Below are 56,053 nucleotides of genomic sequence, written 5' to 3'. Positions count from 1 at the left end.
GTACCTTTAGACTATAGGATTGGTCTAGCGGTTTTTGAAGCAGGCATGAAAAAGCCGCGCAATGCGCGGCTTTGAGTATGGTGGGCCCACACGGACTTGAACCGTGGACCAAAGGATTATGAGTCCTCTGCTCTAACCAACTGAGCTATAGGCCCTCAGTAGGCCGCGCATTATAGCGATGCTTACTCGGCTGTGCCATCCGAAAACTCCGAAAGCGCCAGGCTGAGAAAGGTCGCGGCAAACTCGTCGGCAGGTAAGGGCAAGCTGACAATGTAGCCCTGGATTTGCTCGCAGCCTTCGGCCCGCAGAAACGCCTGTTGGGCGCTGTTTTCGACTCCTTCGGCAATCACGGTGAACTGCATGCTGCGGCCCAGCGCGATGATGGCCCGTACGATTGCCGCGTCGTGTGGGTCGTTGGGCAGGCCGCGGACAAAGGATTGATCGATTTTCAGGATGTCCAGGGGCAGGCGCTTCAGGTAGCTGAGTGACGAATAGCCGGTACCGAAGTCGTCAATGGCCAGTTGCACGCCCAGGTGCTTGAGTTGGTGCAGCACGCTGAGGGCTTCTTCGGTCTGGCTCATGATGAAGTTTTCAGTGATTTCCAGCTGCAGGCAGCCGGGTTCGAGATGGTGTTGGCGTAGCAACTGCTCGATTCGCGCCAGCAGGTTGGGCTGGCGCAGTTGGGCTCCGGCCAGGTTGACTGACAGCGGCCCGAAGTCGCCGTACAGCAGGTTCCAGTCGTGCAATTGCCGGCAAGCCTGTTCGAGTACCCAGTCGCCCAGTTGCAGGATCATGCCGTTCTCTTCGGCCAGGGGGATAAAGCGTTCCGGGGGCACATCGCCAAAGGTGGGGTGATGCCAGCGGATCAGGGCTTCGGCGCCGACCAGTGCCAGGCTGCCCAGGCTGATTTTTGGCTGGTAGTAGAGCACCAGTTCATCGCGTTCCATCGCACGGCGCAGTTCCTGCTCCAGGGCAATCCGCTCGCTGGCCTGGGCCGTCAGGTCGCGGGTATAGCGTTCCACGCGGTTGCGCCCCTTGGCTTTGGAGCGATACATCGCCGCATCGGCATTTTTGATCAGGCTGGCGACATCACAGCCATCCTTGGGATAGAAGCTGCTGCCGATACTGGCGCTGATAAAGAATTCGTGTTCGCCGGCCTGGAATGCCGCACTGAAGCAGTCCAGCAGTTTACTGGCGATATGGTCGGCATCGCTGGGCTGCTGCAGGCCCGGCAGCAGGATAATGAATTCATCGCCGCCCAGCCGGGCGACCGTATCGATATCGCGCAATTGCTCCTTGAGGCGCGTGGCGATGCTTTTGAGCAGCAAGTCACCGACCGGATGGCCGAGGCTGTCATTGATATGCTTGAAGCGATCCAAGTCCAGGAACAGCACTGCGCCCTGGCTGCCGCTGTCCTGCTGGTCGATCAGGGCGCTATGGAGGCGGCTCTCGAAGAGTGTGCGATTCGGCAGACCGGTCAAGGGATCGTGATGAGCCTGGTAGTCGAGGCGTGCCTGGGCATGTTTCAGGCTGGAGATATCGGCAAACACGGCCACGAAATGGGTGATGAAGCCGTCGCTGTTGCGCACGGCATTGATGGTCAGCCAGCTGGGATAGAGCTCGTCATTTTTGCGTCGGTTGTAGATCTCACCCTGCCAGTGACCTTCTGCGGTCAATTGGTGCCACATCGCGACAAAGAACGCGCTGTCGTGCTGCCCGGACGCCATAAGGCGAGGTGTATTGCCCAGGGCTTCGATCTCGCTATAGCCGGTAATTTCACTGAATGCTCGGTTTACGGCGGTAATGCGCTGGCGGGTATCGGTGATCAGGACGCCCTCGGCGGTACTTTCAAAGACCGTCGCGGCCTGTTGCAGTTTTTCCTGCATCAGGTGGCGTTCGGTGATGTCCCGGGCGATGGTCAGCATGCAGTCTTCGTCGCCAATCGGCAGGGGGCGACTGGAGAGTTCGCACAGGCGAATCTGGCCATCGGCGCGACGCACATGGCAGAGAAAGTCACGGACGTAGCCATTGCGCTGGATCATGGCCAGCATCTGCCGGCGTTCGTCGAGATTGACCCACAGGCCCAGATCGACGGTCGATCGATCGAGCGAGCTGGCACTGGCATAGCCGGTCAGGCGGCTGAAGCCCTCGTTGACCTCGATCAGCAGGCCATCGCTTTGCCGGCTCAGCAGCAGCCCGTCGGGCGATGCATGAAATGCCTTGGCGAACTTCTCTTCGGAGGTTTGCAGTTTTTGCTGGGTCTCTTTCAACTCGCTGATATCGCGTACCACCAGCAGGACGGCAGGGGTTGTGTCCAACTCAAAGGGCTCGGCGGAGATCAGGCTGGTAAAGCACTCGCCATTGCTGCGCCGCAGGGGCATCTCCAGATTGCGTACGCTACCGGCTTGCAGACGCACCAGCAGGCTCGGGCCAATTCCGGCGATTCCCCAAATATTCAGTTCGGTGGCGGTCTGGCCGACCACCTGTTCGGCGCTCAGGCCGATTTGCTCCTCGAATGCCTGGTTGACTTCCAGCAGGCAGCCGTCGGTTATCCGGGCAATCACCAGAATGTCGGGGCACTGCTGGAACACCGAGGCGAATTTTTGCTCGGACAGGCGCAAGGCTTCTTCGGTGTGCTTGGTTTCGCTGATGTCGATCATCAGTCCGCGCATCACCACCCCGTTGCCATGTTCGGTCAGGCTGACGATATCGCGCACCCACAGGCTGCGGCCATCAGCGGTGATAACCCGATAATCGAGGCTATGGTCGCGGCCGGCTTTGAGCTCGTGTTCACAGAACAGCTGTGCACGGCTCAGGTCGGCAGGGTGGGTAATGCTGCGCCAGAACCCCGGCATCAGCCAGTGCGACTGGGGGTAGCCGAGCAGCGCCTCGGCATGGGGCGACACGTAGCTGTAGGTGAAATCACTGGAACCCGCCTCCCAGGCAATGGCCGAGAGGTTCTCGACCAGGCCTCGATAATGGTATTCGCTGCGGCGCAATTCCTGCTCCAAGGCCACCCGTCTGCCAATCTCCGAGCTCAGGCGACGGTTGATGCCGATCACGACGGCCAGGATCGCCACGAGCAGCAAAATGGCTGGCAGCCCATAGAGCAGCAGGTCGTACCAGAAGGTGCGATCGTCCAGCACATTACCGATCCAGCGTTGTTGTATAGCTTCGGCTTCCTGGGGAGTGATATCGGCCAATGCCTTGTCCAGAATGCCAACCAGGATCGTTTCCTGTATTGGCACGCCCATGGCCAGTTGATAGCGATAAGGCGTCTGGCCGCTGACATACAAGCCCGCGAGCTTGAGCTGGCGCAGGTTCCAGACGCTGGAGGCGAGATCACCCACCACTGCATCGACCTGATCGGTGGCCAGTGCTTGCAGCGCTGAACTGACATTGGGCAGCGCCACCAGATTCAGGTCGGGGTAGTGGCTGCGCAGCAGTTCGTGGGGGGCGTAGTCCTGGACCACGGCAACCTTGAGGCCGTAGAGGTCCTTCATATTGCGCGGTTTGGCGCCGCCTTCATGGGCCAGGATGACAATCGGAAAATCCAGGTAGGGGCGGGTAAAGGCCAGGTAGTTTTGCCGCTCGGGGGTCGACATGATCCCCGGCAGCAGGTCGACCTTGCCCTCCTTGGCCAGTTGCAGCACCGCGCTCCAACTCATTGGCTCGATGGGTTGTAGGCTGATTTTCAGGCGCTTTTCGACCAGCCTGATGTAGTCGGCGGCCAGCCCTTCGTAATGGTTGTCCTCATCCCGAAGCTCGAACGGTGGCCACGAAGCATCTACGCCCAGGAGCACACGTGGGTGGGCGTCGAGCCAGTGTTGCTCTTCATCGGTCAGTGTCAGTGCGTTAGCCGTCGCGGTCCAGGTAAGTAGCGACAGCCACAGCAGGGCCGGCAGTCTGGGCATAACGGTCTCGTTATGGCACGGGAGAATGCTTCGAGTGTAGACGGGCAAATGGCCAGATAGGGGGGAACATCAATGGCTAGAAAGCAAAACCCCCGGCAAGCCGGGGGTTTTGTCATTACTCGTCGAGGAAGGAGCGTAGATGCTCGCTTCTCGTCGGGTGGCGCAGCTTGCGCAGCGCCTTGGCTTCGATCTGACGAATCCGCTCACGGGTCACATCGAACTGCTTACCGACTTCCTCAAGGGTGTGGTCGGTATTCATGTCGATGCCGAAGCGCATGCGCAGTACCTTGGCTTCACGCGCGGTGAGGCCGGAGAGTACTTCGCGGGTCGCTTCCTTAAGGCTCTCAACAGTGGCGACATCGATCGGCGACTGCATGGTCGAGTCTTCGATGAAGTCACCCAGATGGGAGTCTTCGTCATCACCGATCGGGGTTTCCATGGAGATCGGTTCTTTAGCGATCTTCAATACCTTGCGGATCTTGTCCTCAGGCATTTCCATGCGCTCGCCAAGCTCCTCCGGAGTTGGCTCACGACCCATTTCCTGGAGCATCTGCCGGGAAATACGGTTGAGCTTGTTGATCGTCTCGATCATGTGCACCGGGATACGAATGGTGCGGGCCTGGTCGGCAATCGAGCGAGTGATCGCCTGACGGATCCACCAGGTGGCATAAGTCGAGAACTTGTAGCCGCGACGGTATTCAAACTTGTCCACGGCCTTCATCAGGCCGATGTTGCCTTCCTGGATCAGGTCGAGGAACTGCAGGCCGCGGTTGGTGTACTTCTTGGCGATGGAGATCACCAGACGCAAGTTCGCTTCAACCATCTCTTTCTTCGCGCGACGGGCCTTGGCCTCGCCGATCGACATGCGACGGTTGATGTCCTTGATCTCGGCGATCGTCAGGCCGGTCTCGGCCTCCAGCGCGCTCAGTTTCTGCTGGCAACGAATGATATCCGGCTGCAGACGGGCAATGGCTTCGGCGTACTTGCTTTTGCCTTTGGCCAGGGCGTCGGTCCAGCTTTCGTCAACTTCGTTGCCCGGGAACTGGCGCAGGAAATCGGCGCGCGGCATACGTGCATCACGTACGCACAGCTGCATGATCGCCCGCTCTTGAGCGCGAAGACGCTCCAGGGCACTGCGAACACGCTCGACCAGGCCTTCGAACTGCTTGGGAACCAGCTTGATCGGCATGAACAGCTCGGCCAGCGCCAACAGCTCGGCAATCGCCTGCTTGTTGTTGCGACCATGCTTTTTCAGGGCCTTGCGGGTGATTTCCATCTGCTCGGCCACAGCGCCAAAACGCTGGGCTGCGATGACTGGATCCGGACCGCTTTCGGCTTCTTCTTCGTCGTCGCTGCTTTCGGCTTCTTCGTCTTCGCTGTCGTCATCGGCCTTGGCGGCTTTGGCGTCGACAGGCGGAGGTACTTCGGCGGCTGGCGGCGCAATGCCGTCATCCGGGTCGATGTAACCGCTCAGAACGTCGGAGAGGCGACCACCTTCGCTGGTAACGCGAGTGTATTCGCTGAGGATATGGTCAACCGTGCCAGGGAAGTGCGCGATAGCGCCCATCACTTCACGGATACCCTCCTCGATACGCTTGGCGATTTCGATTTCGCCTTCACGTGTGAGCAGCTCTACCGTACCCATTTCGCGCATGTACATGCGCACCGGGTCAGTAGTGCGACCGATGTCGGTTTCCACAGCCGCCAACGCTGCCGCAGCTTCTTCAGCGGCAGCTTCGTCGGTGTCGGCTTCGGCCAACAAAAGGGCATCCGCATCCGGAGCACTCTCGAATACGTTGATCCCCATGTCATTGATCATGCGGATGATGTCTTCCACCTGTTCCGGATCTGAAATATCCTCCGGCAGGTGGTCGTTGACCTCCGCGTAAGTCAGGTAACCCTGCTCACGACCGCGGCTGATCAACTCTTTGAGGCGAGACTGCTGTTGCGCTTTTCCGGACATAACACCCTATCCACTGAAGGTCTTGGCGGGCAAAAAAACAAGCCGAGGATTATACCCGAGCTGTGACCTCACGCGCCAGTTGAGGTCGGGTTTGATGCAGGAACATTGCGTTTCAACAGCTCGAGCAACTGATTTTTCTCTTCAGTGCTCAATTCGCTTTGACGCGATTTCCTGAGAAGTTGCTCCAGCGCGCGTTCGCGCTGACGAGCTGACAAGCTAGTTATGGTGTCGAAAAACTGTTGTTCAAGGTTATCTCCTTCAATCAGCCACTCCTTTTCCAGCAATCGTTGCAGCAGGCGGCCCTGTTCGGTGCCATGCCAGCGCGAAAGAAGCTGAATAGAGCTTAGCTTAGGATTTTTCTGTAAGGCTTCAATCAGGGCCACGAGAAGCTGTGCGTTGGTCTGATCTTCGGCGGCAAAATGCTCTGCTTCTTCAACCTTGGCCGCTAACTGCGGGTGATGGAGCAGGGTGCGCAGCGCTGCGAGCGTCGGCGGCTCGACGGCCGCCGGAATGCGCGGGCCACGGGGTTGATCACGATCCCCCTGGCGCTTGCCATTTTTGTCCCAGGGTTTCTTGTCCCACTTCTTGCCGTCGGCACCGGGCTTCTTCGGCGTCCACTCCTGTTGCGGTGTATAGGCGTCGCCAGGATTGTAGTCTGAGTAGTCCGGCATGGCGCCGTAATCGATGCCAGGATCGTAGGCTGGTGGCGCGTCCGGTGGCGCGCTTTGAACCAGCTGGCTCATCGCGTCGTTGCTCAGCCCGGTAATCTCGCTGAGGCGCTGACGCATCAGGGTTTTCAGGTTGGCGCCGGGCACCTTGTCGATCAGCGGTGCGGCGAGGGTGGCCATATGCGCCTTGCCCTCCAGAGAACGCGGATCGGCTTCTTCGGTCAGTTGCTGGAAGAAATAGTCAGCCAGGGGCTGTGCGTGCTGATTGATTCGGGCGCGAAAGGCGTCGGTGCCTTCGGCGCGAATCAGTGTGTCCGGGTCTTCGCCCTCGGGCAGGAACAGGAAGCGTGCGCGCCGGCCGTCCTGCAGGCTGGGCAGGGTGGCTTCGAGGGCTCGCCAGGCAGCATTACGCCCGGCCTGGTCGCCATCGAAGCAGAACAGCACGCTGGGCACCACGCGAAACAGGCGCTTCATATGCTCTTCGCTGGTTGCTGTGCCCAACGTTGCCACGGCATTGCGCAGCCCTTGCTGAGCCAGGGCGATCACGTCCATATAGCCTTCGACGACGATGATTTCGTCGAGGTTGCGATTGTGCTTGCGTGCCTCGAACAGCCCGTAGAGTTCCTGGCCTTTATGAAAGACCGGGGTTTCCGGCGAGTTCAGGTACTTGGGCTTGTCATCGCCCAGCACGCGCCCGCCAAAGGCGATAATGCGGCCGCGACTGTCGCGGATCGGGAACATGACGCGATCGCGAAAACGGTCGTAGCGTTTGCCGGTCTCGGCGTTTTCGATCAGCAGGCCGGCGTCGATCATGGCGCGTTGCTGCAGGCTGTCGCTGCTCAGGTGCTTGTACAGGTTGTCCCAGCCCGGCGGGGCGAAGCCGAGGCCAAAGTCTCGGGCTATTTCGCCCGTCAGGCCGCGCCCCTTGAGGTAGTCCACGGCGGCTTTGCGGGCCGGGTGGTTCTTGAGGGCCTGGCGATAGAAGTCAGCGGCGGCATTGAGCAGCGGGTAGAGCGGCGAGTCGGTGGGCTGGCGCGGCTTGTGCGCGCGACCACCTTCTTCGCGGGGGATCTCCATCCCGGCGGCCTTGGCCAGTTCCTCGACGGCCTGGGGGAAGTCCAGGTTGTCGTGGTCCATGATAAAGCCAAGGGCGTTGCCGCCGGCGCCGCAGCCAAAGCAGTAGTAGAACTGCTTGTCCGGGCTGACGCTGAAGGATGGGGTCTTTTCCTTGTGGAACGGGCAGCAGGCGGTGTAGTTCTTGCCGGCTTTCTTCATTTGCACGCGTGAGCTGACCACGTCGACGATGTCGGTGCGGTTCAGTAGGTCGTCAATGAAGCTCTGGGGGATTAGCCCGGCCATGGCGTTCTCATCGCAGCAGTAGAGACGGAGCTAGCGCAACGCTATTCGATACAGCGTGCAGGGCAAGTCGCTGCTCGATGATCGGTCGTTGGCCCGTGCACGGTCGGAAAGTGTATCTGCCAAAAATCTTCTGACGTTAGCTTCAATCAGGCTTTTTGGTTTGGTTTTTTTAAAGCGGCTATCGAGTCCGGCGGGGACCTGGGTGGTCGCGCAATGCTCGAGAGCGTACGGAAAGGGTGTGCTCGTCAATAGCCTTGGAAGGCTCGTCAGTAAGACGTGCACCGCTGGCAGGAGCCAGGTCTGACGGGGTGAAGCAGGGTTGTCGCGGTCGCATGGGCGGCGTTGACGTAAAGCATCAAGCGATATCCGCAAATGCCATAAGCCCGGCTGAGGGCCGGGCTTGGCAGAAGCTTGCGACAAACGTCTGTGTATTAGTACAGACGAACGGCGCGGCGCTGCTCGCGCTGAACTTTCTTGGCGTGACGCTTAACAGCGGCTGCTGCTTTGCGCTTACGCTCAGAAGTCGGCTTCTCGTAAAATTCGCGGCTACGAACTTCAGCCAGAACACCGGCTTTTTCGCAGGAGCGCTTGAAACGACGCAGAGCTACGTCGAAGGGTTCGTTCTCTTTAACTTTGACGGCTGGCATCCAGAGCTACCTTCATTCATTACCGGGGTCAACGTCTCTAGGCAAAACGCGCAGGAGATCGTCGGTTTTTAAGGGTTGCGGATGTTAACCCCTCACAGCCGGGAATGCAAAGCCTCTGATCGAAAAGCGCTGGCCGGGGCAGGGAGTGACGACTATTATGCGCGCCTTCGAATTCAGCCTCTACAAGGCGCAAACCCATGCTAGTACTGGGATTAGAAACTTCTTGCGATGAAACCGGTGTCGCATTGTATGACAGTGAGCGCGGGCTCTTGGCCGATGCGCTGTTCAGTCAGATCGATTTGCATCGGGCCTATGGTGGCGTTGTGCCCGAGCTTGCGTCGCGCGATCACGTCAAGCGCATGCTGCCGTTGATCCGCCAGGTCTTGGCCGAAGCCGACTGCGTGCCGACCGAAATCGACGCCATTGCCTACACTGCCGGGCCGGGCCTGGTCGGCGCGTTGCTGGTGGGGGCCTCGTGCGCCCAGTCCCTGGCTTTTGCCTGGGGTATTCCGGCCCTGGGCGTGCACCATATGGAAGGCCACTTACTGGCGCCGATGCTGGAAGAGCAACCGCCGGAGTTTCCGTTTGTCGCCTTGTTGGTGTCCGGCGGGCACACCCAGTTGGTTCGGGTCGACGGTATCGGTCAATACGAGTTGCTGGGCGAAACCCTGGACGATGCGGCGGGTGAAGCGTTCGACAAGACCGCGAAAATGATGGGGCTCAACTACCCTGGCGGGCCGGAAATCGCCCGGATGGCGACTCAGGGGCAAGCCGGGCGTTTTGTGTTTCCGCGGCCGATGACCGATCGTCCGGGGCTGGATTTCAGTTTTAGCGGCTTGAAGACCTTTGCGCTGAATACCTGGCAACAGTGCCAGAGTGCCGGGGACGACAGTGAGCAAACCCGTTGCGACATCGCCCTGGCCTTTCAGCAGGCGGTGGTGGAGACTTTGACCATCAAGTGCAAGCGGGCCCTCAAGCACGCGGGCATGAAGCGTTTGGTGATCGCTGGCGGCGTCAGCGCCAACAAGGCCCTGCGCGTTTCGCTGGAGACCATGCTGGGTGCCATGCAAGGCAATGTGTACTACGCGCGCCCCGAGTTCTGCACGGACAATGGTGCGATGATTGCCTTTGCCGGTTGCCAGCGTTTGCAGGCCGGTCAGCACGAAAGCCTGGCAATCACTGTGCAGGCGCGCTGGCCGATGGAGCAGCTGTCGCCGTTGTAAGTGGGCTGCGAGCGGGCTGAACGATTTTCATGGTGGGTATTCAGAAATGCCGTTCGCGTCCCGCAAACAGGTCACGTAGATTGCCGCGGTGTCGCCAGACGATCAGCCCTGTAAGGGCTGACATGGGCACCAGCGCGGCGGGCTCCTGCCAGGCCAGCAATGGCAGGGTCAGGGGCGTGGCAATCAGTGCGGCCAGGGAGCTGGTACGGGTCAGGTAGAAGGTCAGCAGCCATGCGCCAATGGCCAGTAATGCGGCGGGAGGATAAAGCCCCAGCAGCATGCCGGCGGCGGTCGCGACGCCTTTGCCGCCTTTAAAGCGGAAGTACACCGGATAAAGATGGCCGAGTACGGCGCAGACCCCGATCCAGGCCTGCTGTTGCAGGGAGAGGCCGATCAGGCTGGCGATCAGCACCGGCAACAGGCCTTTGCACAGGTCGCCGAGCAAGGTCAGCACGGCCAGTTTTTTACCGGCCAGGCGCAGCATGTTGGTCGCGCCAGCATTGCCGGAGCCGCTCATGCGTGGGTCGGGGTTGCCCGTCAGGCGGCTGAGTAGGATGGCGAAGGACAGGGAGCCAAGCAGGTAGGCGAGGATTGCCAGTAACCAAAACATGCTAACCATTCCGGGCGGGGACGCCCTGATTCTAACGGCGCATTGCGCCCTTGTCGTGCTGCGGAGAAGAGTGCTTGGACAGAGTGTTTATCGAGGGCCTGGAAGTCGACACCGTGATCGGTGCCTATGACTGGGAGCGTGGCATCCGTCAGTGCCTGCGTCTTGATCTCAGTTTTGCCTGGGATAACCGCCCGGCGGCAGCTGGCGATGACCTGACCCTGGCGCTCGATTACGCCAGCGTCAGTGCGCGTATCCAGGCTTTCGCCGAGCAGGCGCAGTTCCAATTGGTGGAAACCTTTGCCGAGCGCCTGGCGCAAGTGTTGATGAGTGAATTCCAGATTCCCTGGCTGCACTTGAAACTGACCAAGCCGGGTGCCGTTGCGGCGGCCCGTGGCGTGGGCGTGGAGATCGAGCGCGGATGTCGCTAACTCAGGTTTATCTTGGGCTCGGCAGCAATATCGAGCGCGAAACCCATCTGTGTGCGGGGCTCGACGCGCTGGCCGGATTTCTGCTCGACCTACGCTGTTCGGCGGTGTTCGAGAGTCAGCCGGTCGGGATCAAGAGTGGTCCCTTCTTCAATCTGGTCGTGTCGGCGTTTACCGACCTACCATTGATGGAGCTGGACCGGCGGCTCAAGTTCATCGAGGCCGACAATGGCCGCTACGCCCCCGAACGCAAGGGCCTGCCGCTGGATATCGACGTGCTGTTGTATGGCGAACAGGTGGGCAATTTCGACGGATTGATTCTGCCGCGAGCGGAAATTCTGCGAAATGCCTTCGTCCTGTGGCCATTGTCGTTGATCGCGGCGCAAAAACTGCACCCGGAAGTTGGCCGCAGTTTTGCCGAGTTATGGGCCGAGGCGCAGATCGACCAAGTGCTCGCGCCGGTGCCGTTTGAATGGCGTGGGGTTCAATTGACGCCGGCGGCATTGCTCTCAGTTCGCTGAAACGGCCTGCGCCTTGTAGGCAGTCAGTGCCTTCAGGCGTTCGTGCTTGAGGGCCTCGCCCAGATCCGGGCCCTTGAAACCCTGTTCCAGCAGGGGTTGCACCGCGACAGCCTGGGCAGCGGTGGCCGCGCCACGCAGGTAATCGGCCTGTGAATACGGCCGATCCTCCAGGCCGAGACGACCGCGTGCGTCCATCTCGCAAGCCATGATGAATTCCTCGAAGCGCTGCGGCCTGCGGTAGATATCAAACCGTTGCAATAGCTCGAGCAGCGTCGAGGGCTTGAGCTCGAGCGCGCGGTGGCCATGGGTGTGGAACTCTCCCACCAGCAAGGCCAGCTCCTGGCAATCGCGGGGGGCCTTGAAACGCTCGTTGACCGCTTTGATCAGGCGCAGGCCCTTAAACTCATGGGCGATATGCCGTGGCCATTGCTCTGGCGGGGTCAGACCTTTGCCCAGGTCGTGCAGCAGGCAGGCCCAGCGTACGGTCAGCGGCTGGGCATGCCGTGCAGCCTGTTGCAGAACGCTCAGGGTGTGTACGCCGCTGTCGATCTCCGGATGATGGATGGGGGGCTGCGGTACCCCAAACAGCGCGTCGACTTCAGGCATCAGCACCTGCAATGCGCCGCAGTCACGCAGCACCTGGATAAAGACCTGGGGTTGATCTTCCATCAGGGCGCGGGAAATTTCCTTCCAGGTACGCTCTGCCGTCAACGCCTGTAGCTCGCCGCTGGCGCTGAGCTGGCGCATCAGTTCCAGGGTCGGCGCGGCGACGGTGAAACCCAGGTCGGCATAGCGCGCGGCAAAGCGGGCAACACGCAAAACCCTCAAGGGGTCTTCTGCAAATGCAGGGGAAACGTGGCGGAGCAGGCGATTCTTTAAATCGTCCTGGCCGTGATAGGGGTCGGTCAACTGGCCGTGTTCGTCCTCGGCCATGGCATTGATGGTCAGGTCGCGTCGGATCAGGTCTTCTTCCAGGGTCACTTCGGGGCTGGCGTGGAAGATGAAGCCACCGTAGCCGCGACCGCTTTTACGCTCGGTGCGGGCCAGAGCATATTCCTCACCGCTTTGAGGGTGGAGAAATACCGGGAAATCGCTGCCGACAGGGCGAAATCCTCGGGCCAGCATGTCCTCGGCCGTGGCGCCGACTACGACCCAGTCGATATCGGTGACAGGTCTGCCCAACAGGCGGTCACGGACCGCGCCGCCGACTTTGTATATCTGCATGATGAATCTCCGTTAGCGCCACAGGATAACCCTTGCATGGCGCCAACGCAGGTCCGGCTTGCGGCTAAAGGTGAATGACGGCCAGGTCCAGGCGTCCGTACTCGCCTTCGGCATGTTCGCCCTTGGGGGGGACATGGTGGGTCTTCATGACCTGGTCGCCCTGCAAGGTTTCCAGGTGGATATCGAAGCCCCAAAGACGATGCAGGTGCTTGAGCACTTCTTCAGTGGAGTCGCCCAGTGGTTTGCGGTCATGTTGCTGGTGGCGCAGGGTGAGCGAGCGATCGCCCCGTACATCGATGCTCCAGATCTGTACGTTGGGCTCGCGGTTGCCGAGGTTGTACTGCGCGGCCAGGGTTTCGCGGATCGTCCGGTAGCCACTTTCATCATGGATGGCCGGCACCAGCAGGTCGTCTTTCTGGTCATCATCAAGGATGCTGAACAGCTTCAGGTCGCGGATAACCTGCGGTGAAAGGTACTGCAGGATAAAACTCTCGTCCTTGAAGCTGCTCATGGCGAACTTGAGCGTGGAGAGCCAGTCGGTCCCGGCGATATCCGGGAACCAGCGGCGGTCTTCTTCGGTGGGGTGTTCGCACATACGGCGAATGTCACGGTACATGGCAAACCCCAGCGCATAGGGGTTGATGCCGCTGTAATAGGGGCTATCGAAACCAGGCTGGAAGACCACGGCGGTGTGGGAGGTCAGGAACTCCATCATGAAGCCTTCGGTCACCAGGCCTTCGTCATACAGGTCGTTCATCAGCGTGTAATGCCAGAACGTCGCCCAGCCTTCGTTCATGACCTGGGTCTGGCGCTGTGGATAGAAGTACTGGGCGATCTTGCGCACGATCCGCACGATCTCGCGTTGCCAGGGTTCCAGCAGTGGGGCGTGCTTCTCGATGAAGTACAGGATGTTTTCCTGGGGCTCGGCGGGGAAGCGCGCGTTGTCCTTGTCGCTGAGCTTGCCGGCGCCCTTGGGAATAGTGCGCCAGAGGTCGTTGATCTGCTTTTGCAGGTGCTCTTCGCGGTCTTTCTGGCGCCGTCGTTCTTCTTCGGCGGAGATCGGGTAAGGGCGTTTGTAGCGGTCGACCCCGTAGTTCATCAGGGCGTGGCAGGAGTCGAGCAGGTCCTCGACCGCGTCGATACCGTGGCGTTCTTCGCACTGCATGATGTACTGCTTGGCGAAGACCAGGTAGTCGATGATCGAGCTGGCATCGGTCCAGGTGCGGAACAGATAGTTGCCCTTGAAGAAGCTGTTGTGCCCGTAGCAGGCATGGGCAACCACCAGCGCCTGCATGCAGATGGTGTTTTCTTCCATCAGGTAGGCGATGCAGGGGTCGGAGTTGATCACGATCTCGTAGGCGAGCCCCATCTGCCCGCGACTATAGGATTTTTCGGTGCTGAGGAAGTGTTTGCCATAGGACCAGTGGTGGTAGCCCAGGGGCATGCCGACCGAGGCGTAGGCATCCATCATCTGCTCGGCGGTGATGACCTCGATCTGGTTGGGATAGGTGTCCAGGGCGTAGCCCGCCGCGATACGACTGATTTCCCGGTCATAGGCCTGGATCAGCTCGAACGTCCATTCCGAGCCGGTGGAGATGGGTTGGCGTTTCTGCTCTTTGGCGGTCATGTCACTAACCTGCGCTGGAAGAGTTCACGGAAGACCGGGTAGATATCGCCGGCCGAGACCAGTTGCTGCTGGGCGAAGGTATCGGCGAAGGCATCACCGATACGCTCGTATTCGTACCACAGGGCCTGGTGTTCGCGGGGGGTGATCTCAACGTAAGTGTAGTACTGCACAAACGGCATGATCTGGTTGATCAGGATGTCGCGGCAGATCGGCGAGTCATCGTTCCAGTTGTCGCCATCGGAAGCCTGGGCGGCATAGATGTTCCACTCATTGGTGGGATAGCGCTCGGCCATGATTTCCTGCATCAGCTTCAGGGCGCTGGAGACGATGGTGCCGCCGGTTTCCCGGGAGTAGAAGAACTCCTCCTCGTCGACTTCGCGGGCGCTGGTGTGGTGGCGGATAAAGACCACCTCGATCTTGTCGTAGTTACGCTTGAGGAACAGGTACAGCAGGATGAAGAAGCGCTTGGCGATATCCTTGGTCGCCTGGGTCATGGAGCCGGACACGTCCATCAGGCAGAACATCACGGCCTTGGAGCTGGGGTTGGGCTGCTTGACCAGCAGGTTGTACTTGAGGTCGAAGGTGTCGAGAAACGGTACGCGATGAATACGTGCGCTCAGGCGCTCGATTTCCGCCTCCATGAGCTGGATATCGCCGAAATTGTCCGGTTCTTCCCGTTTCAGTCGTTCCAGTTCGGCCTTGGCTTCACGCAGTTTGGCCCGGCTGCTGCCGGACAGGGCGATTCGCCGCGCATGGGCTGAGCGCAGGGTGCGGATGATATTGATGCGTGACGGGTTGCCCTCGTTGCTGATCCCCGCGCGCACGGTTTTGAAGGTGTCGGTGCCGGTCAGGTTGCGCTTGACCAGGTTTGGCAGCTCCAGGTCCTCGAACATGAACTCGAGGAATTCCTCCTGAGTGATCTGGAAGACGAATTCGTCCATTCCTTCGCCGGAATTGCCCGCTTTGCCCGGGCCCTTGCCGCCTGCGCCGCCGGATGGGCGGGGGATATGCTCGCCGCTGGTGAACTCCTTGTTTCCAGGGTGAACCACGGTCTGCTTGCCGCCACGGCCATGGTGAAGCACCGGCTCATCGATATCGCGACCGGGAATGCTGATCTGCTCGCCGTGTTCCATATCGGTGATGGAGCGGCGGCTGACGGCTTCTTCGACTGCTTTTTTGATGTGGTCACGGTAGCGCCGCAGGAAGCGCTGGCGGTTCACCGTACTCTTGTTCTTGCCATTGAGACGTCGGTCGATCACATAGCTCATGGGCCCCTCCGGAGAGCTTCAAGTCGTAAGCTGCCCGCTGCAGGCCGCTCGAACGACCCTCTGGGGCGTCCGGCGGCTTGAAGCTTGGCGCTAAAGGCTTGCCGCTGCTTCACTGCGATTTTCTGACCCGTAGGTACCACTCGGAGAGCAGACGTACCTGTTTGTCGGTGTAGCCGCGTTCGACCATTCGAGTGACAAAGTCGTTGTGTTTTTTCTGGTCCTCTTTGCTCGCCTTGGCGTTGAAGCTGATGACCGGCAGCAGGTCCTCGGTGTTGGAGAACATTTTTTTCTCGATCACCACGCGCAGCTTTTCATAGCTGAGCCAGGTCGGGTTCTTGCCATTGTTGTTGGCCCGGGCCCGCAGGACGAAATTGACGATTTCGTTGCGGAAGTCTTTCGGATTGCTGATGCCGGCCGGCTTCTCGATTTTCTCCAATTCTTCGTTGAGGGCCACGCGGTTGAGGATTTCCCCGGTTTCCGGGTCGCGGTATTCCTGGTCCTGGATCCAGAAATCGGCGTAGAGCACATAGCGGTCGAAGATGTTTTGCCCGTACTCGCTGTAGGACTCGAGGTAGGCGGTCTGGATCTCCTTGCCAATGAATTCGATATAGCGCGGGGCGAGGTATTCCTTGAGGAAACGCAGATAGCGTTCGCGCGTCTCCGCCTGGAATTGCTCCTGCTCAATCTGCTGTTCCAGCACATAGAGCAGGTGCACCGGGTTGGCGGCAATCTCGTGCGGGTCGAAGTTGAAGACTTTCGAGAGGATCTTGAAGGCGAAGCGGGTCGAGAGACCGTTCATGCCCTCGTCGACGCCCGCGCTGTCGCGATATTCCTGGATCGACTTGGCCTTGGGATCGGTGTCCTTGAGGTTTTCGCCGTCGTAGACACGCATCTTGGAGTAGATATTGGAGTTCTCCGGCTCCTTGAGGCGCGACAGGACGGTGAACTGGGCCAGCATCTTCAGGGTGTCGGGCGCGCAATGGGCCTTGGCCAGGGAACTGTTGAACAGCAGTTTGTCGTAGATCTTCACCTCGTCGCTGACCCGTAGGCAGTACGGCACCTTGACGATGTAAATTCGGTCAATGAAGGCTTCGTTGTTCTTGTTGTTGCGAAAGGTATGCCACTCCGATTCGTTGGAGTGGGCCAGCAGGATCCCGGTGAAGGGGATCGCGCCCAAGCCTTCGGTGCTGTTGTAGTTGCCTTCCTGGGTGGCGGTGAGCAAGGGGTGCAGCACCTTGATCGGCGCCTTGAACATTTCGACAAATTCCATCAAGCCCTGGTTCGCGCGGCAGAGTGCGCCGGAGTAGCTGTAGGCGTCTGCGTCGTTCTGCGGGAATTCTTCCAGCTTGCGGATATCGACCTTGCCCACCAGCGCCGAGATATCCTGGTTGTTTTCGTCGCCTGGCTCGGTCTTGGCCACGGCAATCTGGTTGAGGATCGAGGGGTAGAGCTTGACCACGCGGAACTGGCTGATATCGCCACCGAACTCGGCGAGGCGCTTGGTCGCCCAGGGCGACATGATGGTGTTGACGTAGCGGCGCGGGATGCCGAAGTCCTCTTCGAGAATGGCGCCATCCTCGGCGGCATTGAACAGGCCCAAGGGCGACTCGAAGACGGGCGAACCCTTGATGGCATAGAAAGGGACTTTTTCTATGAGTTGCTTGAGCTTTTCAGCCAGGGAAGATTTACCGCCACCCACCGGGCCGAGGAGATAGAGGATCTGCTTCTTCTCTTCCAGGCCCTGGGCGGCATGACGGAAGTAGGAAACGATCTGGTCGATGCATTCTTCCATGCCATGGAAGTCTTCGAAGGCCGGGTAACGGCGGATCACCTTGTTCGAGAAAATCCGCGACAGGCGGGAGTTGGTCGAGGTGTCGAGCAGCTCCGGCTCGCCAATGGCCAGCAGCAAGCGCTCTGCCGCCGAGGCATAGGCGCTGCGATCCTTTTTGCAGAGTTCCAGGTACTCCTGGAGCGTGAGCTCTTCCTGGCGTGTGGATTCAAAGCGTTGTTGGAAGTGGCTAAAAATACTCATGACGTCACCTCGCTCGATACGTGGAGCCGACGTCAGATCATTCAGTCGCGTGCTGGCAAGCAACCGAAGATCAGTTGCCGTGTACCCCCCAGAACGCCGTCAAGGCAATGGCGACCTTGAGGCTACTACCGATGACCCGCACGCCGGTGTACCGGCTCTCCCCTGATTTGGATGGCCTGGGCTTAAGGATAGTTCGGAATCGGGGAGGTCAAGGCGCAATGCACAATTAGTTCGCCCTGACCGTTCGTCAGGTGAGGCGCAACCCCGCGCAGAACGCGGGGTGGAGGGCAGAAAAAATTATTCTGCCGGGCTTTGGGCGGTCTCGGCGGGGAAGGTGCCGCGCCACAGTTCAAAACCACCATCCAGGCTGTAGACATCGCTGAAGCCTTGGCTAACCAGGTAGGCCGCCGCGCTCTGGCTGGAGTTGCCGTGATAGCAGACCACGACCAGCGGTGCGTCGAGGTCGGCGCCCCGGATGAAGTCCTGGATGTTCTGGTTGTCCAGGCGTACCGCGCCATTGATATGGCCTGATGCGTAGGCTTGCGGATCACGGATATCGACCACCACCGCGCCTTTTTCGCGCAGGGCCTGGGCCTGTTCCGGGGGGATGCGTTTGAACTCGGTCATGGGGGCTCCTGGGCCTAGCGCTCGGCCGGCTTGGCTGATGATTCGGATAAAGGGGCTGGGGTGTGTGGTTTGATGCCATCGGGGGCCTTGCATTCGCAGCGCAGGCGCACGCCGGTATCGACATTGAGCAAGGTCATGGCGCCGCCCCAGACGCAGCCGGTATCGAGGGCGAAGATGCCCGGCTCGTTGCAGCGCCCTTCGAGCGCCGCCCAGTGGCCGAAGATGATCTTGTGGTCCTTGGTCTTGCGGTCTTTGTAGCTGAACCAGGGGGCATAGCCACGCGGGGCGGTATCGATGCCTTCCTTGCTCTTGAGGTCGAGCTTGCCGTCGCTGGTGCAAAAACGCATGCGCGTGAAGTAGTTGGTGATCACGCGCAAGCGCGTAACGCCCTTGAGTTCCGCGTCCCATTTATTCGGCTCATTGCCGTACATGCCATCGAGAAAGGGCGCAAAGAGGTTGTCGTCACGCAGTGCGTCCTCGACTTCGGCCGCGCACTTGAGGGCCTTCTTCAGGGACCACTGGGGTGGAATGCCGGCATGGACCAGGGCGATATCGCGCTCGGCGTCGTAGTGCATCAGCTTTTGCCGGCGCAGCCAGTCGAGCAGGTCGTCACGATCCGGTGCGGCGAGGATCTCGCTCAAGGTGTCGCTTTTTTTCAGACGCTCAATATTGTGCCCGGCAGCCAGCAGATGGAGGTCGTGATTGCCAAGGACGCAGACCAGTGAGTCGCGCATTGCATAAAGGTAGCGCAGGGTTTCCAGGGACTGCGGTCCGCGGTTGACCAGATCGCCGACCAGCCACAGGCGGTCTTTGGCTGGATCGAACGCGACCTGTTCCAGTAGGCACTTGAGTGGCTCCAGGCAGCCTTGCAGGTCGCCGACCGCGTAGACCGCCATCAGTGCAGCGCTCCGGGAACCGCCAGGCGGAACGGCGCGATCACGGCGTCGAAATGCTGGCCATCGTCCGCGAGCATCTGGTAACTGCCCTGCATATTGCCCACGCGGGTCGGCATGACCGTCCCGCTGCTGTAGGTATGGCTCTGCCCGGCAGGGATCAGCGGTTGCTCGCCGACAACGCCGGCGCCGCGCACCTGCTCGACATGGCCGTCGCCATCGGTAATCACCCAGTGGCGCGACAGCAACCTGGCTGGCAGCAGGCCGTTGTTGCGCACGGTAATGGTGTAGGCGAAGGCGAAGCGGTTGTGCTCGGGTTGCGACTGTTCTGCCAGAAAGCGAGTGACGACGCTGACGTCGACCTGATAGCGGGGATCGGACATGCGAGAGGCCTTGGAAGCAAAAGCGGAAGACACTGACTGAGACGCTCAGTCTAGGCCAACTACCGGGCAGTAGACCAGACGGCTGTCTGCTCTCCTGCCCCGGCAGGGAAGACGCGATCAGTTGGCGGGAGCGGGCTGCTCGCTGAGTTTGTCGGCCAGGCGGACAAACGCTGCCAGGTCGAGCTGCTCGGGGCGCAAGCCACCATCCACACCCGCGGCCTCGATCTCGGCGCTGCTCAGCAGGGCCTTGAGGGTATTGCGCAGGGTCTTGCGGCGCTGGTTGAACGCTTCGCGCACGACGCGCTCAAGCAGGCGGTGGTCTTTGGCCGGGTGGGGCAGGGTGGCGTGCGGCACCAGGCGGACAATCGCCGAATCGACCTTGGGCGGCGGGTTGAACGCGCCAGGGCCAACGTTGAACAGGTGTTCGACCCGGCAGTGGTACTGCACCATGATCGACAGGCGACCCCAGTCGCCACCGCCTGGGCCCGCGGCCAGGCGTTCGACCACTTCCTTTTGCAGCATGAAGTGCATGTCGCGAATCAGGCTGGCGTTCTGCAGCAGGTGGAAAATCAGCGGCGTCGAGATGTTGTAGGGCAGGTTGCCGACCACGCGCAGGGTGCCTGGAGCGGCATTCAGGCTGTTGAAGTCGAACTTCAGTGCATCGCCCTGATGCAGGTTGAAGTTGTCCTTGCCGGCAAATTGCTGATTGAGGATTGGGATCAGGTCCTTGTCTAGCTCCACGACGTCGAGCTGGGCGCCGCTGTTGAGCAGGCCTTCGGTCAATGCGCCCTGGCCCGGGCCGATTTCCAGCAGGCGGTCATCGGCCTTGGCGTGGATGGAGCGCAGGATGCGGTCGATGACGCCGGCATCGTGCAGGAAATTCTGACCGAAGCGCTTGCGCGCCCGGTGTTGGTATTGCTCGCTCATATACGGGTCTCGGCCATCTGGTAGGCGGTTTCCAGGGCGACCTGCAGGCTGCCGGTATCGATCTTGCCGCTGCCGGCCAGATCCAGGGCAGTGCCATGGTCGACGGAGGTGCGGATGATCGGCAGGCCAAGGGTGATGTTGACCGCGGCGCCGAAGCCTTTGTACTTCAGCACGGGCAGGCCCTGGTCATGGTACATCGCCAGCACTGCATCGCAGTGCTCCAGATATTTGGGGGTAAACAGAGTGTCGGCTGGCAGCGGGCCACGTAGATCCATGCCCTCGCGGCGCAGACGCTCCAGTGTCGGTTCGATGATGTCGATTTCTTCATGGCCCAGATGCCCGCCTTCGCCGGCATGGGGGTTGAGCCCGCAAACCAGGATGCGTGGCTGGGCAATGCCGAACTTCTGTTGCAGGTCGCTGTGCAGGATGCGTGTGACCCGCTCCAGGCGTTCGGGGGTGATTGCATCAGCGATCTGGCGCAACGGCAGGTGAGTGGTGACCAGCGCCACGCGTAAGCCGCGGGTTGCCAGCATCATCACCACCTGGGCGGTGTGCGTCAGGTCGGCAAGAAATTCGGTATGGCCGGAGAAAGCGATGCCGGCTTCGTTGATCACGCCCTTGTGCACGGGGGCGGTAATCATCCCCGCAAAGTGTCCGTCCAGGCAGCCCTGGGCCGCGCGAGTCAGGGTCTGCAGCACGAAGGCAGCATTGCGTTGGTCCAGTTGCCCGGCCGTTACCTGGGTCTGTAGTGGGGTATCCCAGACATACAGGCTATGGGCGGGGGCTGGTCGGTCGGGCCAGTTGCCTGGGCCGGCGTCGAGCAGGTCGACGGCCACGCCCAGTTGCGCGGCCCGCTCTAGGAGCAGGGCGCGGCTGGTAATGGCAATCAGGGGGTAGGGCTGGGGTTGCGAGGCGAGTAGCAGGCACAGGTCTGGACCTATGCCCGCCGGTTCGCCGGGAGTCAGTGCGAAACGCTGGGGTTTCACAGCTTGATTTCCACGTAGGCCTCGTCACGGATCTGACGGAGCCAGGTTTGCAGTTCTTCGTCGTATTTGCGGTTACGCAGTACGGTCATGGCTTGCTGTTCGCGGGCCTGGCTGGTGCTGTCAGTGGCGCGACGGCCAAGGACTTCCAGTACATGCCAGCCGTATTGGGTCTGGAACGGCTTGGACAGCTTGCCTTGTGGGGTCTTGGCCATGACTTCGCGGAATTCCGGCACCAGTGCGTTCGGGTCGACCCAGTTGAGATCGCCGCCGTTGAGCGCCGAGCCCGGATCTTCCGAGAAGCTTTTTGCCAGATCGGCGAAGTCTTCGCCGGACTCGATGCGCTCGTAGATCTTTTGCGCGAGTTTGCGGGTTTCGGCTTCGCTGCGAATTTCGCTCGGTTTGATCAGGATATGACGAACATGGACTTCGTCACGCACCACGTTCTCGCCGCCACGCTTTTCCAGGATCTTGAGGATGATAAAGCCACCTGGAGTACGCATTGGCTCGGTGACATCACCCACGGACATCGAGCTGAGCAGGCGATCGAATGGCGGTGGCAACTGAGCGGCTTTACGCCAGCCCATGTCGCCGCCTTCCAGTGCGGTTTCGCTGGCCGAGCGAGCAATAGCCAGTTGGCCGAAGTCGGCGCCTTGCTTGAGCTGCTGGTAAACCTCGCCAGCTTGACGCGCGGCGGCCTGGATCGCTTCCGAGTTGGCGCTTTCCGGGGTCGGGATCAGGATATTGGCCAGGTGGAACTCTTCGGAGAGCTGCATCTTGCCCAGGTCCGAGGCGAGGAAGTTCTTCACTTCCTGTTCCGTGACCTGCACGCGCTCGGCCACCCGGCGCTGGCGCACGCGGCTGATGATCATCTCGCGGCGTACCTGGTCGCGAGCATCCTCGTAGGACAGGCCGTCGTGGGCCAGGGCCGCACGGAACTGCTCCACGCTCATGCCGTTGCGCTGGGCAATGGTGGCAATCGCCTGGTTCAGTTCTTCGTCGGTGATCCGGATGCCGGAACGCTCGCCGATCTGCAGTTGCAGGTTTTCGACGATCAGGCGTTCCAGCACCTGCTGGTTCAGCACATCGGCCGGCGGTGCGCCGGCACCGCGCTTGGCGATGGTTTGCTGAACCTCGTGGACCCGCTGGTCCAGCTGGCTGCGCATGATCACGTCGTTGTCGACGATCGCCACAACCTGGTCCAGGGGCTGTACCGCAGCATGCACTGCGCTACCCAGCAGCATGGCGCCCAGCATCAGCGGGCGCAGACAATCAGAAAGCTTGGTCTTCACGTTCACGATAACCTTGAATGCCTTTGTCGAGGAAGCTCTCTACTTTCTGGCCAACAACGCCACCGAGTCCCTTCAGAACGATTTGTAGGAAAATGCCGCGGTCGCCTTTTTCGTTTTCCGGGGCGTCCTGACTGAATTCGTCATACTTGACCCAGTAACGGCTGATCAGGCGCAGTTTCCAGCAGCAGTTGTCGTACTCGAAGCCACCAAAGGCTTCCAGGGTACGGTTGCGGTTGTAGTCGTACTGCCAGCGGCTGATGGCGTTCCATTGCGGCACGATCGGCCAGATCACCGAGAAGTCGTGCTGCTGGATCTTGTAGTAGTCCTTCACGTAGCCAGCGGTGCCCGGGGTGCCGTAGTTACCATTTGGGGTCCATTTGCCGCTGTTCTGGTCGTAACGGACGATATCGTTGCGATAGCGATAGCCGGCGTTGATCACCTTGTTCGGGTTGTCTTCCGGCTGGTAGTGGAACATCGCGCTGCCGGAACGGGTCTTGTGGCTGTCCGGATCCCAGTTGAAGTCGGACGTCGCGCGCCAGTCGCGGTTGAAGCGATAAGCGTATTCCAGGGCGTACGGCGAAACCTTGGCGGTCGCTTCGTCGCGCTTGCGGTAGTCGATACCCGGCAGTTGGACGGTACGATCCTTGAAGTAGTAGGCCTGGCCGACGCTGAAGCGCTGACGTTCAAAGCCGTTTTCTTCGATCCAGCGGTTGGTGACGCCCAGGGATAGCTTGTTCTCGTCACCCACGCGGTCGGAGCCGGAGAAGCGGTTCTCACGGAACAGCGAGGCGTAGTTAAAGGTGCTTTCGCTGGTATCGAAGACCGGAATGTCCTTTTGGTCTTTCTCTGGAACATAGAGATAGAACAGGCGCGGTTCCAGGGTCTGGCGATAGTTGGTGCCGAACCACTGGGTATCGCGGTCGAAGTACAGGCCGCTGTCGATACTGGCGATCGGGACGCCGCGGTTTTGCGAGCTTTTGAATTTCTCGCCCATAGCCGAGGCATTGTTGCGACCAGTGATGAGGTCGTCACGGCCTCGGGAATCGATGTCGAGATCGTACTGGGTGTACATGTACTTGAGCGATGGCGTCAGGTAGCCATAGCTCCAGTTGAGCGGCAGGCTGACACCCGGCTTCAGGTTCAGGCGGTCGCCAGTGGAGCGTGCGAGGCCTGAAATATTTTCGTCAAGACGCAGTGAGCCTGTCGAGCCACCGGCATTGAACGGACCGCCGTCCTTGTCGAAGTAGCGACCGCTTTCCAGGTTGCGCTCGAAACGCACTGCTTCGGTCTTGTAGGTGAAGTCCAGGCCGCCTGGGTGGTAAGGCAGCGCGCCGTCGAAGGTCAGCTGTGGCAGGCGATCGTAAGGGGTGATATTGGACACACTGGCCAATTGATAGGCCTGCACATTCAAGCGTGCGGTGTAGTCATCGCCCCGGTAGGTCGCGGCGGCCTGCTGGTTCACATACTCGGCTGAAGACACGCCCATCTGGTCGGTCTGCAGGTCCTGGAAGTAGTACGGGTCGCTGATCTTGGTGTAATCCACCTCGGTCATCAGGCGCGAGTCCAGGCCGCCCTTGTGCTGCCAGTTGATCATGTAGCGGCTTGTCTTGGCGTCGGTCTGCTTGCTGCGATCATTGCTTTCATCGTTGAGGAATGCGCCGCCGAACTGACCTTCGCTGGATTTGGTCAGGTAGCGGAATTCGCCTTCCATCAACAGGCCGCGCTTGCTCATGTAGCGCGGATACACCGTGGCGTCGTAGTTGGGCGCCAGGTTGAAGTAGTACGGCGTGACCAGCATAAAGCCGGTATCGCTGCCGCTGCCAATGGTCGGCGGCAGGAAGCCGGACTGGCGGCGATCATCGATCGGGAAATAGATGTACGGCGTGTACAGAACCGGGATGTCCTTGACGCGCAGGGTCACGTTGGTCGCGGTACCGAAACCGGTCGCCGGGTTCAGCGTGATGTTGTTGCCCTTGAGCTGCCAGGCGTTGCTGTTCGGTTCGCACGTGGTGTAGGTGCCGTCCTTGAGACGGATAATCGCGTTCTCGGCACGCTTGGCGTACAAGGCGTTGCCGCGGATGCGCGATTTGTGCAGCACATACTCGGCATTGTCGATCTTGGCTGCGCCAGTATCGAGTTCAACCTCGGCATGGTCACCGACGATCAGCGCGCCGTTGTCGCGCAAGCGCACATCGCCATTGAGTTCGCCACGGTTCTCGGCTTGGTACAGGTTGGCCTCGTCGGCCTCCAACTGCATGCTGCCCTGGCGCATGACCACGTCACCGGCGAGGGTCGCGATCTGCTCTTCCTGTTGGTAACGCGAAGCCTTGGCACCGATAAAGGTGGGCGCGTCACTTTTTTTCGTCTTGTCATTCATGCCAGGACGAATCGGTTCGATATAGGAGCCAGAGCAATAAGGGCCTGTCTCGGCCAGTTGGGCCGCCGTCAGGTTCTCGCGAGGGACCCAGTCGAGGTGGCTGTAGTCAGCGCTGCGGGACTTGAGGCCCCGGCCCTTGCTCTCGTTGACCAGCGTGCCCGAGGCGACTTTTTCGCCACCGGCGCCGCTGTCCGCCGCGCTCGCATTGTTCGAGCTGACCGCCGCCCCGTCATGCACGGGGCGTGGTGGCAACTGAGCAGTGCTGGCTTTTGGCGCGCAGTCCCAGGCACCCGAAGCAGAGACTGAGCAGTCATACTGTTCCGCGGCGACCACGAAGGAAGTGGCTAGAGGTTGCATGGCCAGCAGACTGCCGGTTACCAGCAACGGGAATTTTTTACGAAACGCGGGGGATTTCAATGCCATCTTATTAGTCCGGGCTTCCTGCGTGCCATCTGCCCGCGGTGTGGGCCGCACGCCTCTCGATGGTCTGAAAAAGATGCTGGATAATAAAGCATGACCCGCTTGACGGCTAGCGCCGTCGGAGACCCTTGTAATGCCTGACCAAGATGTACGCCTGCAACACCTGAAAGTTTGGCTCGACGAACAGTTGGCCGGCTTGTTCCACGCCCAGGGCTGGGGGCGCGTACCCCCGGCCACGTTGACTGCGGCCAGTAGTGACGCGAGTTTTCGGCGGTATTTTCGCTGGGAAGGCGAGGGTCGCAGTTTTATCGTGATGGACGCCCCGCCGCCCCAGGAGAACTGCCAACCCTTCGTCAATATCGCTGCATTGCTGGCAACCAGCGGCATAAATGTGCCGCAAATTTTTGCTCAGGATGTGCCGCGCGGCTTTTTATTGCTCAGTGACCTGGGTCATAAAACCTATCTGGATGTGATTGACGAAGCCAACGCTGACGCTTTGTTCCAGGACGCCCTGCAGGCACTGCTGGCCTTGCAAAAGTTACCCATGGAGGCCGAGCTGCCTAGCTATGACGTGGCTTTGCTACGTCGGGAACTGGAACTGTTTCCCGAGTGGTATGTGCGCCGGCACCTGGGTATTGAACTCGACGCCCATCAACAGGGGCTCTGGCAGCGTGTCAGCGCGCAGCTGATCGACAGCGCCCTGGCCCAGGCCAAAGTGCTGGTGCACCGCGACTATATGCCGCGCAACCTGATGGTGAGTGTGCCTAACCCCGGCGTGCTGGATTTCCAGGATGCGGTGTACGGGCCGGTGACCTACGACGTGACCTGCCTATTTAAGGATGCCTTTCTCAGTTGGCCCGAGGCGCGGGTTCGGGGATGGCTCGAGGATTACTGGCGCCAGGCTGGCGCGGCGGGTATCCCGGTGCCGGCTGATTTCGACGAATTCCTGCGTGCCAGCGACTTGATGGGCGTGCAGCGACACCTGAAGGTCATCGGTATTTTTGCCCGCATCTGCCACCGTGATGGCAAGCCACGCTATCTGGGCGATGTGCCACGGTTCCTGGCTTATATAGAAGCGGTGTTGGTGCGTCGTCCTGAACTGGCCGAACTGGGTGAACTACTCGCCAGCCTGGTGGCCGCGGCCGGAGCCCGGGCATGAAGGCAATGATTCTCGCGGCGGGCAAGGGCGAGCGAATGCGCCCGTTGACGCTGCACACCCCCAAGCCGCTGATCCGCGTGGGTGGGGTGCCGCTGATCGAGTTCCATCTGCGGGCACTGGCTGCCGCAGGTTTCAAGGAAGTGGTGATCAATCACGCCTGGCTTGGCCAGCAGATCGAGGACTACCTGGGCGATGGCCAGCGATATGGCTTGAGCCTGAGTTACTCGGCTGAAGGCGAGCCGCTGGAAACCGGTGGTGGCATCTACCGGGCCTTGCCATTGCTGGGGGATGAGCCCTTTCTAGTGGTCAATGGCGATATCTGGACCGACTGCGATTTTGCTTCGCTGCATCGGCCCATCGCCGGTCTGGCCCATCTGGTACTGGCGGCAAACCCGGCACACCACCCGGCGGGGGACTTCTGCCTGGACGATGGAACGGTCCGCGACGCCGAGGCGGGCGTCGAGACGTTGACTTATAGCGGTATCGCTGTCCTGGATCCTCGGCTGTTCACCGGCTGTTCAGCCGGTGCCTTCAAGCTGGCGCCGTTGTTGCGTCAGGCCATGGCGATCGGGCAGGTCAGCGGTGAGCGTTTGCAGGGGCACTGGGTTGACGTCGGGACGGTCGATCGGCTGGCCGAGGTCGAATCTCTGCTCAAGGCGCGGAGCTAATTATGTTGTGGCCAGGGACTCTGATTGGAGCTGGAGCAGGCTATTTCGTAGCCAGTATTCCGGGGGCCATGCTGGGCGCACTGCTGGGGCAGGCGCTGGACCGCCGTCTGCAATTGCACAGCCTGGCACAGTTGCGCGAGCGGCTGGGTGGGCGTGCGGCGTTGCGCAATGACGAGCTGCTGTTTGTCTTGCTCGGACGCCTCGCCAAGTGCGATGGGCGGGTTGTGGAAGGCCATATTCAGCAGGCACGTGACGAAATGCGCCAGCTGGATATGAGCGAAACCGCGCAGCGCCGGGCGATTGCGGCGTTCAATCGCGGCAAGAATGGCAATGATCGTCTGCGCGGTTACTTACGTCGTCTCAGCAGGCAACCCCATGCGGCCGAGGGCGTCTTGCGCGCGTGCTGGCGGATGGTATGGGCCGATGGCCGGGCTGGGGCGGCCGAGCGCGAACTGGTTCGTCAGTGGGGGCATTGGCTGGGTTGGACACCGCAGCAGCTGCAGGCCCTGGCCAATGACTACGAGCCGCACACCAAACGGGGGCTCGCGGGCAGTGCTGGCGCTTATCAGGAGGCGTTGCGGGTGCTAGGTGTGTCGCAGAGCAGTGAACCGGCGCAGATCAAGCGGGCCTATCGGCGGTTGTTGAGCCGTCATCATCCGGACAAGGTTGCCGGCAGTGGTGCCACTGCGGCCCAGGTGCGTGAAGCGACCGATAAAACCCGCCAGTTGCACAGCGCCTATGCACTGATCCGCGAGCGGCGCGATTTTCGCTAGTGCGCCTGCCGATGTCGGCCGGCGCCGCTGCGCAACTTGGCGCAACGGTGCGGCTGGTTCGCCGGCCTAGGGCTTGTCGACGGGCTGCGGGCTTAGCCAGCCGCGGACCCGGCGGAACAACTGTTCCTGCTGCGCGGCGCTGTTGCCCGGTAGTGCGCTCAAGGCAATCTGGGTAAAGTTCGAGCCCTTGTCGCGCTTGCTGGTCTGCAAGCGCTGCGCGGCACTCTGGCGAGGCAGTGGCTTGTCGTTATAGAAGAAGTCCGCCACCGCCAGCTTCAATGTCGGCAGCAACTGCGTCAAATCGGGCTTGGCCTCTGTGGGGATCTGCGCTGACACCAGCACCAGCTTCTGTATCTGCGGTGGCTGCCGTTCGCTGATGTAGCGGGCGCCCCAGTAGGCGCCTGTACCGTGGCCGAGCAGGACAATGCCGCGGGCGTTCTGTTGCTGGGCATAGGCGATGGCGGCATCCAGACGGGCAAAGATGCGTTCGGCGTCGGCCTTGAGCGGGTCTTCGTGGTTGGCGGCGGCACGTTCGGCAGCCTCATTGGTGGTCTCGGCGCTGGCGGCCTGCTCGATCGGCTGGGTCGCTGCGCTGGCGGCCTCTTTGCTGCTACTGTCCACTGCCGGCGGCTCGGTAGCGGGTGGTTCGGTTGCGATTTTGCGGGGCTGCGCGGCTTCGCTTTGCAGGTCCGGCAGGCTGATGCTCAGGCTGTGCCACTGAGCGTCCGGCAATTTTTGGCGCAAAGGACCGATCACTTGCGGCCAGTCAGCCGTTTCGCCGGCGCCAGGAATAATAATGACGGCGCCGCTCGGTTCACTGGTGTTGGCCGGTTTCCACAGGGCCAGGAAGGTTTCACCGTCAGCAGCCTGCAGCGACTGTTGCTCCTGTTGTGGCACGGTTCGCTCAAGGGCCAGGGCGTCTTCCTCGCTGCGTTCCAGCAGGGGCAGCCGGGCAGGCGGGCTGGCTTCGCTGGCCGGGGCGGCGTCCGGTGCCGGTGTGGCGGTTTCAGCTGCCAGGGCACAAGGTAGGATCAGTGACAGGCACAATGCAGGGAGTGCCGAGCGGTGAGCAAAGGGCATCGCAATTTCCAGGCCAGAAGTAATCCTGGCAGCCTAATGGGTTGTTCAGTATTTGTCAGTGTGTGAGATCTCGGAATGAAGCCTTTTCGTTGTCTGTGGGTGATTGCCTGGTTGTGCCTGCCCTTGATCGCGTGGGCAGGTCCGCCTGCTCCCGGGGTACTGGCGTCGTTGAGCGGCGAGCAGCGCCAATGGCTCGATCAGCATCGCCAGTTGCGCGTCGGGCTGGTGTTACAGGCACCGTATGCGCAGTTCGACCGGCGTTTGCAGCGCTTGTCGGGGGTCAATGTCGAGCTGATGAACTGGTTGGCCAAGAGCCTGCAGGTCGAGCTGGTCTGGCGCCATTTTGCCGACCTGGCCCAGTTGGAAAAGGCCGTGCGCGAAGGCCAGATCGACATTGCCCCCGGCTTGAGCCAAACCCCGGCCGGCCTGCGGTTATGGCAGTTTTCCGATCCTTATATGCGTATCCCGCAATTGGTGGTCGGCGAGCGCAGCGGGGCGCGTGCGGTGGATCTGGAAAAAATCGACGGCCAGGAGCGGGTCGCCGTGCGCATGCCCAGCGCGATTGCCGACTACCTGCGCAGCAACTACACACATTTGAATCTGCAGGGGGTGCCGATTGAGCGCCATGCCCTGCAATTGGTGCTGAGTCGCCAGGCTCGTTACGCCGTGATCGACGAAGCCCAGCTCAGTCGGCTGTCCGCCGAGCCTGAGTTCGCCGATCTGGTGGTGGTCGGCGATATCGGCCTGCCGCAGTTGCTGCGGGTGGCCACGCGGCGCGACTGGCCCGAGCTGGCCGGTATCGTCGAAAAAGCCTTGCACGGCATTGCCCCCAAGGCACTGGAAGAACTGCACAATCGTTGGCTCAAGGCCCAGTACCCCCGTTTGACCGAGTCGCCGGGGTTCTGGCAAAACCTGTGCTTGCTGCTGGGCGCCTTGTTCCTGGCGAGCATGGCAATTGTCACCTGGCAGCGGCGCCAGCAAAAAAGCCTGGAGCAGCGCCTGTTGGTTGCCCGGGAAGATATCGCCCAACGGGCCGCCAATGAAGAGGCGCTGCGCCTGACCCAGTTTTCCATCGACCAGAGCACCGTGGGCATTCTCTGGGTCAATTGGGACAGCCATGTGCGTTATGCCAACCGGGCCGCCGAGGAAATGCTCGGTTATGAGGCGGGCGGGATTCTGGAGCGGCCGCTGATCGATTTCGAACCGAACCTGCACATGGATCGCTGGCTGAGTCTGTGGAAGCGTGCGCGGGCCAGCGACGAGGCCCCGCAAAGTTTCGAGACGCAGTGCATTCGGGCCGACGGCAGCATCTTGCCGGCGGATGTGTCGCTGAGCTTTCTGCGCTTTCGCGACAGTGAATATCTGGTGGTCTATCTCAACGATGTCACTGAGCGGCGGCGGGCACAGGCCGCGCTGCAGGAAAGCCAGGCGCGGCTCAAAGGGATTGCGGCCAACGTGCCCGGGCTGGTGTTTCGCCTGGAACGGGTGCCGCTGACCGGCGAACTGCACTTTCCCTACATCAGCGAAGGCAGCGAAAGCCTGGTGGGGTACTCGCCGGCCACCCTGTGCCACCCTGATATGGGCCTGCGCAACCTGGTGCATCCGGATGATCGTGGCGATTATCACGTGGTGCAGGACCGCGCCCTGGACAGTGACAGCGATTGGACCTGGCAGGGGCGGATCCTGACCCGTGAAGGGCTGCAACGCTGGGCCGAGATCAAGGCGATTACCCGGCGCCTGGACGATGGCAGTGTGGTCTGGGACGGCATTGTCTGGGATATCAGCGAGAGCAAACGTATCGAGCTGGAACTGGCCAGCTCCCGGGAACAGTTGCGCGAGCTGTCGGCGCACCTGGAAAGCGTGCGCGAAGAGGAGAAGGCGCGTATTGCCCGGGAAGTCCATGACGAGCTGGGTCAGATGCTGACGGTATTGAAACTGGAGACCTCGATGTGCGAGCTGGCGTATGCCCAGCTCGATCCCGGGCTGAATGAACGGCTCAACAGTATGAAGAAGCTGATTGCCCAGCTCTTTCAACTGGTCCGGGATGTGGCCACCGCACTGCGCCCGCCGATCCTCGATGCGGGCATCGGTTCGGCCATTGAGTGGCAGGCCCGCCGTTTTGAGGCGCGCAGCCATATTCCCTGCCTGGTGCAGGTGCCCGAAACCCTGCCCACCCTGAGCGATGCCAAGGCCATCGGCCTGTTCCGGATTCTTCAGGAAGCGCTGACCAATGTGCTGCGCCATGCCCAGGCGCATACCGTCGAATTGACGCTGGTGATCGAAGGCAACGAATTGTGCCTAAGCATCAGCGATGATGGCGTAGGCTTTGTCCGTAAGCCGGGCCGGCCGACATCCTTCGGTGTGGTCGGCATGCGTGAGCGTGTCCTGATCATGGGCGGCAGCCTGACGCTGGACAGCCAGCCGGGCGAGGGCACCACCCTGAGCGTGCGAGTCCCCTTGGATCTGTAGACACGGGCAGTGCGTCGTAGCGAATGTCCCCCTCAATCGCCACCAACCGGGCATCCGCCCGCTAGATAACCACCAGGAGAACCCAGTGATCCGTGTATTGGTAGCCGAAGACCACACCATCGTTCGTGAAGGTATCAAGCAGTTGATCGGCCTGGCCAAGGACCTCCAGGTGGTGGGTGAGGCCGGCAATGGCGAGCAGTTACTCGACGCGCTGCGCCAAACCCCTTGTGAAGTGGTGCTGCTGGATATCTCGATGCCTGGGGTCAACGGCCTTGAGGCCATTGCGCGCATTCGTGCGTTGAGCAATCCGCCGGCGATCCTGGTGTTGTCGATGCACGACGAAGCGCAGATGGCCGCCCGGGCCTTGAAGGTTGGCGCTGCCGGCTATGCGACCAAGGACAGCGATCCGGCGCTGCTGCTGACGGCGATCCGGCGAGTGGCGGGCGGCGGGCGTTATATCGATCCGGACCTGGCCGACCGGATGGTCTTCGAAGTCGGGCTGACCGACACCCGCCCCCTGCATACGCTGTTGTCGGAGCGCGAATTCTCGGTTTTCGAGCGCCTGGCCCAGGGCGCGAATGTCAACGATATTGCCCAGCAGTTGGCGCTGAGCAGCAAGACCATCAGCACCCACAAGGCGCGGCTGATGCAGAAGCTCAAGATCACGTCACTGGCTGAACTGGTGAAGTACGCCATGGAGCACAAGCTGCTTTAAGCATCGCCCCCGATGTCCGTCTGCCCACCGGGCGGCATCTACCGATGGCTGAGGCGCATACCTGTTTACGACGCTTTTTGAGCGCGCCCCGTCCGCGCGGCACGCGCTGGGGCGATCGCGACCTGGGCACATATCAAATTGCGCCATCTCTGTAGGGCGTTCCCTACAAGAAACCCTCCATAGCCCTGAGGCAATTCTCTCTTGCCTCCCGATTTGCGCGCGTTGCCGGCTTGATTAGTCTTTAGTTACGGCAGTCCAATACAAAAGGTGTGGGTATGAGCGAGGTTGATTCAAGCGCTGGGGCGAACGATGTACTGGTCAGTTTTCGTGGCGTGCAAAAGAGCTACGACGGCGAGAACCTCATCGTCAAAGACCTCAACCTGGAAATCCGCAAGGGCGAGTTTCTCACCCTGCTCGGTCCCTCGGGGTCGGGCAAGACCACCAGCCTGATGATGCTGGCCGGTTTCGAGACGCCCACCGCCGGCGAGATCCAGCTGGCAGGGCGCTCGATCAACAATGTGCCGCCGCACAAGCGCGATATCGGCATGGTGTTCCAGAACTATGCGCTGTTCCCGCACATGACCGTCGCCGAGAACCTGGCATTCCCCCTGACGGTGCGCGGCCTGAGCAAGACCGACGTCAGCGAGCGGGTCAAGCGCGTACTGAGCATGGTGCAGCTGGATGCCTTCGCCCAGCGCTATCCGGCGCAATTGTCCGGCGGGCAGCAGCAGCGCGTCGCACTGGCTCGGGCTCTGGTGTTCGAACCGCAACTGGTGTTGATGGACGAACCGCTGGGCGCTCTGGATAAACAGCTGCGCGAGCATATGCAGATGGAGATCAAGCACCTGCATCAGCGCCTGGGCGTGACCGTGGTCTACGTGACCCACGACCAGGGCGAAGCCCTGACCATGTCCGACCGCGTGGCGGTGTTCCACCAGGGTGAGATCCAACAGATTGCGCCCCCGCGCACGCTCTATGAAGAGCCGAAGAACACCTTTGTCGCCAACTTTATCGGTGAGAACAATCGCCTTAACGGCCGTCTGCTTAGCCGCACGGGCGAGCGTTGTGTGGTCGAGCTGGCGCGGGGCGAAAAGGTCGAGGCGCTGGCGGTGAATGTCGGTCAGACCGGCGAGCCGGTGACCCTGTCGATCCGCCCTGAGCGGGTCAGCCTCAACGGCTCCAGCGAGTCCTGCGTCAACCGGTTTTCCGGTCGGGTGGCGGAGTTCATTTACCTGGGCGACCACGTTCGGGTGCGCCTGGAAGTCTGTGGCAAGACTGATTTCTTCGTTAAACAGCCGATTGCCGAGCTGGATCCGGCACTGGCCGTTGGCGATGTGGTTCCGATTGGCTGGCAGGTCGAGCACGTTCGCGCGCTCGACCCGTTGCTGGAAGCCAACTAATAGAAGCGAATCCGTATGCGCTTGCACCGCAGCGGTGATCGCCTCGTGCTTCACCAACCTGCACTGTGGAGAGAAGAATAAATGTCAAAATCCCTGAAGCTGACGGCCCTGTCCCTGGGGCTGATGTGTGCGGCCAATGCGATGGCTGCGACCGATCTGACCGTGATTTCCTTTGGCGGTGCCAACAAGGCCGCCCAGACCAAGGCGTTCTACGCGCCCTGGGAAGCCCAGCCGGGCAACGGCAAGATCGTTGCGGGTGAGTACAACGGTGAAATGGCCAAGGTCAAAGCCATGGTCGACACCAAGAGCGTGTCCTGGGACCTGGTGGAAGTCGAGTCGCCCGAGCTGTCGCGCGGCTGTGACGAAGATATGTTCGAGCCCCTCGACCCGGCCTTGGTCGGCAATACCGCGGATTACATCCCGGGTGCCGTCCAGCCTTGTGGCATCGGCTTCTTTGTCTGGTCGACAGTGCTTGCCTACAACGCCGACAAGGTCAGCACGGCGCCGAGTGGCTGGGCGGACTTCTGGGATACCAAGAAATTCCCGGGCAAGCGCGGTCTGCGTAAAGGCGCCAAGTACACCTTGGAATTCGCCTTGATGGCCGATGGCGTTGCGCCCAAGGATGTCTACAAAGTGCTGGCCGGCAAGGATGGCCAGGACCGTGCCTTCAAGAAGCTCGACGAACTCAAGCCGAATATCCAGTGGTGGGAGGCCGGTGCTCAGCCGCCGCAATACCTGGTGTCCGGCGATGTGGTCATGAGCTCGGCCTACAACGGTCGAATTGCGGCGGTGCAGAAAGAAAGCAATTTGAAGGTGGTCTGGAACGGCGGGGTCTATGACTTCGACGCCTGGGCCATTCCAAAGGGCCTGGACAAGGCGCGCGCCGAAGCGGCGAAGAAATTCATCGCTTTCTCGGTGGCTCCGCAGCAGCAGAAGACCTTCTCGGAAAACATTGCCTATGGTCCGGCCAACACCAAGGCCGTTCCGCTGCTCGACAAGGCGATCCTGAAAGACATGCCGACCACCCCGGAAAACATCGCCAACCAGGTGCAGATCGACGTCAGCTTCTGGGCTGACAACGGCGAGCAGTTGGAGCAGCGCTTCAACGCCTGGGCTGCCAAGAAGTAAGTCTGCGTTACCGAAAGCGCGGTGCCAGGTGTTCGCTGGCGCCGCTTCGTTTAAAGATTGCCGGAGTTTGTCATGGCCATTTCCGTTCCCGTGAACGAGGTCACCAGCCCCACCCTGAAACAGCGCCTGGCGCGTGCCGAGCGGGTCAATCGCTGGAAGGCCCAGGCCTTGATCGCACCGTTGGTGCTGTTTCTGCTGCTGGTGTTTCTCGTGCCGATCGTGGCGCTGTTGTACAAAAGTGTCGGCAACCCGGAAGTGGTGAATGCGTTGCCACGCACCGTCACCGCGATTGCCGGTTGGGACGGCAAGGGTTTGCCTGGCGAACCGGTCTACCAGGCCATCAGCGAGGACCTGTCCGAGGCACGCAAGAATGCGGTGCTGGGCGATCTGTCCAAGCGCCTGAACATGGAACTGGCCGGCTATCGCAGCCTGCTGACCAAAACCGCGCGCGCCTTGCCGTTCAAGAGCGAGCCGAGTGCTTATAAAGATGCGATGGAAAGTCTCGACGAGCGTTGGGGCGACCCGGCGTACTGGCAGGCGATCCGGCGCAACACCAGCAGCATCACGCCGTTCTACCTGCTGGCGGCGGTCGATCATCGAATCGACGACCTGGGTGAGGTGGCCGCAGCCACACCTGACCAGGCGATCTATCTGGATATCTTTGCCCGTACGTTCTGGATGGGCCTGGTCATCACCGCCGTCTGCCTGGTGCTGGCTTACCCCCTGGCCTATCTGCTGGCGAACCTGCCGGCACGCCAGAGCAACCTGCTGATGATCCTGGTGCTGCTACCGTTCTGGACCTCGGTCCTGGTGCGAGTCGCGGCCTGGATTGTGCTGCTGCAGTCGGGCGGCCTGATCAACAGTACGCTGATGAGCATGGGGCTGATCGACAAACCGCTGGAGCTGGTCTTCAACCGGGTCGGTGTCTATATCTCCATGGTCCACATTCTGCTGCCCTTTATGATCTTGCCGATCTACAGCGTGATGAAGGGGATTTCACCTACCTATATGCGTGCCGCTATTTCCCTCGGTTGCCATCCGTTCGCCAGTTTCTGGCGGGTGTACTTTCCGCAGACCTACGCGGGGGTGGGCGCCGGTTGCCTGCTGGTCTTTATCCTGGCCATTGGTTACTACATCACCCCGGCGTTGCTTGGCAGCCCGAACGATCAGATGGTCAGCTACTTCGTCGCGTTCTACACCAACACCAGCATTAACTGGGGCATGGCCACGGCGCTCGGCGGTCTGCTGTTGCTGGCGACGGTCGTGTTGTACCTGATTTACAGCTGGCTGATTGGCGCCAGTCGCCTGCGCCTGAGCTAAGGAGAGAGTCGAAATGCTGAGCCCCTACATGTCGCCCGTCGAGCGGGTCTGGTTCTACAGCTTGCGCATTCTCTGCGGGCTGATCCTGTTGTTCCTGATCCTGCCGGTGCTGGTGATCATTCCGCTGTCATTCAACTCGGGCAGTTTTCTGGTCTATCCGCTGCAAGGGTTTTCCCTGCACTGGTATCAGGACTTCTTCGCTTCTGCGGAGTGGATGCGCGCCCTGAAGAACAGCATCATCGTGGCCCCGGCGGCGACGGTGCTGGCAATGGTCTTCGGTACGTTGGCGGCCATCGGCCTGACACGTGGCGAGTTTCCTGGCAAGGCCCTGGTCATGGCGCTGGTCATCTCGCCGATGGTGGTGCCGGTGGTGATCATCGGTGTGGCCAGCTACCTGTTCTTCGCGCCGCTGGGGCTGGGCAACAGTTTCTTCTCGCTGATCGTGGTGCACGCGGTCCTCGGCGTGCCCTTTGTCATCATTACCGTGTCGGCGACCCTACAGGGCTTCAACTACAACCTGGTCCGCGCTGCGGCGAGTCTGGGCGCATCGCCGCTGACAGCCTTTCGCCGGGTGACTTTGCCGCTGATTGCACCGGGGGTGATTTCCGGGGCCTTGTTCGCCTTTGCCACGTCTTTCGATGAGGTGGTAGTCACACTGTTTCTCGCCGGGCCTGAGCAGGCGACCCTACCTCGGCAGATGTTCAGTGGCATTCGCGAAAACCTCAGCCCTACCATCGCTGCCGCTGCGACCCTGCTGATTGCCTTCTCGGTGATCTTGCTGCTGACCCTGGAGTGGTTGCGCGGACGGAGCGAGAAACTGCGTACGGCTCTGGTGTAAGGCCGGGGGGATCGTTGCGGCCTGGCGGCCACGAGAAATTGCGGCTTTTGGGAAATCTCCAGCTACGCTTGCCCCTGCCCACTTTGGAGAAGAGGCCGAGATCATGCGTATCGCTGCATTCAAGATCGCCCACAAGTTGCTGACGGGCCAAGGAGCCATTGAACAACTGGCCGCCGAGCTGACCCGCCTGGATATCGATCACCCTTTGATCGTCACCGATGCGGTCCTGGTCAAGTCGGGAACCGTGGATCTGGCTCTGGCCCATCTGGGGGGACGCGAATACCGGGTGTTTGACCGGGTACTGCCTGACCCGGAGGTGGCCATCGTCGAGGACTGCATGCGCGTCTATCGCGAGGGTGGTCATGATGGGTTGATCGGCCTGGGCGGTGGCAGTGCGATCGATATCGCCAAAAGTGTTGCGGCCTACGCGGGCTATCACGGTGAGTTGCAGGACCTGTTCGGCATCGATCAGGTCCCGCGCAAGGGGCCGCCGCTGATTGCCATCCCGACCACTGCGGGAACCGGTTCGGAAGTGACCAATGTGGCGATCCTGTCGGATCGTTCCACGCATTCGAAAAAAGGCATCGTCAGCGATTACCTGTTGCCGGATGTCGCGCTGGTCAGCCCGCAGATGACCCTGACCTGTCCGCCGGGCGTCACGGCCTCCAGCGGGGTCGACGCCCTGGTGCACGCCATCGAGGCGTACCTGTCACTCAATGCCTCACCCATCACCGATGCCCTGGCCCTCGATGCCATTCGCTTGATCGCCGGGGCGCTGCCCAAGGCCTATGCCAACGGCAGCAATCTGCAGGCCCGCGAAGATATGGCCACCGCCAGCCTGATGGCCGGCATGGCGTTTGGCAACGCCGGCGTCGGCGCCGTGCATGCGCTGGCGTATCCCCTGGGCGGCAACTTCAATATTCCCCACGGCGTGAGCAATGCCATGCTGCTGCCCCATGTGATGACTTGGAACAAGATGGCCTGCGTCGAACGCATGCAGGATATTGCCGCCGCCATGGGCGTCAGGATCACTGGCTTGAGTGTGCTCGAAGCGGCCGATCAGGCGGTGGCTGCGATGTCCACATTGTGCGCGGCACTGGATATTCCCACTGGCTTGCGTGACTTCGATGTGCCTCGGGAGGCAATCCCGGCCATGGCCCGCGAGGCCGCGCAGACCGAGCGATTGATGCGCAATAACCCGCGCCGGTTGAGTGCCGCGGACATCGAGAAAATCTACCAGGCCGCGTATTAGAGCTGCGGCCAATCATCGCGGCTACGGTGCGCGGGGCAAAGCATGAGGTATACAATGCGCGCCACCGTGATTCCGCTCAAAAAAGGTGCGTCATGCAGCCCTTCGCAATTGCTCCGTCGATTCTCTCCGCCGACTTCGCCCGCCTGGGTGAGGAAGTGGACAATGTTCTCGCCGCCGGCGCCGACATCGTGCACTTCGATGTCATGGACAACCACTATGTACCGAACCTGACCATCGGCCCGATGGTGTGTTCGGCACTGCGCAAGTACGGCGTGACCGCTCCCATCGACGCACACCTGATGGTCAGCCCGGTGGATCGGATCATCGGCGACTTTATCGAAGCCGGCGCGACCTATATCACCTTCCACCCGGAAGCCACGCTGCACGTCGACCGCTCCCTGCAGATGATCCGCGAAGGCGGCTGCAAGGCTGGCCTGGTGTTCAATCCGGCCACGTCCCTGGATGCACTCAAGTACGTGATGGACAAGGTCGACATGATTCTGCTGATGAGCGTCAACCCGGGTTTTGGCGGGCAGAAATTCATCCCTGCCACCCTCGACAAGCTGCGCGAAGCGCGGGCGCTGATCGATGCCAGCGGGCGTGACATCCGCCTGGAGATCGATGGCGGGGTCAACGTCAACAATATCCGTGAAATCGCTGCGGCGGGTGCCGACACCTTTGTCGCCGGCTCGGCCATTTTCAATGCCCCGGACTATCAGGACGTCATCGCCAAGATGCGTGCCGAACTGGCGCTGGCCCGTCCATGAGTGGCTTCGAGCAGCTGTTTCCTGGCGGCCTGCCCAAACTGGTGATGTTCGATCTAGACGGTACGTTGATCGATTCGGTGCCAGACCTGGCAGCCGCCGTGGATACCATGCTGCTCAAGCTTGGCCGCGCGCCCGTCGGGCTGGAGGCTGTGCGCCACTGGGTCGGCAACGGTGCCCCGGTGCTGGTGCGCCGTGCCCTGGCGGGCGATATCGACCACTCGGGTGTCGATGACGCCCTGGCCGAGCAGGCTCTGGATATTTTTATGGAGGCCTATGCCGACGGCCATGACCTGACCGTGGTCTATCCGGGCGTACGCGATACCCTGAAGTGGCTGCACAAACAGGGTGTGGAAATGGCCCTGATCACCAACAAGCCGGAACGTTTTGTCGCGCCGCTGCTGGACCAGATGAAGATCGGTCGTTATTTCCGCTGGATTATCGGCGGCGACACCTTGCCGCAGAAAAAACCCGACCCGGCGGCGCTGTTCTTTGTGATGAAGATGGCCAACGTCCCGGCGTCACAATCCCTGTTCATCGGCGACTCGCGCAGCGATGTCCAGGCGGCCAAGGCGGCCGGCGTGACCTGTGTGGCGTTGAGCTATGGCTATAACCATGGGCGCCCGATTGCCGAAGAAGAGCCGGCCTTGGTCATCGACGACCTGCGTGCGCTGCTCCCTGGTTGCTTAGATGATGGCACTGAGCTAAGGTCGTCGGATTCCGATAACACCCCTCCTAGAGATTCCATCGTGGTGGTCACTCGCAAACTCTGGATGAAAGTCATCAAGGCCTTGGCCCGCTGGCGTTGGCGCGCCTGACTTTAATCTGGCCGGACTGTTCCGGCGCGTTTGCATACCTGACTGTTTGACCCTCAAGCCACGAGGCTGATCATGACCCGCGAAGAATTCCTGCGTTTGGCCGCTGCCGGCTACAACCGTATTCCGCTTGCCTGCGAAACCCTTGCCGACTTCGACACGCCGCTGTCGATCTACCTGAAACTGGCCGACCAGCCGAACTCCTATCTGCTGGAGTCGGTTCAAGGCGGAGAAAAATGGGGCCGCTATTCGATCATTGGCCTGCCATGTCGCACAGTGCTGCGTGTGCACGACCACAGCGTGCGCATCAGCCACGATGGTGTGGAGATCGAAAGCCATGAAGTGGCGGATCCATTGGCGTTTGTCGAAACGTTCAAGGCTCGGTACAACGTGCCGTCCATTGCTGGGCTACCCCGTTTCAACGGTGGGCTGGTCGGCTACTTCGGCTACGACTGCGTGCGCTATGTCGAAAAACGCCTGGGCAAGTGCCCGAACCCGGATCCCCTGGGCGTGCCGGATATCTTGTTGATGGTGTCCGATGCTGTGGTGGTCTTCGACAACCTGGCCGGCAAGATGCATGCAATCGTGTTGGCCGACCCGGCCCAGGAAAATGCCTACGAGCAGGGCCAGGCGCGTCTGCAAGCCTTGCTCGAGCAACTGCGCCAGCCAATCACGCCGCGCCCGGGCCTGGATTTCAACCGGCAGCAGGCTGGCGACCCGGTTTTCCGCTCCAGCTTTACCCAGGCGGACTACGAGCGCGCGGTCGACACCATCAAGCAATACATCTTGGCCGGCGACTGCATGCAGGTGGTGCCGTCGCAACGTATGTCCATCGATTTCAAGGCCGCGCCTATCGATCTGTACCGGGCGCTGCGCTGCTTCAACCCGACGCCTTATATGTACTTCTTCAACTTCGGCGACTTCCATGTTGTCGGCAGTTCGCCGGAAGTGCTGGTGCGCGTCGAAGACAATCTGATTACCGTACGGCCGATTGCCGGGACCCGCCCGCGGGGCGCTACCGAGGAAGCCGACCGGGCGCTGGAAGAAGACTTGCTGTCCGATGACAAGGAAATTGCCGAGCACCTGATGCTGATCGACCTGGGCCGCAACGACACGGGCCGCGTTTCCGAGATCGGTTCGGTGAAACTCACCGAGAAGATGGTGATCGAGCGTTATTCCAACGTGATGCACATCGTTTCCAACGTCACCGGGCAGTTGAAGGAAGGCCTGACGGCAATGGATGCCCTGCGGGCGATCCTGCCGGCGGGCACGTTGTCTGGCGCGCCGAAAATTCGTGCGATGGAAATTATCGATGAACTGGAGCCGGTCAAGCGTGGGGTCTACGGCGGTGCCGTGGGCTATTTTGCGTGGAACGGCAATATGGACACGGCCATTGCGATCCGCACTGCGGTGATCAAGGACGGCGAGTTGCATGTGCAGGCCGGCGGCGGGATTGTCGCTGACTCCGTGCCGGCCCTGGAGTGGGAAGAGACGCTGAACAAGCGCCGCGCGATGTTCCGCGCCGTTGCGCTCGCTGAACAACCCCCCAAGTCCGACGCCTGAGGAGCTTTTGCCATGTTGTTGATGATCGATAATTACGACTCTTTTACCTATAACGTCGTGCAATACCTCGGTGAGTTGGGCGCGGATGTCAAAGTCGTGCGCAATGACGAATTGAGCGTCGCCGAGATTGCGGCCCTCAACCCCGAGCGTATCGTGGTGTCCCCCGGCCCGTGCACGCCGACCGAAGCCGGGATCTCCCTGGAAGCCATTCGTTATTTCGCCGGCAAGCTGCCGATCCTGGGTGTGTGCCTGGGCCATCAATCCATCGGCCAGGCTTTTGGCGGCGATGTGGTGCGTGCCCGGCAAGTGATGCACGGCAAGACCAGCCCTTTGTTCCACGAAGGCAAAGGCGTGTTCGCTGGCCTGAACATGCCATTGACCGTGACGCGTTACCACTCGCTGGTGGTCAAGCGCGAAACCTTGCCCGACTGCCTTGAGTTGACCGCCTGGACCCAGTTGGCCGACGGCTCGGTCGACGAGATCATGGGCTTGCGCCACAAGACATTGAACGTCGAAGGGGTGCAGTTCCACCCCGAATCGATTCTTTCCGAGCAGGGCCACGAGCTGTTCGCTAACTTTCTCAAGCAAACCGGCGGCACGCGCTAAGGACTTTTCATGGATATCAAGACTGCCCTGAGCCGTATCGTCGGCCATCTGGACCTGAGCACCGAAGAAATGCGCGATGTCATGCGCGAGATCATGACCGGCCAATGCAGCGATGCGCAGATTGGCGCCTTTATGATGGCGATGCGCATGAAGAGCGAGAGCATCGATGAAATCGTCGGAGCCGTCTCCGTGATGCGCGAGCTGGCGGACAAGGTCGAGCTCAAGACCCTCGACGGTGTAGTCGACGTGGTCGGCACCGGCGGTGATGGCGCGAACATTTTCAACGTCTCCACCGCATCGGCTTTTGTCGTGGCGGCGGCGGGCTGCACCGTGGCCAAGCACGGTAACCGTGCCGTGTCGGGCAAGAGCGGCAGTGCCGATCTGCTTGAAGCTGCCGGGATCTATCTGAACCTGACACCGGTCCAGGTGGCGCGCTGTATCGATAATGTGGGTATCGGCTTTATGTTCGCCCAAAGCCATCACGGTGCTATGAAGCACGCCGCAGGCCCACGTCGTGACCTGGGCCTGCGCACCCTGTTCAATATGCTCGGCCCGCTTACGAATCCGGCCGGGGTCAAACATCAGGTCGTCGGGGTATTCTCCCAGGCGCTCTGCCGGCCACTGGCTGAAGTGTTGCAGCGCATGGGCAGCAAGCATGTGCTGGTGGTGCACTCCCAGGATGGCCTGGATGAGTTCAGTCTGGCTGCGCCGACCTACGTGGCCGAGCTGAAAAATGACCAGATCAGCGAGTACTGGGTTCAGCCTGAAGACCTTGGCATCAAGAGCCAGAGCCTGTTCGGCCTGGTGGTCGAGAGCCCGGCGGCCTCGTTGGAGTTGATCCGCGATGCCCTGGGTCGACGCAAGACCGAAAACGGCCAGAAAGCCGCGGAAATGATCGTGCTCAATGCTGGTGCCGCGTTGTATGCGGCCGACCACGCCTATAGTCTCAAGGAGGGTGTGGCATTGGCCCACGATGCACTGCATACCGGGCTGGCTCGGGAGAAGCTCGAAGAGCTGGGTGCGTTCACCGCAGTTTTCAAGCAGGAGAATGAAGGATGAGTGTGCCGACGGTTCTGGAGAGTATTCTCGCGCGTAAAGTCGAGGAAGTGGCCGAGCGCAGCGCCCGGGTCAGCCTGGCCGAACTGGAGCGCCTGGCCGCCTTGGCCGATGCGCCGCGTGGCTTTGCCAATGCGTTGCTGGCACAGGCCAAGCTCAAGCAGCCGGCGGTGATCGCTGAGATCAAGAAGGCGTCGCCGAGCAAGGGTGTGATCCGCGAGGATTTCGTCCCGGCCGACATTGCCAAGAGCTACCAGAAGGGTGGGGCGACCTGCCTGTCGGTACTGACGGATGTCGATTACTTCCAGGGCGCCGATGTCTATCTGCAGCAGGCTCGTGCGGCCTGTACGCTGCCGGTGATCCGTAAGGATTTCATGATCGACCCGTACCAGATTGTCGAAGCCCGGGCATTGGGCGCCGATTGTGTGCTGTTGATCGTTTCAGCACTCGATGACGTGAAAATGGCCGAGTTGGCGGCTGTCGCCAAGGGTGTGGGTCTCGATGTACTGGTGGAAGTCCATGACGGCGCCGAGCTGGATCGCGCGTTGAAAACCCTTGATACCCCGCTATTGGGGATCAATAACCGCAACCTGCATACGTTCGAAGTCAGCCTGGAAACCACCCTTGACCTGCTGCCGCGCATCCCCCGTGACCGCCTGGTCATCACGGAGAGCGGAATCCTCAATCGGGCGGATGTCGAGCTGATGGAAATCAGTGAGGTCTATGCTTTCCTGGTGGGCGAGGCATTTATGCGTGCGCCAAATCCGGGAGCCGAGTTGCAGCGCCTGTTCTTTCCCGAGCGCGGTGTGGCTGTGAGTGGTTCGACGCTGGACTGATCCGGCGCATGGCTTGCCTCTGCCGGCAGAGGCAAGCCTGCTGCTGAACAACACCTTCCCAGGACATCCACCGATGACCTTGCCCGTTGTGCTTAGCGTTGAAGAGGGCCTGCGTGCCGAGCAGGATCTGCTGGCGGCAGTCTGCGCCGGTGAACAGGATTACGGGCTGCTGTTCTGGCAGCCGGGCGATCATGCCCTGGTGATGCCGCGCCGCTTGAGTCGCCTGCCGGGCTTCGATGCGGCCTGCCAGGCGTCGGCCCACAGTGGCTGGCCGGTATTGCTGCGTGAAACCGGTGGGGAACCGGTCCCGCAGTCGGCCTCGACCATCAATATCGCATTGGTCTACGCACCGCCGCGTAGCGAGGGCGATCAGGGGCGAATCGAAACCGGTTATCGGCGTCTGTGCCAGCCCATCTGCGATGAGTTGAGTGCGTTGGGTGGCGAGCCGTCACTCGGGGAAATCGACGGTGCGTTCTGTGACGGTCGATTCAACGTCAATCTGGCCGGGCGCAAGCTGGTCGGCACTGCGCAACGCTGGCGCCAGAGCCAGGGGGGCACTCGCCCGGTGGGCCTGGTCCACGGTGCATTGCTGATGGATAACGAGCGTGAGTCGATGGTCGCGGCGGTCAATCGCTTCAATCAGGCTTGTGGGCTGGCGCAGCGTTGCCGTGCCGAGAGCCATATCGCCTTGCATGAAGCCTTTAGCGCGCCGGATTTTATTGGGTGCCTGGCCGAGCGCTATCAGCAGATGCTGGCACAGGTTTTTCGCGCCTAGCGAGTGCCGAACACCACCATGGTTTTGCCTTTGACGTTGACCAGGTTCTGTTCTTCAAGGTCCTTGAGCACACGGCCGACCATTTCCCGGGAACAGCCAACGATCCGGCCAATCTCCTGACGCGTGATTTTGATTTGCATGCCGTCGGGGTGGGTCATGGCATCCGGCTGCTTGCACAGTTCCAGCAGGCAGCGGGCCACTCGGCCTGTGACATCAAAGAACGCCAGATCGCCGACTTTGCGTGTGGTGTTGCGTAGGCGCTGGGCCATCTGGCCACTGAGGGCATAGAGAATGTCCGGGTCCTGCTGGGCCAGCTCGCGGAATTTGACGTAGCTGATCTGGGCCACTTCACATTCGATCTTGGTCCTGACCCAGGCGCTGCGCTGTTGCTCGTGGCCGGCTTCCTCAAACAGACCCAGCTCACCGAAGAAGTCACCGCTATTAAGGTAGGCAATGATCATTTCGCGACCGTCGTCGTCTTCGATCAGCACCGTGACCGAGCCTTTGACGATGTAGAACAAGGTATCCGAGCGTTCGCCGGCACAGATGATATTGCTCTTGGCCGGATAGCGCTGCCGCTGGCAGTGCATCAGCAGTTTTTCGAGGTTCTTGATCTTGGGGGTGGGCGCAAGCGCAGCCATGGTGGTATCTCGGGAAGCGGCACGGTTTGGTAGGGTTCTTATCGTAGTGGCGGAGCGCCATTGGTTTGGCGTCAGTTTACCAGACACTCTGCCTGTGAGCCGGGGGAATTTCTATCGTTGCTCAGCGCCTTTGGTGTCAATCTTGAAAGCAGGCATGGCGGAACGCTGTGCTAAGCTGGCGCCCCTTTTTTCAGCAGTGGAGTCTTGGCGATGAAGGCACGCATCCAATGGGCTGGCGAAGCCATGTTCCTCGGTGAGTCGGGCAGTGGCCATGTTGTGGTGATGGATGGTCCGCCGGAAAGTGGCGGGCGCAACCTGGGTGTTCGCCCAATGGAAATGCTGTTGTTGGGACTCGGTGGCTGCAGCAACTTCGATGTCGTGAGCATTCTGAAGAAGTCGCGTCAGGCTGTGGAAAGCTGCGAGGCATTTCTGGAAGCCGAACGCGCCACGGAAGACCCCAAGGTCTTCACCAAGATCCATTTGCATTTCGTGGTCAAGGGGCGCGGGTTGAAAGAAGCCCAGGTCAAGCGCGCGATCGAGTTGTCGGCCGAGAAGTACTGCTCGGCGTCGATCATGCTGGGCGCGGCCGGTGTTGCCATCAGCCATGACTATGAGATCGTCGAACTCGGTTGAGCTGACATCGATCTTCCACGCGGGCCTTGAGCGCGTGCGTGTGGCAAAAATGGGGCGCTCGATGAGCGCCCCATTTTCATACCCGCCATAAACCTCTGGATCAGATCCGGTAGGTACTTTTGGTCATGACCTTGGCCAGCAGGCTCATGCCGAACTTCACGGGCGCCGGGAATCGGTAGCCACCGGCTTGCAGGGCTGTCTCGGCATGATGTTCTTCGTCGATGCGCATCTGTTCCAGAATGGCCCGGGACTTTTCGTCTGTGGCCGGAATCTGTTCCAGGTGTTCGTTCAGGTGCTTGCAGACCTGATCTTCGGTGGCGGCCACGAATCCAAGGCTCACTTTGTCGCTGATCAGCCCAGCCGCGGCACCGATGCCAAAAGACAGGCCATAGAACAGCGGGTTGAGAATGCTGGGATGGCTGCCCAGTTGGCGAATACGTTGTTCGCACCAGACCAGGTGGTCGATTTCTTCCTCGGCCGCATGTTCCATGGCGGCGCGGACCTGCGGCAGCTTGGCCGTCAGGGCCTGGCCCTGGTACAACGCCTGGGCACAGACTTCGCCGGTATGGTTGATGCGCATCAGGCCTGCAACATGACGGGCCTCTTCATCGCTCATTTCGGCTTCGGGCTGGACGATGGCCGGGGATGGCCGATACGGCTGGCCGCTAAAAGGCAGCAGGGTGCGCATGGCGGTGTCAGCTTGCAGGAGCAGACGGTCAATCGGCGAGTAGTGACGTTGGGTAGTCATGCTTACCTCCGGAAAAAATCACGGCGGCCAGTTTAACCCAATCGGCAGGGCAAGGTTTGCGCTGGATCACGGGGGAATGGCGAGCGGGCTCGCCCCAACAGTGCTGTTGGAGCGAGCCTAGGGCGGGCTCAGCCCGGCGGCCAGTTCATCTGACGCTGACCCAGTACGTGCATATGAATGTGATAAACGGTCTGGCCGCCCATCTCATTGCAGTTCATCACCACGCGAAAGCCTTCTTCGCAGCCCTGTTCCAGGGCCAGGCGCTGGGCCGTGAAGAGAATATGCCCGGCGAGGGCCTTGTCGTCTTCGGTGAGGTCGTTGAGCGTGCGTATCGGCTTTTTCGGGATAACCAGAAAATGTACAGGCGCCTGTGGCGCGATATCGTGGAAGGCCAGTACCTGATCGTCTTCGTAAATGATCCTGGCAGGTATTTCTCTGTTGATGATCTTGGTGAACAGAGTATCCACAGCTGTTTCTCCATTGTGTTGGTGCGCCCGAGTGTACTCAGGCACGTTCCGTGAGCCCAGTGTTTTGCGTGTTCAGCGCGGACATACCGAGCGGTTGATGGCGCCACTGATCTTGCGCACCAGCCAGCGCGTACCCAGACGGGGGCTGAGGGCGAGCCAGCGATTGCGCGCACCGGGGATAATGATGGCGCGGTTCTTGGCCAGCGCCCGCACGGTATACAGTGCCACCTCTTCGGGGCTGAGCATCCATTTGCTGTTGGCGAGCTTGCCGACCCGTAATTGCGCGGTATCGAAAAAGGCGGTGCGGGTGGGGCCAGGGCAGAGCACCGAGACCTTGATGCCGGTTTTCTTCAGCTCTTCGCGCAGGCCTTCGGAAAAGTGCAGGACATAGGCCTTGCTGGCGTAGTAGGTACTCATCCAGGGGCCGGGCTGAAAGGCGGCGACCGAGGCGACATTGAGAATCTGGCCGCCGCCCTGGACGGCCATGAGATTGCCGACGGTGTGACAAAGGCGGGTCAAGGCCAGGATGTTGAGTTCGATCAGGTCCTGCTCCGTACCCCAGTCCTGAGCCAGAAATGGCCCGCTGGTGCCGATCCCTGCGCAGTTGACCAGCAGGTCGATTCGCCGCTCGCCTTCTTCGAGCTCCAGCAGGAAGCCGGAAAGTCGCAGCGGTTCGCCAAGGTCACAGGCGCGTAGAAGCACCTCGACGCCGAAGCGTTGGGTCAGTTCCAGGGCAATGGTTTCCAGGGTATCGCGCTGGCGGGCCACCAGGAGCAGGTTGTGGCCACGGCGGGCCAGCGCTTCGGCCATGGCCAGGCCGATACCGCTGGAAGCACCGGTGATCAGGGCGTAACGGGTCATGCAGAATCTCCATCGGTACGGCCGCGAGCGTGTCGTCGCGTGTTTTTTGCTTGCCGATAGTCTACAGCCAGATAGCGCCCTGCCGGGTGTTGATCAGTTACTCAATGCGGCGCCAAGCAAGGCCAGGCTGCCACCGACAAGCGTCAAGCCCAGGAACAGGAATGCCAGGATGATCACGCCAATCCAGATCCAGGCCAGAACCTTGACCGATGTGCTGTTCGGTGGCGGAGGCGGCCCATAGAGGTTGGCCTGTGGGTGGCCTGGCATCACCAGGATCAGAATCGAGAAGATCGTGTTTACCACGGGCACCAAATTGAGCAGCATCAGCCAGGCGGACCAACCCAGATCATGCAGGCGTTTGGCCGTGATCACGACCATGACGAAAGCCAGGGCAATACAGGAGGCAATGAGCAGCAGCATACCCAAGGCTTGCGAAGCCTGCGTCAGCAGTGCGCTGATCCCCATGGTCGGTATGCAGGCGAACAACAGAACCATCGACCAGGCCAGGTAGCGCATGCGCCCGATGCGTCCCTCCACGGAAAATACTTTGAGCTCGGCATACTCGCCCTGGGTGGCGTCGAGTGGGGTTTGCGGCGGTGCATAGGGTGATGCGGGCTCCACCGGCGCCGGCGCGGGGGCGGAGACAGACGTCGCCGGTGCCGGGTGGCTGACCTCGTCAAGGTCGAGGCTCAATTCGGGTTGGGCTTGCAGTCGTGCATTGAGGCCGGCACCCAGTAGAGCATCGAGATACTTCTGGGCATCGGCTTGCGTGAGGTCGCGCTTGAGGGCAACGGGCGCGCCGGTGAACAAGCGCTCGATGGCCGCGACATCGGTTTTGAAAAGCTCTGCCAGATTGTACTTGGCGGTGGTCAATTCGACCCCGGGAAGCAGTGTCCCGTCGAAGACTACATTGAAGCGGGTTTCGGTCATGCCGGGGCATCCTTGTCGTAGGGGCTTGCGAAGCTTTTGGAAATAACGGCGCTCATTCTATAGAAAACCCGCCGAAAGGCGGGTTTGGATTCTCTCAAGAACGTGGCCAGCGCTTGGGTAGCTGGGCAGCTCGCTCAAGGGCTTCACGGTATTCGCGGTCCAGGCGTGCGACCAACTCGTCGACGCTGGGCGTATCGTCGATTTCTCCGACGCCCTGACCGGCCGACCAGACGGTTTTCCAGGCCTTGGCTTCGTCGCTCAGGGGTTTGAGTTTGGAGCCGAAGTTCACTTCGCCCTTGCCTTGCAGGGCGGCGAGGTCGAAGCCGGCATTTTCCAGGCTCTGGCGCATAAAGCTTGCCGGCACCCCCGAGACCGCAGCGGTATGGACAATATCGGCGGCATGGGACGTCAGCAGCATCTGCTTGTAGGCTTCTGGTGCATGGCTTTCTTGCGTGCCGATAAAACGTGTGCCGAAGTACGCCAGGTCCGCCCCCAGCAACTGGGCTGCGAGCACTTCGTGACCATGGTTGAGGCAGCCGGCCAGCAGCAGGGTTTTGTCGAAGAATTGCCGGATTTCGGCGATCAGGGCAAATGGGCTCCAGGTCCCGGCGTGCCCACCTGCGCCAGCGGCGACCGCGATCAAGCCGTCGACCCCGGCCTCGGCCGCTTTTTCGGCGTGACGACGAGTGGTTACATCATGGAAGACCAGGCCGCCGTAGCTGTGCACGGCGTCCACCAGCTCCTTGACCGCCCCGAGGCTGGTGATCACGATCGGCACTTTGTGCTCGATGCAGATCGCCAGATCAGCCTCAAGGCGTGGATTGCTGTTGTGTACGATCAGATTGACCGCATACGGCGCCGGGTTCTCCAGTTCTGCCAGTCCCGCTTCGATTTCTTCCAGCCAGGCCTTGAAGCCGCTGCTTTCACGTTGGTTCAGTGCCGGGAAACTCCCGACTACGCCATTGCGACAGCAGGCCAGTACCAGTTGCGGGTTGGAAATCAGGAACATCGGCGCAGCCACCACGGGCAGGCGCAGACGTTGTTCAAGCAAAGCGGGCAGCGACATTGGAGGTACCCCGAGTGATTGAAGTTAGAACGGTTTGACCACGACCAAAATTACGATAGCCAGCAATATCAGAACCGGTACTTCATTGAACCAGCGATAAAAGACATGGCTGCGGGTGTTTTCGCCACGGGCAAAGCGTTTTACCTGTGCGCCGCACATATGGTGGTAACCGATGAGCAACACGACGAGGGTCAGTTTGGCGTGGATCCAGGCACCGGATTGAAAGATCGCAGGGTTGAGGTAGATCAGCCCGCCGCCGAATATCAGCGTGGCGATCATCGCCGGGCCCATGATGCCGCGGTAGAGCTTGCGCTCCATGACGCTGAAGCGTTCCTTGCTGACGGTGTCTTCACTTTGGGCGTGATACACGAACAGGCGTGGCAGGTAGAACAGCCCGGCAAACCAGCAGACGATGGCGACGATGTGGAAGGCTTTGATCCATAGATAGAGCATTTCTAGTTATTCCTAGGTTCACGGTAACTGAAGATAGTAGTGGCTCATGCGCCTGTACGTCACGTTGACGGTTGTCGCAGGGCGATGTGGCCCCTATTATCGACGGCTTTCCAGTGGGTTCGTTGAGGGCAGGTTTATGGTCAGGGTCGGTATCGTCGGCGGCACGGGTTACACCGGTGTCGAATTGCTGCGTCTGTTGGCACAGCATCCTCAGGCGCAAGTGGATGTCATCACTTCGCGATCCGAGGCAGGCCTGGCGGTTGCCGATATGTACCCGAACCTGCGCGGTCACTACGATGGCCTGGCCTTCAGTGTCCCGGACATCAAGACCCTGGGCGCCTGTGACGTGGTGTTCTTCGCCACTCCCCATGGCGTCGCCCATGCCCTCGCCGGTGAGTTGCTGGATGCAGGCACCAAGGTGATCGACCTCTCCGCCGACTTTCGTCTGCAGGACGCCGATGAGTGGGCCAAATGGTATGGCCAGCCTCATGGCGCGCCGGGACTGCTCGATGAAGCGGTCTATGGGCTGCCGGAGGTCAATCGCGAGAAGATCAAGGGGGCGCGCCTGATCGCTGTGCCGGGTTGCTATCCCACTGCCACCCAGCTGGGTTTTCTACCGCTGCTTGAGGCAGGCCTGGCGGATGCCTCTCGCTTGATCGCCGACTGCAAGTCCGGGGTCAGCGGCGCGGGGCGTGGCGCGAGCGTCGGTTCGTTGTATTCGGAAACTTCCGAAAGCATGAAGGCCTACGCGGTGAAGGGGCATCGTCATCTGCCCGAAATCCGGCAGGGCTTGCGCCGGGCAGCGGGCAAGGAGGTTGGCTTGACGTTTGTGCCGCACCTGACCCCGATGATCCGCGGCATTCACTCGACGTTGTATGCGACGGTCGTTGACCGTACCGTCGACCTGCAGGCGCTGTTCGAGAAGCGTTATGCCAATGAACCGTTTGTCGATGTCATGCCCGCCGGTAGTCATCCGGAAACCCGCAGCGTACGTGGTGCCAACGTGTGCCGGATCGCGGTGCACCGTCCGCAGGATGGCGAACTGGTCGTGGTCTTGTCGGTGATCGACAACCTGGTCAAGGGCGCGTCGGGCCAGGCCGTGCAGAACATGAATATCCTGTTTGGTCTGGATGAACGTCTGGGCCTGTCCCATGCGGGTATGCTGCCGTAGGTTCGCCGAATCGGTAAAAAGGCCCGCGATGCGGGCCTTTTGCATTCTTGGACTTCTAGCCAGGCAATAGTTGACCGATTTTCTCGGGGAAGCGGATAATGCCCGTCATCACGCATTATGGCGGCTTAACGCCGGGAGATATTGAGCATGAGCGTCGAATCGTTCACCCCCATGGCTTTGCAATTCACCCACGGTGCTGCGCACAAGGTGAAGAGTCTGGTCGATGAAGAGGGTAATGACCGCTTGAAGCTGCGCGTATTCGTAACAGGTGGCGGTTGTTCCGGTTTTCAGTACGGTTTCACTTTCGATGAGGAAGTGGCCGAAGACGATACCATTGTCGAGCGCGAAGGCGTCAGCCTGGTGGTCGACCCCATGAGTTTTCAGTACCTGGCCGGTGCTGAGGTGGATTATCAGGAAGGGCTGGAAGGGTCGCGCTTTGTGATCAAGAACCCGAATGCCACGACCACTTGCGGTTGCGGTTCTTCGTTCTCGATCTGATCCTTTGCAGTAGCCCGCAACGCCGCGTTGATTAACGCGGCGTTTTGCTTTCTGGCATTCAGGCGGGGTAGATCGCGCCCAGGACCCTGAGCCCGCGAGCGCCGGTAACGCTGGGGCGGTTGGCAGCTATGCCGTGCAGGCAGCAATGTGCGAGCCAGGCAAAGGCCATGGCCTCCACCCAGTCAGGGTCAATGCCGTGGGTAGCGGTGCTGCTGACGCGGGTGGTTGGCAGTAGGCTGGCGATTCGGTTCATCAGTGTGGCGTTATGGGCGCCGCCGCCGCAGACCAGCAACTCGTCCGTTTGTGGTTGGGCCGAGTGCAGTGACTCACAGATACTTTGTGCGGTCAGTTCGAGCAGGGTGGCCTGCACATTCTCGGTGGGTAGGCGCGGTAGGCTGGCCAAGCGGTTTTGCAGCCAGTCGAGGTTGAACACTTCGCGGCCGGTACTTTTCGGACCTTGGGTGGCGAAGAAGGGATCACTCGACAGCACACGCAGCAAACTTGGTTCAACCTGGCCGCTGGCGGCCCAGCGACCGTCACGATCATAGGGCTCGCTGCGCTGGTGTTGAATCCAGGCGTCGAGCAGAACATTGCCGGGTCCACAGTCGAAGCCCGCCACCGGGCGTTCGCTTTCAATCAGGCTGAGATTGCTGAAACCGCCGATATTAAGAACGGCACGGTGTCCTTCGCTGCGTTCGAACAGCGCTTCATGGAAGGCGGGAACCAGGGGCGCGCCCTGGCCGCCGGCCGCGACATCGCGGCGCCGGAAATCACTGACCACGCTAATTGAGGTTAATTCTGCAAGCAGGGCGGGGTTGCCAATCTGCACGGTAAAACCGCGAGCAGGTTCATGGCGGATGGTCTGGCCATGGCTGCCTATGGCCTGGATCGCGCTGGGCGTGAGGTTTTGTTGCTCAAGCAGGGTGTGAACGCCTTGGGCAGCCAGGCGAACCCAGTTGTTCTCGGCGATGGCGCTGCGGGCGATCTCGTCGGGACCGCTGGCGCAGAGCCCCAGCAGTTCTTCACGCAAGCTGTCGGGCATGGGGATGTAGTGAGTGGCGAGCAGCTTGATCCGGGGGTCGACCTCAATCAGGGCAATGTCCAGGCCATCGAGACTGGTCCCGGACATTATCCCGATATAAAGCGCCATGGCTTAGCGCTTGCTCGAGGCCAGCATGGTGGACTTTTCCTGATCCATGCGTGCCATCAACGGCTGGCTTTGCTGCAGGAAGCGCGCACGCTCCGATTTGGCAATTGGATCGGCCATAGGCAGCTTCTGCCCCAGCGGGTCGACGTGAACGCCGTTGACCTGGAACTCGTAGTGCAGATGCGGCCCGGTGGATAACCCGGTGGTGCCGATGTAGCCGATCACTTGGCCTTGCTTGACGGTACCGCCGGTAGTCACGCCCTTGGCGAAACCTTGCATATGGCCGTATAGGGTGCGGTAGCTATTACCGTGCTGGATGATCACGGTGTTGCCGTAACCGCCGCGGCGGCCGGCGAGCAGCACCTTGCCATCGCCGGCGGCCTTGATGGGGGTACCGCGCGGTGCTGCATAGTCGACGCCTTTGTGGGCGCGGATCTTGTTCAGGATCGGGTGCTTGCGGCCCATGGAGAAGCGCGAGCTGATGCGGGCGAAATCCACTGGGGTGCGAATGAAGGCCTTGCGCATGCTGTTGCCGTCAGCGGTGTAGTAACTGCTGGAGCCTTGCTTGTTGGTGTAGCGCACCGCGGTATAGGTCTTGCCGCGATTGGTGAAGCGGGCCGAGAGGATATTGCCGGTGCCGATGGTTTTACCGTTGACGACCTTTTGCTCGTAGATCACGTCGAACTCGTCACCCTGGCGAATGTCCTGGGCAAAATCGATGTCGTAGCCAAATACGCTGGCCATATCCATCGTCATGCTGTGGGACAGCCCGGCGCGTTGTGCGGACTGGGAAAGCGAGCTGTTGATCACGCCGTGTGCATAGGCCGAACGCAGGGTTGGCTTGGTGGTGACACGGCTGAACGCAAAGCCTTTGGGGCCTTTGGTCAGGGTAATGGTCTCGAGGTCGCTGACCTTGCTGTGCAGATTGCTCAGTTGCCCATTGGCATCGAGTTCGAACTCCAGCTTTTGACCATGCTTGAGTTTGCTGAACAGCTTGGCCTGCTTGTCGCTTGCCAATACCTCATGAACCGTTGTGGCAGGCAGGCCGACCTTGGCAAACAGGGTGGAAAGCGTGTCGCCTCTGGCCACGATAACTTCGCGGTGGCCCTCGACTTTAGGCTCCTGAACTTCCTGGGCGGTTTTTACCGGCTCTTGGCTGGCCTCTGTATTGCCTTCTATCTGGGCAAAGGGAGATGGGGTGCTGTCATTTGTGGCCTGGACGACATCTGGGGCGTCTTGGTCTTGTAACAATTGCTCTGCTGGGCTTTCAAGGTCCAGGTTGAGGGTAGTCTTTTTCGCTTCTACGTCGCTGGAAGGAAAGACCAGCAGGGCCAGGCTGAGCAGCGCAGCGATGCCGCTGGCTGCAATCAGGTGGGTCTTGGGATACAGCGGCGGCGCTTTAGGCGGTTCATTGATCATAGGTAATTTGACTTTGATAAAGATGAATTGGAAAAGATGACTGACATGATGAAGATGAAATAACTGTATAAAATATAACCAAATCATCTGCGAAGCAAGGCCGTAGGCGTTGGGCAGGCTGATGCACGCCTGTACGCTGGGCAAAACTTGTAATTAGTCGGCGATATTGTATGGTTGGTTCCCTTTGAATCTGAGCCTTGCGGGTTTGTTATGAAGTCGGTTGAAGAGCAGCTAGCGCTGATCAAACGTGGTGCGGAAGAGATACTGGTCGAGTCTGAACTGGTCGAAAAATTGAAGCGCGGCCAGCCGCTACGCATCAAGGCCGGTTTCGATCCGACTGCGCCGGATCTGCACCTGGGTCATACCGTGCTTATTAATAAGCTGCGTCAGTTTCAGGATCTGGGGCATCAGGTGATTTTCCTGATTGGTGACTTCACCGGGATGATTGGTGATCCAAGCGGCAAGAGTGCGACCCGTCCGCCGTTGACGCGAGAGCAGGTGCTCGACAACGCCGAGACCTATAAGAGCCAAGTGTTCAAGATTCTTGATCCGGCCAAGACCGAAGTTGCCTTCAACTCCACCTGGATGGACAAGATGGGGCCGGCAGATTTCATTCGCCTGACCTCGCAATACACCGTTGCTCGCATGCTTGAGCGGGATGATTTCGACAAGCGCTATACCACCAATCAGCCGATCGCCATTCACGAGTTCCTCTATCCGCTGGTCCAGGGCTATGACTCGGTGGCTTTGCGTGCGGACGTCGAGCTGGGTGGCACCGATCAGAAGTTCAACCTGCTGATGGGGCGCGAGCTTCAGCGTGGTTATGGGCAGGAAGCTCAGTGCATTCTGACCATGCCTCTGCTCGAGGGGTTGGATGGCGTCAAGAAGATGTCCAAGTCGCTGGGTAACTACGTAGGTATCCAGGAAGCGCCGGGTGTCATGTACAGCAAGCTCGTCTCTATTCCTGATGCGTTGATGTGGCGTTACTTTGAGCTGCTTAGCTTCCGCTCCATGGAAGAGATCCTTTCCTTTAAGGCTGATGTCGAGGCTGGGGCTAACCCGCGCGATATCAAGATCAAGCTGGCCGAAGAGATCGTGGCGCGCTTCCATGGCGAAGAGGCTGCGGCCAATGCGCATCGGGCAGCGGGCAACCGTATGAAAGATGGCGAGCTGCCGGATGATCTGCCGGAAGTCACCTTGGCTGCTTCCGAGGATATGCCAATTGCAGCGGTGCTTAATAAAGCAGGCTTGGTGAAGAACTCGGCAGTGGCTCGCGACCTGCTCGGCTCGGGTGGTGTGCGTATAGATGGTGAGGTGGTCGATCGCTCCTATATATATGCGCTGGGATCGACTCATGTTTGCCAGGCGGGGAAGAAGGCTTTTGCGCGTATCACGCTCAAGTCGGAATAAAACCTGAAA

At 60.6% G+C, this 56,053-nt stretch carries 50 protein-coding genes and 1 tRNA gene; 24 read left to right on the top strand and 27 right to left on the bottom strand.

The features are described from left to right. Positions 1–78 precede the first annotated feature (78 nt). The 5 genes from NPS46_RS24340 to rpsU all read right to left on the bottom strand — a co-directional run bounded on the left by NPS46_RS24340 (position 79) and on the right by rpsU (position 8,551). A tRNA-Ile gene (locus tag NPS46_RS24340) sits at positions 79–155 on the bottom strand. Positions 156–182: 27 nt separating this feature from the next. Next, the gene (locus NPS46_RS24335; RefSeq protein ID WP_274111779.1) at positions 183–3,914 is read right to left on the bottom strand and encodes a bifunctional diguanylate cyclase/phosphodiesterase; all 3,732 of its coding nucleotides are present in this window, start codon (positions 3,912–3,914) and stop codon (positions 183–185) included. Positions 3,915–4,029: 115 nt separating this feature from the next. Then, complete coding sequence (gene rpoD / locus NPS46_RS24330) at positions 4,030–5,877, bottom strand: RNA polymerase sigma factor RpoD (RefSeq protein WP_274111777.1); 1,848 nt, start codon at positions 5,875–5,877, stop codon at positions 4,030–4,032. Between the two features lie 68 nt (positions 5,878–5,945). Further along, positions 5,946–7,904, bottom strand: a complete 1,959-nt coding sequence (dnaG, locus tag NPS46_RS24325; protein WP_274111775.1) for a DNA primase — start codon at positions 7,902–7,904, stop codon at positions 5,946–5,948. Positions 7,905–8,335: 431 nt separating this feature from the next. Beyond that, entirely contained in the window at positions 8,336–8,551 is a 216-nt protein-coding gene (rpsU, locus tag NPS46_RS24320) for a 30S ribosomal protein S21 (RefSeq protein WP_002551877.1), read from the bottom strand. 197 nt (positions 8,552–8,748) lie between these two features. Here rpsU and tsaD point away from each other — a divergent pair, with 197 nt between their 5' ends. After that, on the top strand, positions 8,749–9,774 hold the full coding sequence (gene tsaD, locus NPS46_RS24315) for a tRNA (adenosine(37)-N6)-threonylcarbamoyltransferase complex transferase subunit TsaD (protein ID WP_274111773.1): 1,026 nt from the start codon (positions 8,749–8,751) through the stop codon (positions 9,772–9,774). Positions 9,775–9,814: 40 nt separating this feature from the next. On the opposite strand, the gene plsY is transcribed toward tsaD, so the two are convergent. Next, entirely contained in the window at positions 9,815–10,384 is a 570-nt protein-coding gene (gene plsY, locus NPS46_RS24310; protein WP_274111771.1) for a glycerol-3-phosphate 1-O-acyltransferase PlsY, read from the bottom strand. A 74-nt stretch (positions 10,385–10,458) separates the two neighbouring features. Between plsY and folB the strand changes: the two genes are divergently transcribed. Both folB and folK read left to right on the top strand, forming a co-directional pair. Further along, positions 10,459–10,812 carry a dihydroneopterin aldolase gene (gene folB / locus NPS46_RS24305; RefSeq protein ID WP_274111769.1) on the top strand — a complete coding sequence of 118 codons (354 nt, stop codon included), beginning with the start codon at positions 10,459–10,461 and terminating at the stop codon, positions 10,810–10,812. After that, on the top strand, positions 10,803–11,330 hold the full coding sequence (gene folK, locus NPS46_RS24300) for a 2-amino-4-hydroxy-6-hydroxymethyldihydropteridine diphosphokinase (protein WP_274111767.1): 528 nt from the start codon (positions 10,803–10,805) through the stop codon (positions 11,328–11,330). The genes folB and folK overlap by 10 nt, the downstream gene beginning before the upstream one ends. Here the strand turns inward: folK and NPS46_RS24295 are convergent. From NPS46_RS24295 to NPS46_RS24245, 11 genes are all read right to left on the bottom strand, one after another. After that, positions 11,319–12,554 carry a multifunctional CCA addition/repair protein gene (locus tag NPS46_RS24295; protein WP_274111766.1) on the bottom strand — a complete coding sequence of 412 codons (1,236 nt, stop codon included), beginning with the start codon at positions 12,552–12,554 and terminating at the stop codon, positions 11,319–11,321. The two genes, folK and NPS46_RS24295, sit on opposite strands and share 12 nt — an antisense overlap. Before the next feature lie 64 nt (positions 12,555–12,618). Next, positions 12,619–14,181: a SpoVR family protein gene (locus NPS46_RS24290; protein ID WP_274111764.1), complete on the bottom strand. Its 1,563-nt coding sequence runs from the start codon at positions 14,179–14,181 to the stop codon at positions 12,619–12,621. Then, positions 14,178–15,449, bottom strand: a complete 1,272-nt coding sequence (locus NPS46_RS24285; RefSeq protein WP_274111762.1) for a YeaH/YhbH family protein — start codon at positions 15,447–15,449, stop codon at positions 14,178–14,180. The genes NPS46_RS24290 and NPS46_RS24285 overlap by 4 nt, the downstream gene beginning before the upstream one ends. Before the next feature lie 109 nt (positions 15,450–15,558). Beyond that, the gene (locus NPS46_RS24280) at positions 15,559–17,481 is read right to left on the bottom strand and encodes a PrkA family serine protein kinase (RefSeq protein ID WP_274111759.1); all 1,923 of its coding nucleotides are present in this window, start codon (positions 17,479–17,481) and stop codon (positions 15,559–15,561) included. 297 nt (positions 17,482–17,778) lie between these two features. Beyond that, the gene (gene glpE / locus NPS46_RS24275; protein ID WP_274111757.1) at positions 17,779–18,108 is read right to left on the bottom strand and encodes a thiosulfate sulfurtransferase GlpE; all 330 of its coding nucleotides are present in this window, start codon (positions 18,106–18,108) and stop codon (positions 17,779–17,781) included. A gap of 14 nt (positions 18,109–18,122) precedes the next feature. Then, positions 18,123–19,004: a symmetrical bis(5'-nucleosyl)-tetraphosphatase gene (locus NPS46_RS24270; protein ID WP_274111755.1), complete on the bottom strand. Its 882-nt coding sequence runs from the start codon at positions 19,002–19,004 to the stop codon at positions 18,123–18,125. After that, positions 19,004–19,384, bottom strand: coding sequence for a Co2+/Mg2+ efflux protein ApaG (gene apaG / locus NPS46_RS24265; RefSeq protein ID WP_274111753.1), 381 nt, complete (start codon positions 19,382–19,384; stop codon positions 19,004–19,006). The genes NPS46_RS24270 and apaG overlap by 1 nt, the downstream gene beginning before the upstream one ends. A 117-nt stretch (positions 19,385–19,501) precedes the next feature. Further along, the gene (rsmA, locus tag NPS46_RS24260; protein ID WP_274111751.1) at positions 19,502–20,311 is read right to left on the bottom strand and encodes a 16S rRNA (adenine(1518)-N(6)/adenine(1519)-N(6))-dimethyltransferase RsmA; all 810 of its coding nucleotides are present in this window, start codon (positions 20,309–20,311) and stop codon (positions 19,502–19,504) included. After that, positions 20,308–21,297, bottom strand: coding sequence for a 4-hydroxythreonine-4-phosphate dehydrogenase PdxA (gene pdxA / locus NPS46_RS24255; RefSeq protein ID WP_274111749.1), 990 nt, complete (start codon positions 21,295–21,297; stop codon positions 20,308–20,310). Before pdxA ends, rsmA begins: the two co-directional genes overlap by 4 nt. Continuing rightward, positions 21,294–22,586, bottom strand: a complete 1,293-nt coding sequence (gene surA, locus NPS46_RS24250) for a peptidylprolyl isomerase SurA (RefSeq protein ID WP_274111747.1) — start codon at positions 22,584–22,586, stop codon at positions 21,294–21,296. Before surA ends, pdxA begins: the two co-directional genes overlap by 4 nt. Beyond that, a complete protein-coding gene (locus NPS46_RS24245) occupies positions 22,567–25,386 on the bottom strand; it encodes an LPS-assembly protein LptD (protein WP_274111745.1) in 2,820 nt (939 codons plus the stop codon). Before NPS46_RS24245 ends, surA begins: the two co-directional genes overlap by 20 nt. Positions 25,387–25,516: 130 nt before the next feature. Between NPS46_RS24245 and NPS46_RS24240 the strand changes: the two genes are divergently transcribed. Genes NPS46_RS24240 through NPS46_RS24230 form a run of 3 tightly spaced genes read left to right on the top strand, consistent with a single transcriptional unit; the run spans position 25,517 to position 27,983 of the window. Next, positions 25,517–26,542, top strand: coding sequence for an aminoglycoside phosphotransferase family protein (locus NPS46_RS24240; protein ID WP_274111743.1), 1,026 nt, complete (start codon positions 25,517–25,519; stop codon positions 26,540–26,542). Next, positions 26,539–27,210, top strand: a complete 672-nt coding sequence (murU, locus tag NPS46_RS24235; RefSeq protein ID WP_274111741.1) for an N-acetylmuramate alpha-1-phosphate uridylyltransferase MurU — start codon at positions 26,539–26,541, stop codon at positions 27,208–27,210. Before NPS46_RS24240 ends, murU begins: the two co-directional genes overlap by 4 nt. A 2-nt stretch (positions 27,211–27,212) precedes the next feature. Beyond that, the gene (locus NPS46_RS24230) at positions 27,213–27,983 is read left to right on the top strand and encodes a TerB family tellurite resistance protein (RefSeq protein ID WP_274111739.1); all 771 of its coding nucleotides are present in this window, start codon (positions 27,213–27,215) and stop codon (positions 27,981–27,983) included. Positions 27,984–28,049: 66 nt separating this feature from the next. Here the strand turns inward: NPS46_RS24230 and NPS46_RS24225 are convergent, their stop codons facing one another. Next, complete coding sequence (locus tag NPS46_RS24225) at positions 28,050–29,063, bottom strand: alpha/beta hydrolase family protein (RefSeq protein WP_274111737.1); 1,014 nt, start codon at positions 29,061–29,063, stop codon at positions 28,050–28,052. A gap of 75 nt (positions 29,064–29,138) precedes the next feature. On the opposite strand from NPS46_RS24225, the gene NPS46_RS24220 reads away from it, so the two are divergent. The 14 genes from NPS46_RS24220 to NPS46_RS24155 all read left to right on the top strand — a co-directional run bounded on the left by NPS46_RS24220 (position 29,139) and on the right by NPS46_RS24155 (position 44,600). Next, positions 29,139–31,532 carry a PAS domain-containing sensor histidine kinase gene (locus tag NPS46_RS24220; protein WP_274111736.1) on the top strand — a complete coding sequence of 798 codons (2,394 nt, stop codon included), beginning with the start codon at positions 29,139–29,141 and terminating at the stop codon, positions 31,530–31,532. Between the two features lie 85 nt (positions 31,533–31,617). After that, entirely contained in the window at positions 31,618–32,247 is a 630-nt protein-coding gene (locus tag NPS46_RS24215) for a response regulator (RefSeq protein ID WP_274111734.1), read from the top strand. Positions 32,248–32,522: 275 nt separating this feature from the next. Continuing rightward, positions 32,523–33,647, top strand: coding sequence for an ABC transporter ATP-binding protein (locus NPS46_RS24210; protein ID WP_274111732.1), 1,125 nt, complete (start codon positions 32,523–32,525; stop codon positions 33,645–33,647). Positions 33,648–33,728: 81 nt separating this feature from the next. Further along, positions 33,729–34,775: an ABC transporter substrate-binding protein gene (locus NPS46_RS24205; RefSeq protein WP_274111730.1), complete on the top strand. Its 1,047-nt coding sequence runs from the start codon at positions 33,729–33,731 to the stop codon at positions 34,773–34,775. A gap of 72 nt (positions 34,776–34,847) precedes the next feature. Then, positions 34,848–36,095 carry an ABC transporter permease gene (locus NPS46_RS24200; protein WP_274111728.1) on the top strand — a complete coding sequence of 416 codons (1,248 nt, stop codon included), beginning with the start codon at positions 34,848–34,850 and terminating at the stop codon, positions 36,093–36,095. A gap of 13 nt (positions 36,096–36,108) precedes the next feature. Further along, positions 36,109–36,933, top strand: coding sequence for an ABC transporter permease (locus tag NPS46_RS24195; RefSeq protein ID WP_274111726.1), 825 nt, complete (start codon positions 36,109–36,111; stop codon positions 36,931–36,933). Positions 36,934–37,036: 103 nt separating this feature from the next. Then, complete coding sequence (locus tag NPS46_RS24190; protein ID WP_274111724.1) at positions 37,037–38,185, top strand: iron-containing alcohol dehydrogenase; 1,149 nt, start codon at positions 37,037–37,039, stop codon at positions 38,183–38,185. A gap of 92 nt (positions 38,186–38,277) precedes the next feature. Continuing rightward, positions 38,278–38,952 carry a ribulose-phosphate 3-epimerase gene (rpe, locus tag NPS46_RS24185; protein ID WP_274111722.1) on the top strand — a complete coding sequence of 225 codons (675 nt, stop codon included), beginning with the start codon at positions 38,278–38,280 and terminating at the stop codon, positions 38,950–38,952. Further along, positions 38,949–39,767 (top strand): phosphoglycolate phosphatase, encoded by an 819-nt coding sequence (locus tag NPS46_RS24180; RefSeq protein WP_274111720.1) that lies wholly within the window; start codon positions 38,949–38,951, stop codon positions 39,765–39,767. Before rpe ends, NPS46_RS24180 begins: the two co-directional genes overlap by 4 nt. 72 nt (positions 39,768–39,839) lie before the next feature. Continuing rightward, a complete protein-coding gene (gene trpE, locus NPS46_RS24175; protein WP_274111718.1) occupies positions 39,840–41,327 on the top strand; it encodes an anthranilate synthase component I in 1,488 nt (495 codons plus the stop codon). 12 nt (positions 41,328–41,339) lie between these two features. Next, entirely contained in the window at positions 41,340–41,933 is a 594-nt protein-coding gene (locus NPS46_RS24170) for an aminodeoxychorismate/anthranilate synthase component II (protein ID WP_274111716.1), read from the top strand. A 9-nt stretch (positions 41,934–41,942) separates the two neighbouring features. Next, positions 41,943–42,992 carry an anthranilate phosphoribosyltransferase gene (gene trpD / locus NPS46_RS24165; protein WP_274111714.1) on the top strand — a complete coding sequence of 350 codons (1,050 nt, stop codon included), beginning with the start codon at positions 41,943–41,945 and terminating at the stop codon, positions 42,990–42,992. Next, entirely contained in the window at positions 42,989–43,825 is an 837-nt protein-coding gene (trpC, locus tag NPS46_RS24160; RefSeq protein ID WP_274111712.1) for an indole-3-glycerol phosphate synthase TrpC, read from the top strand. Before trpD ends, trpC begins: the two co-directional genes overlap by 4 nt. 73 nt (positions 43,826–43,898) lie before the next feature. Continuing rightward, positions 43,899–44,600 (top strand): lipoate--protein ligase family protein, encoded by a 702-nt coding sequence (locus tag NPS46_RS24155; RefSeq protein WP_274111710.1) that lies wholly within the window; start codon positions 43,899–43,901, stop codon positions 44,598–44,600. Here the strand turns inward: NPS46_RS24155 and crp are convergent. Continuing rightward, positions 44,597–45,241, bottom strand: coding sequence for a cAMP-activated global transcriptional regulator CRP (gene crp, locus NPS46_RS24150; RefSeq protein WP_274111708.1), 645 nt, complete (start codon positions 45,239–45,241; stop codon positions 44,597–44,599). The genes NPS46_RS24155 and crp overlap by 4 nt on opposite strands. Before the next feature lie 210 nt (positions 45,242–45,451). Here crp and NPS46_RS24145 point away from each other — a divergent pair, with 210 nt between their 5' ends. Continuing rightward, positions 45,452–45,874 carry an OsmC family protein gene (locus NPS46_RS24145; protein ID WP_122784190.1) on the top strand — a complete coding sequence of 141 codons (423 nt, stop codon included), beginning with the start codon at positions 45,452–45,454 and terminating at the stop codon, positions 45,872–45,874. A 100-nt stretch (positions 45,875–45,974) separates the two neighbouring features. Here NPS46_RS24145 and coq7 read toward each other — a convergent pair whose 3' ends face one another. The 6 genes from coq7 to hemJ all read right to left on the bottom strand — a co-directional run bounded on the left by coq7 (position 45,975) and on the right by hemJ (position 50,399). Further along, the gene (gene coq7 / locus NPS46_RS24140; protein WP_274111705.1) at positions 45,975–46,622 is read right to left on the bottom strand and encodes a 2-polyprenyl-3-methyl-6-methoxy-1,4-benzoquinone monooxygenase; all 648 of its coding nucleotides are present in this window, start codon (positions 46,620–46,622) and stop codon (positions 45,975–45,977) included. Positions 46,623–46,750: 128 nt separating this feature from the next. Beyond that, a complete protein-coding gene (locus tag NPS46_RS24135; protein ID WP_274111703.1) occupies positions 46,751–47,089 on the bottom strand; it encodes a histidine triad nucleotide-binding protein in 339 nt (112 codons plus the stop codon). Positions 47,090–47,161: 72 nt separating this feature from the next. Further along, on the bottom strand, positions 47,162–47,950 hold the full coding sequence (locus tag NPS46_RS24130) for an SDR family NAD(P)-dependent oxidoreductase (protein ID WP_274111702.1): 789 nt from the start codon (positions 47,948–47,950) through the stop codon (positions 47,162–47,164). A 93-nt stretch (positions 47,951–48,043) separates the two neighbouring features. Then, the gene (locus NPS46_RS24125; RefSeq protein ID WP_274111700.1) at positions 48,044–48,880 is read right to left on the bottom strand and encodes a DUF805 domain-containing protein; all 837 of its coding nucleotides are present in this window, start codon (positions 48,878–48,880) and stop codon (positions 48,044–48,046) included. Positions 48,881–48,974: 94 nt separating this feature from the next. Then, positions 48,975–49,946: an NAD(P)H-dependent flavin oxidoreductase gene (locus tag NPS46_RS24120; protein ID WP_274111698.1), complete on the bottom strand. Its 972-nt coding sequence runs from the start codon at positions 49,944–49,946 to the stop codon at positions 48,975–48,977. Positions 49,947–49,970: 24 nt separating this feature from the next. Continuing rightward, a complete protein-coding gene (gene hemJ, locus NPS46_RS24115) occupies positions 49,971–50,399 on the bottom strand; it encodes a protoporphyrinogen oxidase HemJ (RefSeq protein WP_274111696.1) in 429 nt (142 codons plus the stop codon). A gap of 136 nt (positions 50,400–50,535) precedes the next feature. Between hemJ and argC the strand changes: the two genes are divergently transcribed. Next, the gene (gene argC, locus NPS46_RS24110) at positions 50,536–51,570 is read left to right on the top strand and encodes an N-acetyl-gamma-glutamyl-phosphate reductase (RefSeq protein WP_274111694.1); all 1,035 of its coding nucleotides are present in this window, start codon (positions 50,536–50,538) and stop codon (positions 51,568–51,570) included. A gap of 147 nt (positions 51,571–51,717) precedes the next feature. Next, positions 51,718–52,068: an iron-sulfur cluster insertion protein ErpA gene (gene erpA / locus NPS46_RS24105; RefSeq protein ID WP_274111692.1), complete on the top strand. Its 351-nt coding sequence runs from the start codon at positions 51,718–51,720 to the stop codon at positions 52,066–52,068. A 58-nt stretch (positions 52,069–52,126) separates the two neighbouring features. On the opposite strand, the gene NPS46_RS24100 is transcribed toward erpA, so the two are convergent. Together NPS46_RS24100 and NPS46_RS24095 are read right to left on the bottom strand one after the other, a co-directional pair. After that, positions 52,127–53,218 carry an anhydro-N-acetylmuramic acid kinase gene (locus tag NPS46_RS24100; RefSeq protein WP_274111690.1) on the bottom strand — a complete coding sequence of 364 codons (1,092 nt, stop codon included), beginning with the start codon at positions 53,216–53,218 and terminating at the stop codon, positions 52,127–52,129. A 3-nt stretch (positions 53,219–53,221) separates the two neighbouring features. Further along, the gene (locus NPS46_RS24095; RefSeq protein WP_274111688.1) at positions 53,222–54,634 is read right to left on the bottom strand and encodes a peptidoglycan DD-metalloendopeptidase family protein; all 1,413 of its coding nucleotides are present in this window, start codon (positions 54,632–54,634) and stop codon (positions 53,222–53,224) included. A 210-nt stretch (positions 54,635–54,844) separates the two neighbouring features. On the opposite strand from NPS46_RS24095, the gene tyrS reads away from it, so the two are divergent. Then, positions 54,845–56,044: a tyrosine--tRNA ligase gene (tyrS, locus tag NPS46_RS24090; protein ID WP_274111686.1), complete on the top strand. Its 1,200-nt coding sequence runs from the start codon at positions 54,845–54,847 to the stop codon at positions 56,042–56,044. Positions 56,045–56,053 lie beyond the last annotated feature (9 nt).

Source organism: Pseudomonas putida, assembly GCF_028682395.1.
In the GTDB taxonomy this organism is placed as follows: Bacteria; Pseudomonadota; Gammaproteobacteria; order Pseudomonadales; family Pseudomonadaceae; genus Aquipseudomonas; species Aquipseudomonas putida_AB.
This window is presented reverse-complemented; position numbering and strand designations above follow the sequence as displayed.

Coding starts and splice junctions, on each gene's coding strand:
- rpoD (WP_274111777.1), bottom strand. CDS start 5,877: ATGTCCGGAAAAGCGCAACAGCAGTCTCGCCTCAAAGAGTTGATCAGC.
- NPS46_RS24145 (WP_122784190.1), top strand. CDS start 45,452: ATGAAGGCACGCATCCAATGGGCTGGCGAAGCCATGTTCCTCGGTGAG.
- NPS46_RS24100 (WP_274111690.1), bottom strand. CDS start 53,218: ATGGCGCTTTATATCGGGATAATGTCCGGGACCAGTCTCGATGGCCTG.
- NPS46_RS24130 (WP_274111702.1), bottom strand. CDS start 47,950: ATGACCCGTTACGCCCTGATCACCGGTGCTTCCAGCGGTATCGGCCTG.
- hemJ (WP_274111696.1), bottom strand. CDS start 50,399: ATGCTCTATCTATGGATCAAAGCCTTCCACATCGTCGCCATCGTCTGC.
- erpA (WP_274111692.1), top strand. CDS start 51,718: ATGAGCGTCGAATCGTTCACCCCCATGGCTTTGCAATTCACCCACGGT.
- tyrS (WP_274111686.1), top strand. CDS start 54,845: ATGAAGTCGGTTGAAGAGCAGCTAGCGCTGATCAAACGTGGTGCGGAA.
- NPS46_RS24205 (WP_274111730.1), top strand. CDS start 33,729: ATGTCAAAATCCCTGAAGCTGACGGCCCTGTCCCTGGGGCTGATGTGT.
- glpE (WP_274111757.1), bottom strand. CDS start 18,108: ATGACCGAGTTCAAACGCATCCCCCCGGAACAGGCCCAGGCCCTGCGC.
- tsaD (WP_274111773.1), top strand. CDS start 8,749: ATGCTAGTACTGGGATTAGAAACTTCTTGCGATGAAACCGGTGTCGCA.
- NPS46_RS24170 (WP_274111716.1), top strand. CDS start 41,340: ATGTTGTTGATGATCGATAATTACGACTCTTTTACCTATAACGTCGTG.
- NPS46_RS24270 (WP_274111755.1), bottom strand. CDS start 19,004: ATGGCGGTCTACGCGGTCGGCGACCTGCAAGGCTGCCTGGAGCCACTC.
- plsY (WP_274111771.1), bottom strand. CDS start 10,384: ATGTTTTGGTTACTGGCAATCCTCGCCTACCTGCTTGGCTCCCTGTCC.
- trpC (WP_274111712.1), top strand. CDS start 42,989: ATGAGTGTGCCGACGGTTCTGGAGAGTATTCTCGCGCGTAAAGTCGAG.
- murU (WP_274111741.1), top strand. CDS start 26,539: ATGAAGGCAATGATTCTCGCGGCGGGCAAGGGCGAGCGAATGCGCCCG.
- NPS46_RS24280 (WP_274111759.1), bottom strand. CDS start 17,481: ATGAGTATTTTTAGCCACTTCCAACAACGCTTTGAATCCACACGCCAG.
- apaG (WP_274111753.1), bottom strand. CDS start 19,384: ATGTCCGATCCCCGCTATCAGGTCGACGTCAGCGTCGTCACTCGCTTT.
- NPS46_RS24240 (WP_274111743.1), top strand. CDS start 25,517: ATGCCTGACCAAGATGTACGCCTGCAACACCTGAAAGTTTGGCTCGAC.
- rsmA (WP_274111751.1), bottom strand. CDS start 20,311: ATGAGCGAGCAATACCAACACCGGGCGCGCAAGCGCTTCGGTCAGAAT.
- NPS46_RS24155 (WP_274111710.1), top strand. CDS start 43,899: ATGACCTTGCCCGTTGTGCTTAGCGTTGAAGAGGGCCTGCGTGCCGAG.
- trpE (WP_274111718.1), top strand. CDS start 39,840: ATGACCCGCGAAGAATTCCTGCGTTTGGCCGCTGCCGGCTACAACCGT.
- NPS46_RS24095 (WP_274111688.1), bottom strand. CDS start 54,634: ATGATCAATGAACCGCCTAAAGCGCCGCCGCTGTATCCCAAGACCCAC.
- NPS46_RS24195 (WP_274111726.1), top strand. CDS start 36,109: ATGCTGAGCCCCTACATGTCGCCCGTCGAGCGGGTCTGGTTCTACAGC.
- NPS46_RS24180 (WP_274111720.1), top strand. CDS start 38,949: ATGAGTGGCTTCGAGCAGCTGTTTCCTGGCGGCCTGCCCAAACTGGTG.
- NPS46_RS24290 (WP_274111764.1), bottom strand. CDS start 14,181: ATGACCGCCAAAGAGCAGAAACGCCAACCCATCTCCACCGGCTCGGAA.
- folK (WP_274111767.1), top strand. CDS start 10,803: ATGTCGCTAACTCAGGTTTATCTTGGGCTCGGCAGCAATATCGAGCGC.
- rpe (WP_274111722.1), top strand. CDS start 38,278: ATGCAGCCCTTCGCAATTGCTCCGTCGATTCTCTCCGCCGACTTCGCC.
- NPS46_RS24120 (WP_274111698.1), bottom strand. CDS start 49,946: ATGTCGCTGCCCGCTTTGCTTGAACAACGTCTGCGCCTGCCCGTGGTG.
- NPS46_RS24200 (WP_274111728.1), top strand. CDS start 34,848: ATGGCCATTTCCGTTCCCGTGAACGAGGTCACCAGCCCCACCCTGAAA.
- crp (WP_274111708.1), bottom strand. CDS start 45,241: ATGGCTGCGCTTGCGCCCACCCCCAAGATCAAGAACCTCGAAAAACTG.
- NPS46_RS24210 (WP_274111732.1), top strand. CDS start 32,523: ATGAGCGAGGTTGATTCAAGCGCTGGGGCGAACGATGTACTGGTCAGT.
- NPS46_RS24295 (WP_274111766.1), bottom strand. CDS start 12,554: ATGCAGATATACAAAGTCGGCGGCGCGGTCCGTGACCGCCTGTTGGGC.
- NPS46_RS24225 (WP_274111737.1), bottom strand. CDS start 29,063: ATGCCCTTTGCTCACCGCTCGGCACTCCCTGCATTGTGCCTGTCACTG.
- argC (WP_274111694.1), top strand. CDS start 50,536: ATGGTCAGGGTCGGTATCGTCGGCGGCACGGGTTACACCGGTGTCGAA.
- NPS46_RS24285 (WP_274111762.1), bottom strand. CDS start 15,449: ATGAGCTATGTGATCGACCGACGTCTCAATGGCAAGAACAAGAGTACG.
- NPS46_RS24335 (WP_274111779.1), bottom strand. CDS start 3,914: ATGCCCAGACTGCCGGCCCTGCTGTGGCTGTCGCTACTTACCTGGACC.
- dnaG (WP_274111775.1), bottom strand. CDS start 7,904: ATGGCCGGGCTAATCCCCCAGAGCTTCATTGACGACCTACTGAACCGC.
- trpD (WP_274111714.1), top strand. CDS start 41,943: ATGGATATCAAGACTGCCCTGAGCCGTATCGTCGGCCATCTGGACCTG.
- rpsU (WP_002551877.1), bottom strand. CDS start 8,551: ATGCCAGCCGTCAAAGTTAAAGAGAACGAACCCTTCGACGTAGCTCTG.
- NPS46_RS24245 (WP_274111745.1), bottom strand. CDS start 25,386: ATGGCATTGAAATCCCCCGCGTTTCGTAAAAAATTCCCGTTGCTGGTA.
- NPS46_RS24220 (WP_274111736.1), top strand. CDS start 29,139: ATGAAGCCTTTTCGTTGTCTGTGGGTGATTGCCTGGTTGTGCCTGCCC.
- NPS46_RS24230 (WP_274111739.1), top strand. CDS start 27,213: ATGTTGTGGCCAGGGACTCTGATTGGAGCTGGAGCAGGCTATTTCGTA.
- NPS46_RS24190 (WP_274111724.1), top strand. CDS start 37,037: ATGCGTATCGCTGCATTCAAGATCGCCCACAAGTTGCTGACGGGCCAA.
- coq7 (WP_274111705.1), bottom strand. CDS start 46,622: ATGACTACCCAACGTCACTACTCGCCGATTGACCGTCTGCTCCTGCAA.
- NPS46_RS24125 (WP_274111700.1), bottom strand. CDS start 48,880: ATGACCGAAACCCGCTTCAATGTAGTCTTCGACGGGACACTGCTTCCC.